Origin of the sequence: Streptomyces sp. WG5 (assembly GCF_049974565.1) — a bacterium.
GTDB lineage: Bacteria > Actinomycetota > Actinomycetes > Streptomycetales > Streptomycetaceae > Streptomyces.
The window spans coordinates 1-57,671 of record NZ_JBNGGC010000021.1 but is presented as its reverse complement, the minus strand read 5'-3'; the positions used below and the strand labels follow the sequence as shown (position 1 = coordinate 57,671).

Genomic DNA, 57,671 nt, shown 5'->3' with positions numbered 1-57,671 from the left:
TATGGACCTCATCGCCCGCTATTTCTTTCGGCAGTGAGCAGAGGTCGTTGTACCAGGCGGCGAATTCCTGGCTCAGCAACGCTGCCCGGCGATATGCCGGATGCTTCCGGACGGCGTCCGGGAATTCACAGCCCGCGCTCGGCTCCAGCAGGTCGGTCCAGATCCAGTGGGCGAACGTGAGCCGGCGCAGTGCGAGGTACTCCTCGACGCCGGGCACGATCCCGCGGGTGCGGTTGTGGAATTCACGGTCGTACGCCTCGATCACCGCGTGGAAGTGCCGGGCGAAGCGGGCGTTCCACGTCGCCGGAGGCGGCAGGAAGGCGTACAGCCGGCGCACACTGTCCGCGAACCCCGCGACCAGCGTGTCCTCGTGGTGCAGGTGGTCCTCCGGTGAGTCGAGTGCCGTGTGCAGCTGGTCCCGCAGCCGCCGCCAGGCGGCCGGCCGGCCGTGGACGATGTCCCGGTCGTGCCGGTCGTCCCAGACGAAGAACCAGGCGCTGTAGTCCGCTATCGCCTGCATGACCTCGTCGGGGGCGCCCAGGTAGTACCCCGCCATGAGGTCCGTGTAGCACAGGCCATCGGCATATTCCTCGACCTTGTCCGCCGGCATGAGCCGTTTTTCCAGCAGCCAGGTGCGGGTGTTCTCCTGGAGCTTCGGCCAATACGGATGCAGTTGCCGGGGAAAAGCCGCCTCGATCACCGGAAGGCGCAGCGATGGCGGTACTGCGATCGCGGTCGGTGTCGCTGTGGTGCCGTGTGAGAAAGCATGCACGAACAAACCCCTCTCAGCCGCCGGTGGCGCACCCCTCTCGCCGAGCGGGACGTGCGCCGTTGCGTATCCCCGCACTTCCTATTCAGCACCACAACTGACCGCCGTGGGAACGGATTTGCTTCATTCGCCACCCCCGGTGCCGGAATTCTCCTGGTGTGTGGCAGGTTCCGGCATACGAACGGCGCCCGCTCGGGTGAGACCCGAACGGGCGCCGTGCGCACGGTGGATGTGTGACCGGTGGTGCGGTGTCAGTCGTTCGCGACCACGGGGTACCGTGGCTCGTTCTCGGCCATCTGCCGCAGCGCGTCCTTGCGTTCCCGCTTGGAGAGCCGGTCGATGTAGAGGTACCCGTACAGGTGGTCCGTCTCGTGCTGCAAACACCGTGCGAAGTAGCCGGTGCCGCGCACCCTGACCGGGTTCCCCTTCTCGTCCTGCCCGGTGACCTCGGCGTAGTCGGGGCGGGCGAGCGGCGCGTAGGCGGTCGGCACGGACAGGCAGCCCTCGTTGCTGTCGTCCAGCCTGCGCCGGTCGGCGGGCAGTTCGACGAGGACGGGGTTGCAGACCACGCCGACGTGGCGGACGCCCTCGTCGTCGGGGCAGTCGTAGACGAAGACCTTCTTGCCGACGCCGATCTGGTTGGCGGCCAGGCCCACGCCCTCGGCGGTGCGCTGGCTGGCGAACATGTCCGCGACCAGCTGCTGGAACTCCTCGCCGAAGTCGGTGACGTCCTCGCACTCCTTGTGCAGCACCGGGTTGCCGACCACCGTGATCGGACGCGAGGTGCCGCGTTCGCGCCAGGCCGCCTCGCGCTCCTCGCAGTCCTCGGTGTCGACGACGAACCCCTCGTCGTCCACGGGGAGCACGCCCGCGTGCTGCTGATCGGTGTCCTGCTGGGCCATGACCGACGTATGCCTTCCTCGAACAACTAAGGGTGATGCTGATGGCGACTGCTGCTGCAGAGCCCCCGGTAAAGACTACGGGGCCGCTCAGCAGACCTCTTCCAGATCCCGCCAGTCCCGTGAGTCCGGGCTGTCCGCGACCCATCCGTCCAGCAACCCCTTCACCAGCGCGGCCGGCGCGGCCACCCCGCACTCCCGCTCCGGCACCCACAGCTGCCCGTCGGTGCGGTGGCCGAGGGGCCCGGGGTGTCCGGGTTCGCTGTGGTCGTGCGGGTCGAGGTGCTCGCCCTCGCCCTCGTCGGACGGCATCCGTGACTCCGAGCACATCCGGCACAGCAGCCGGACCGACGACGACCAGTCCTCGGCGGCGAACCCGGCGTCGGCGGCGAGCTGCTCCAGGGCGTCCCGGTCGGACTCGGTGGCGGCCTCGAGGAGGACCACCCAGGTGGGGACGGGCGAGGGTGCCCACAGCTCGATCTCGTCGAAGACGGGGTAGGCGTGTCCGGCGGTGGTGGTCCGTTCGCCGTGCGGCACCCCGTCGTGCAGGACGACCTCGCCCCAGCGCCGGCCGGAGGACGGCAGCGGAATGGACAGCACCTCGATGCGGGCGGGGTCCAGCCGCCGCCCCCACACGACTTCGGCCTCCCCCTCCGGGGACAGCCGCACCGCCGCGCTGCCGAGGTCCATGCCGAGCGGCTCCCCGGCGTCCGTCGCGTCCCCGGGGGTGCGCAGCCCGTAGGCCTGCCAGGCCCGGCGGGCCAGCGGCCAGTCCTGCAGGGCGGTCGCGGCGATGCCGACGTTCCACCAGTCGGGCGCGCCGGTGTCCCGGCCGAGCAGTGCCACCGCCCTGAGGCCGGCCGCTCTGGCCTGCTCCCAGTCGTGCCGGAACTTGTGCAGCAGGGCGAGGTTGAACCACGACTCCGACAGCCAGGGTTCCAGGTCGGCGGCCCGCGTCAGCAGCGCGCCCGCGTCCTCGTAGCGACCGTCGCCGATCAGCGTGAACGCGCGGTCCGTGGCCTGCCGCCAGGAGGCGGAGGGCCGGTGCCGTCCCTTGCCGAAGATCCTCACGATTCCCGCCTGCCAGTTCCGTTCAGTGGGCTGGCTGTGCCTTTCCGCGCCCCCGGACACCTTCTCCTTCGCATCCAACCACGTACGGCTGGAAGGGCGCTCATTACCCATGGGTTACCCAGCCGCGGGCGCGGTAAGACTGCCCGCCCGTCTCCCGTCCCGCCCTCAGCCGAGACGCTCACGCGCCGCCCCTCCCCGCCGGGAGAGCACCCGGGCCAGTGCCTCCACGACATCGGGAGCGTAGTCGCCCGCGGTGGCCAGGCGCAGCTCCTCCAGCGCCGTGAGGCCGCCGCCGGGCCCGGCGGCCCGTGTCTTCTCCTCGTAGGCGTTCACGGCTCGCACGATCCGCGCGGCGACCGGCTGCTCCCGGCAGGGGTCGGCCTGCCGCTCCACCACCACGGCGACGGCCGCGTCGACCCCGGTCTGGCGGACGACCGCCCCGCCGAGGAGCGCGATCCTCCGCTGTTCCGCGGCGGGCAGGCCGGCGGTGGCTCCGGCCGGGACCGGGTCGACCAGGCTCAGCTGGCCGATGTCGTGCATGAGGGCCGCGTACTCCAGCACGGTCAGCTCGGCCCCGGACAGCCCCAGGTCCCGGCCGACGGCGCAGCTCAGTTCGGCGACGCGGCGGGCGTGCCCGGCCGGGGTGTACCCGGCGATCTCGGTGGCCCGGGCCAGGGAGGCGATGGTCTGCCGGTAGGTGGCCCGGACGGCCGCGTACCGCCGGTAGGACAGCTGGGTGAGCAGGAGCGGGACGCAGAGGACGGGGAGCGCCCACAGTCCCGCGACGGCCACCGCGAGCGCCATCACCGCCCCGGTCGCGCACACCGCGGACGTCACGCCGGCCATGCCGCGCAGTTCCTCGCGCAGCAGCGGGCCGAAGGGCCACCCGGTGCGCGCGTGCGCGGGTGCCGCGGCGAGTACGGCGTCGCACAGCGTGGACAGGGCGAGCAGCACGATCAGCAGCAGCGCGTAGGCGGGGCCGCTCCAGTCGCGGAACGCGCCCCGGCCGGACAGCGGCTGGAAGCACAGGGCGGCGAAGGCGACGGTCAGCACCCGCCGCGCGAGGTGTTCCAGCACCGGCCCGCCGCCCCGCGCGATGCAGGGGACGCTGCCGAGCAGCGAGGCGGCGAGCACCACCGTGACCGTCTGGGCGACACCGTGGTGCGTGGGACGCCCGGCGATGTCCCCGAGCAGCGCGTACGCCAGCGCCCCCGCGGCCGCGAGCGGCGCGGCCTCCCGGCCCTCGGCCCCGGCCCTCCGGGTGAGTTCACCGAGGGCGACGAGGACGCCGAAAGCGAGCGCCACGGGCCGCTCGGCCAGTCCCGACCACAGCACGGAGGCGAGGCAGGCGAGCGCGAGGAGACCGGCGCAGGCGGGGACCAGGAGGAGGATCACCGGGGACCGGGGGCGGGGCCCGGCCCGCGGCAGCGACCGGCCCCGTACCGGGACGTCGTCGGTAGCCGGTGCCGGGGCGGTGTCACGGCGGGCCCCCGCCGGCATGGTCGCCCGGTTCGTCGGGGCCGGCTCCCGTCGGCCGGGGGAAGCCGGGGCGTCCCGTGCCCGCACGGCCGGCCCTCCCCGGCGGGGAGCCGGCCGGCGTCCGGCGGGCCACCGCCCGCGACCGGCGACCGCGTTTCGGGTACGACCACCGGCGCCGGTCCGCCACGGCCCTCGGCCCCGTCACGGCGCTCCCCTCCCGGCGCTGTCCCGCGCGTCCTCGCCCCGGGCGGCGAGCGCGCCGCCGGGGAAGGCGGGTGGTGCCGGTGTGCCGCCGGAGAGGGCCGGTGCCGGTGTGCCGTCCGCCGTCACCGCCGGGTGCCGGCCCTCGCGTCCCAGGGCGCGGACCAGTGCCCCGACCATCCGTGGGTCGAAGTGCGCTCCGGCGCACCGCTGGAGTTCCTCCACCGCCGCCGCGACGGGACGCGCCCGGCTGTAGGAACGCGTGGACGTCATGGCGTCGAAGGCGTCGGCGACGGCCACCACCCGGGCCGATTCCGGAATGCGGTCGCCGGCCAGACCGTAGGGGTAGCCGCTGCCGTCCAGCCGTTCGTGGTGATGCAGGACGGCGGCCCGGGCCTCGCCCAGGAAGCGGATGCCGCGCACCATCTCGTGCCCGTACTCGGGGTGCAGTTCGATCACCCGGCGCTCCTCGGGCGTCAGCGGCCCGTCCTTGCGCAGCAGCCGGGTGGGCACGCCGAGCTTGCCCACGTCGTGCAGGATGCCGGCGAAGCGGAGCGTCTCGACGCGCTCGTCGTCCATGCCCAGCTCGCGGGCGATCAGCATCGAGGCCTGGCCGACGCGCTCGCTGTGCCCGCGCGTGTAGCCGTCCTTGAGGTCGACGGCCTGCACCAGCGCGCGGACGGTCGCCCGGTGCGCGGCCCGCTCCCGGTGGTACTGGGCGAACGCCCACCACGCCACGCACATCGGCAGCAGCACGAGCAGCGCGGCGACGGGGCCGTACGGGCTGAGCCACAGGACGGCCATCATCAGTCCGGCGAGCCCGTGTACGGCGATCGGCGCGAGCGACCGGGAGAACCGGTCCCGCCACGCGCGGCCGGCCAGGACGCTCCCCCGCTGTCCCGGGGGCGCGGGCGGCACCCCCGTGGCGAGCGCCAGGACGCCGCCGTCCAGCAGGGTCAGTACCAGGCAGAACGCCAGTACCGCGGCCCCGGCCGGCACGAGCGCGTACGGCAGGTCGGGGGTGACGACCGCGTCCCGCCCGCCCAGCTCCCGGTGGACCCGGGACGCGGCCCACACGGCGAGCGTCAGCTGCCCGGCCCGCCACGCGCGCCGCAGGGTGAAGGGGCGTTGCGCCACCGGGGACAGCAGGGCCCCGGGCAGCACCACGAGTGCGGCGGCGGGCGGTGGCAGCAGGAAGGCCCCGGCGAGCAGCACGGAGTAGCAGGTCCCGACGGGACGGGACCGGGCGACCAGTTCCGAGCCCGCGTACAGCCCGGCGGACAGCAGCACCGCCCACCAGGGCGTGTGCGACCGGGGCAGCGGGCTCAGGCAGAGCAGGGCGGCGAGGACGACACCGGCGACGTAGACACGCGCCCGTGCCGGTACCGCGTCCATGAGCCCCTCCCCCGGCCATGCCTGTCAGGCTTCCGGAGCCTAGGACGGCGGCGGGGGAACGCGGGCAGACAACCCGTGGATTAGCACGTACGAGTGACGCGGCACGACGCGACACGAGTGACGCGACGCGAGCGACGCGCCATGCCCCGTGCGTGGACCGTCTCAGGACTCCTGAGGAGCCGGCGGCGCGGCCGTGACGTCGTGCTCGGGCACGGACTGCCCGGAGCGGATCAGGTCGATCCGGCCCATGACCTTGGAACGCAGGTCACCCGGCACGTCGTCCTGTCCGCAACACCGCTTGACCAGCTTCTTCACGGCCTGCTCCAGCCCGTACTTCTCCAGGCAGGGCGAGCACTCCTCGAAGTGGTGCTCGAACTTCACGCAGTCCGAGTCCGGCATCTCCTTGTCGAGGAACTCGTAGAGATGATCGAGGATCTCGCTGCAATCCGTCTCGTGCGGCTCTCCGCAGCTCATGACCCCGAGCCTTTCGCTTCGTTCGACTCTCCGGCGCCGGCCGGGACAAGGCCGCGGTCGCGGGCGTAGTCCTCCAGCATGCCGCGCAGCTGACGGCGCCCACGGTGCAGCCGGGACATCACCGTACCGATGGGTGTCCCCATGATGTCGGCGATCTCCTTGTAGGCAAAGCCCTCCACATCCGCCAGATACACGGCGATGCGGAACTCCTCGGGGATCGCCTGGAGCGCCTGCTTCACGTCCGAGTCGGGCAGGTGGTCGAGCGCCTGCGACTCCGCGGAGCGCAGACCCGTCGACATGTGCGACTCGGCGCGCGCGAGCTGCCAGTCCTCGATCTCCTCGGCCGCGCTGCGCTGGGGTTCGCGCTGCTTCTTGCGGTACGAGTTGATGAAGGTGTTGGTGAGGATCCGGTACAGCCACGCCTTGAGGTTGGTGCCCTCGCGGAACTGGTGGAAGGACGCGTACGCCTTGGCGTAGGTCTCCTGCACCAGGTCCTCGGCGTCGGCCGGATTACGCGTCATGCGCAGCGCGGCCGAGTACATCTGGTCGAGGAACTCGAGCGCGTCCCGCTCGAAGCGCGCGCTGCGCTCCGCGGTCGACTCCGCGCCCTTGCCCCGGCCCTCGGGCTGCTCCGCCTGGCCGTGTTCGGTCCCTGCGTCGGTCCCAGTGACCGGACCCACCTCCTCCAACGATGTCGCGAGACCGAGACCGGCCCCACTCGAATCGGAGGATAGACGACGATCCGGCCCGCCCGCCGCCCGAATAGAGGCGGTCTTCGCCGCGTGCAGCACCGTCCAGTCCAGGTCGGCGCGGCTGCTGCGACTTGGGCAGAAGGCTGAAGCCATGCGGCGGACTTCCTCTCGTACGGCGTCGGTGCTGATTCTCAGCAACGTATGTCCGCCACAACAGCGGGCGTCCGCCGGTCATTCCCAGGGCCGTCAGCCGAGTGAGCGGGTCCACTCCGCGACACCTTCGGTGATCAGCTCCAGTGCCCTCTCCTGGCTGATCTCCACCCGCTTGGGCACGGCGAAGCCGTGGTCGCCGTGCGGGATCTCGATCAGGTCGTACGTCTCCCCGGGGGTCACGGGGAACTCCTCGGGCCGGCCGAAGGGGTCGTTGCCGCCCTGGACGACGAGTGTGGGGACGCCGGCGCCGAGCAGCTCGCCGGCGCGGGACTTCTCGGGCTTGCCCGGTGGGTGCAGCGGGAAGCTCAGGGCGAGGACGGCGTGGGCGCCCAGTTCGGCGGCGGTGCGGCAGGCGACCCGGGCGCCGGCGCTCCGGCCGCCGGAGATCACCGGCAGCCCGGGGGCGGCCAGCGCGGGCCAGACGCCCCGCCAGCCGGTGTCCAGGGTCTTCGGCGCGGGCGCCAGCTTCTTGCCGGCCACCCGCCAGGGCTGTTCGACCAGGGCGACGCTGACGCCGTGCGCGGGCAGCACGGCCGCCAGCGCCCGCAGGTCGCGCGCCTCGATGCCGCCGCCCGCGCCGTGGCTCGCGGCCAGGACGAGGCGGGGCTCCGTCGCCGGGTGCCAGGTGATGCGGGCCGGGCCGGCGTCCGTCTCGACCGTCTCGGTCGGATCCGTTGTCGCATGCGTCACGTCAGAAGAGTGTGCCCTCTTCCGGCCCTTCCAGCTCCTTCAACAGCTCCGGCCCGTTGTTGCGGACGTTGCTGACGGAGGTGGAGACGGGGAACGCGCGCATCAGCCCGGTGGGCGGCGGTGCCAGCAGGGAGGTCAGCTCGTCGGGGTCGGTGCGCGCCGGGTCGAGCCAGTCGTCCCACCGGTCCGGCGTCAGCATCAGCGGCATCCGCGGGTGGATCTCGGCGAGCGCGTGCGGGCCGTCGGCCGGGGCGACCGCCAGCGGCGCGGCCTCCGCCTCGGTGGTGATCACCGAACACGTCACCCACCAGGCCTGCGGGTGGTCGTCCGGCAGTGTCCTGTCCCGCCAGAACTCGTACAGCCCCGCCATGGCGAACACGGAGCCGTCGGCCGGAGTCACGAAGTACGGCTGCTTGCGGGGCCGCTTCCTGCGCCCCTCGACCTCCAGGTCGCGCTCCTGTCTGCCGGTCACCCACTCGTAGTAGCCGTCGGCGGGCAGGATGCAGCGCCGGGTGGCGAAGGCGCGCCGGAAGGAAGGCTTCTCGTGGACGGTCTCCGCGCGCGCGTTGATCATCCGGGCGCCGCCCTCGGGCGTCTTGGACCAGGAGGGGACGAGGCCCCACTTGAGTGTGCGCAGCTGGCGAACCGGCCTCGGGTCCCCGGCGTCTTTCAGGGGGCGGTCCAGGACGGCGTGGACCTCCTTGGTGGGGGCCACGTTGTAGTCGGGCTCCAAGGTCTCCTCGGGCTCCCACTTCTCGATTTCAAAGATTCCCGCGAGATCCTCGGGTCGACGACTCGCCGCATACCGTCCGCACATACGTGCCACACTGCCAGGCCCGCCCGTCTCCCGGCCACCACCCCTCACCGAGGCGCTTCGCGCCGCACCCGCTGAACCGCGCACACGAGGAGCCCTCACCGCACATGGACCACCTCGCAACGGCCTCGCTCGCCTCCCTCTGGGACGAGGTCTCCGGCACCCAGCCCGATCCCGACCTGTGGGTGGTGATCGTCACCCTGGTCGCCGCGCTCGCCGTCGTCGTGCCGCAGGGGCTGTGGCGGATGGCGCGCAACGCCATCACCATCGCCCACGAGGGCGGCCACGGCCTCGTGGCCCTGCTCACCGGGCGCACACTGACCGGCATCACCCTGCACTCGGACACCAGCGGCCTGACCGTCAGCCGCGGCAAGCCGCACGGACTCGGCATGATCCTCACCGCGGTCTCCGGCTACACCGCACCCCCGCTGCTCGGCCTCGGCGGTGCCGCACTGCTGACCTCCGGACGCATCACCCTGCTGCTGTGGCTGGCGACGGCACTGCTCGTGGCCCTGCTGGTGATGGTCCGCAACGCCTACGGGGTGCTCACGGTGGTGCTCACCGGCACCACGTTCGTCCTGGTGTCCTGGCTGGCCGGGCCCCAGGTGCAGGCGGCCTTCGCCTACGCGGTGGTGTGGTTCCTGCTGCTGGGCGGGGTGCGCCCGGCGTTCGAGCTGCAGGCCAAGCGGGCGCGGGGCGGCGCCGGCGACTCGGACGCGGACCAGCTGGCCCGGCTGACCCACGCACCGGCGGGGGTGTGGTTCTTCCTGTTCCACGCGGTGTCGCTGTGCTCGCTGATCGGCGGGGGACGCTGGCTGCTGGAGCTGTGAACGGGACGCTCCCCTTCAGCTTTCCGTCCCCGCGCTCCGCATATATGCACGGCAATTGCACGATCGTATTGCACTGTCGCGTTTTCGGTCAGGTTTCTCCGCTTTTGATCAAGATCTCCGGTCGTTCCCTGCCATTAAAGTGGGGCCCATGACCGTGAACCCCGCGCACACCGCCCTCTGGCCCGCCCCGCACGCGAGCGGAGCCGTCGACGCGACCGTCCACGTGCCCGGGTCCAAATCGGTCACCAACCGCGCCCTGGTGCTGGCCGCCCTCGCCTCCGAGCCCGGCTGGCTGCGCCGCCCGCTGCGCTCCCGCGACACCCTGCTGATGGCCGGCGCCCTGCGCGCGATGGGCGTCGAGATCGAGGAGGGCGTCGGTCCCGAGGGCACCGGCGAGTTCTGGCGGGTCATCCCGGCGGGCCTGCGCGGCCCGGCCACCGTCGACGTGGGCAACGCCGGCACGGTCATGCGCTTCCTGCCGCCGGTCGCCACGCTCGCCGACGGCGCCATCCGGTTCGACGGCGACCCGCGCTCGTACGAGCGCCCCCTGCACGGCGTGATCGACGCGCTGCGCGCCCTCGGAGCCCGCGTCGACGACGACGGGCGCGGCGCGCTGCCGATGACCGTGCACGGCAGCGGCGCCCTGGAGGGCGGTCCGGTCGAGATCGACGCGTCGTCGTCCTCCCAGTTCGTCAGCGCGCTGCTGCTGTCCGGCCCGCGCTTCAACCAGGGCGTGGAGGTCCGCCACACCGGCTCCGCGCTGCCGTCCATGCCGCACATCCGGATGACCGTCGACATGCTGCGCTCGGTCGGCGCCCAGGTCGACACCCCGGAGTCCGGCGGCGAGCCGAACGTCTGGCGGGTCACGCCGGGCGCGCTCCTCGGCCGGGACCTGACGATCGAGCCGGACCTGTCCAACGCCCAGCCGTTCCTGGCGGCGGCGCTCGTGACCGGCGGCAGGGTCGTCATCCCCGACTGGCCGTCCCGCACCACCCAGCCCGGTGACCGGCTCCGCGAGATCTTCACCGAGATGGGCGGCTCCTGCGAACTGACGGACTACGGACTCGTCTTCACCGGATCGGGTGCGGTGCACGGCATCGACGTGGACCTCGGCGAGGTCGGCGAGCTGACCCCGGGCATCGCGGCCGTCGCCGCCCTCGCGGACTCCCCCTCCACCCTGCGCGGGGTCGCGCATCTGCGCCTGCACGAGACGGACCGGCTGGCCGCGCTCACCAAGGAGATCAACGAGCTCGGCGGCGACGTCACCGAGACCGCCGACGGCCTGCACATCCGCCCGCGCCGCCTGCACGGGGGCGTCTTCCACACCTACGAGGACCACCGCATGGCCACCGCCGGAGCGATCGTCGGCCTCGCGGTCGAGGGCGTGCAGATCGAGAACGTGGCGACGACCGCCAAGACCCTCCCCGAATTCCCCGACCTGTGGACCGGGATGCTCGAGGCGTAGGACGGTTCGCCATGCGCCGCTACGGCAAGCACACCGACGAGGACGACATCCGCTCCCGCCCCAACCGCAAGGGCAACAGGCCGCGCACCCACATCCGGCCCAAGCACGAGGACGCCGCCGCCGGCCTGGTCCTCACCGTGGACCGGGGCCGGCTGACCTGCCTGGTCGAGGACCGGATCGTCATGGCCATGAAGGCCCGCGAACTGGGCCGCAAGGCGGCGGTCGTCGGCGACCGGGTGGCACTGGTCGGCGACCTCACCGGCAGGAAGGACACCCTCGCGCGCATCGTCCGCATCGAGGAGCGCACCTCGCTGCTGCGCCGCACGGCGGACGACGACGACCCCTACGAGCGCGTGGTCGTCGCCAACGCCGACCAGCTCGCCATCGTCACCGCCCTCGCCGATCCCGAGCCGCGCCCCCGCCTGATCGACCGCTGCCTGGTCGCGGCGTTCGACGGCGGTCTCACCCCGCTGCTCGTCATGACCAAGTCGGACCTCGCGCCGCCCGACGAACTCCTGGAACTGTACGGCGCGTTGGACATCCCGTACGTCGTCACCAGCCGCGAGGAACTGGAGAACGGCGCCGCGGCCGACCTCGTCCGTGAGCACCTGGACGGGAAGATCACGGCCTTCGTCGGCCACTCCGGCGTCGGCAAGACGACCCTCGTCAACACCCTGGTGCCCGAGGACCGCCGCCGCGTGACGGGCCACGTCAACGCGGTGACGGGACGCGGCCGGCACACGACGACGTCGGCCCTCGCCCTGCCGCTGTCCTCCGAGGCGGGTGGCTGGGTCGTCGACACTCCGGGCGTACGGTCGTTCGGGCTGGCGCACATCGACCCGTCCCGGGTGATCAACGCCTTCCCGGACCTGGTGCCCGGCACGGAGGGCTGCCCGCGCGCGTGCGGCCACGACGAGCCCGACTGCGCGCTCGACGCCTGGGTCGCCGAGGGGCACGCCGACCCCGCGCGGCTGTACTCGCTGCGTCGGCTGCTGTCGACGCGGGAGCGGAAGGAAGGCGACTGACCTCCGCGTTGTTTGCCGTGCCGTGGTACCGGTAAGTGCATAATCGCACCACGTCGCATCCACGTCGTGTCCACGTCCGGGCAGGATCGGACGAGGCGACCGATCGGCGCAGCGGTCACGGTACGGGACTACGGGAGGACAACACATGGCGTGGCTGCTGGTCGTAGTGGCCGGGGTGCTCGAAACCGGCTTCGCCGTATGCCTGAAGCTGTCGCACGGTTTCACCCGGCTCTGGCCCACCATCGCCTTCTGCGTCTTCGCGCTGGGCAGTTTCGGCCTGCTGACCATGTCCTTGAAGAAACTCGACGTCGGCCCCGCGTACGCGGTGTGGACCGGCATCGGCGCGGCGGGCACCGCCATCTACGGCATGGTCTTCCTCGGGGACCTGGTCTCGACACTGAAGATCGTCTCGATCAGCCTGGTCATCATCGGCGTGATCGGGCTGCAGTTGTCGGGCTCGGCGCACTGAGGCGTTCACCGCCGCGGCGCCGGCCGGCGCGGCAGGGCGGCGCGCACGAGGTCCGCCACCCCGCCCTCGGCGGGCGGCGCCGCGACGCAGGACAGGGCGAGACGTACAGCCAGTTCGCAGGAGCGGGCCAACTCGGTGGCGTCCGGCCACGGAAACGTGCCGCCGCGCTTCAGGACGACGGCCACGGCACGGTCGCGCACGAGGGCGACGAAGTCGCCGGGCGAGGGCAGCGGACCGTCGGCCCGGCGCTGGGCCGGCACGGCCGAGGAGGACGGCACCGCGATCAGGGCCGGGGAGGGCAGCCGCTCGTTCCAGCAGCCGGTGAGCATGGCCCGCACCAGCGCGTTGTCCCTGGCGACGGACGTGGTCCACTCGGCGGTCGCGGTGAGCCGTTCGCACGAGTCGTCCTCGGGGCCGCCGGCAAGGGCCCGCTCCACGCCGGCCAGGTATCCGTCCGCCTCCCTGCGGACGAGCGCCCGGGCGAGGCCCTCCTTGCTCCCGAACTCGTTGTACAACGTCTGCCGGGACACTCCGGCCACCGCCGCGACGTCCACCATCCGCACAGCGGACCACGGCCGGCGCGCCAGCGCCGCGTAAGCGGCATCGAGCAGGGACTCCCGGGCTGCAGGCACCCTCGCCTCCCTCGGGCCGAGCGACTCCGTGCCCAGATTTGACGGGCACGGTGGCACTGTCAAGGGCCTTCGCGCATGCCGCCGCGGCCGCCGGCGGCCACACACCGACACGGACACCGGCAGTCGGACACCGTCCCGGCCACCGGCGGTCGCCCGCCGGCACGACCGCGGGCAGTCGCACGCCGCCACGCCGGACCGCGCACCCTCCTGCATCCGGCCCCGACGGGCCCGGGCCCCGCCGGACACCGGCCCAGGGGCCCACCGGCGCCGGCACCCGCCCTCCGCCCGCCGAACCCCTGGTAGCCGCGCCCCTCCCCCGGCAGATACCGTGACCGCATGGCCGACTACCTCGACGACCTCCGCCTCGCCCACGTTCTCGCGGACGCCGCCGACGCCGCGACGATGGAACGCTTCAAGGCCCTCGACCTGAAGGTCGAGACCAAGCCGGACATGACCCCGGTGAGCGAGGCGGACAAGGCCGCCGAGGAACTCATCCGCGGCCACCTCGCCCGCGCCCGCCCCCGCGACGCGGTCCTCGGCGAGGAGTACGGCGTCGAGGGCACCGGCCCCCGCCGCTGGATCATCGACCCGATCGACGGCACCAAGAACTACGTGCGCGGCGTCCCCGTCTGGGCCACCCTCATCGCCCTCATGGAGGCGGGCGAGGGCGGCTACCAGCCCGTCGTCGGCCTCGCCTCCGCCCCGGCGCTCGGCCGCCGCTGGTGGGCGGTGAAGGGCCACGGCGCCTTCACCGGCCGCAGCCTGACCTCGGCCTCCCGGCTGCGGGTCTCCCAGGTCTCCGCGCTCTCCGACGCCTCCTTCGCGTACTCGTCGCTCGGCGGCTGGGAGGAACAGGGCCGGCTCGACGGTTTCCTCGACCTGACCCGCGAGGTGTGGCGCACGCGCGCGTACGGTGACTTCTGGCCGTACATGATGGTCGCCGAGGGCTCGGTCGACATCTGCGCCGAACCCGAGCTCTCCCTCTGGGACATGGCCGCGAACTCGATCATCGTCACGGAGGCCGGCGGCACCTTCACCGGCCTCGACGGCCGCCCCGGTCCGAACAGCGGCAACGCGGCGGCGTCGAACGGCCGGCTGCACGACGAGCTTCTCGGGTACCTCAACCAGCGTTACTGAGCGCGTTCCTGACGCCCCCGCACCGCACCCCGTCCAGCCTCTTGTTGACCCGTGCGGTACCTGCCACTCTGGGAGTCCCCCACTTGTGAACTTGTGAATCCATGAACCGACTCATGGATCACCGGCAGGAGGTGGCTCCACCCATGCTCGTCCGCGAAGCCATGAGCACGGTCGTCCTCACCATCGGACCCACCCACACCCTCCGCCAGGCCGCCGCCCTGATGTCCGCACGCCGCGTCGGCGCGGCCGTGGTGCACGACCCCGACGCCGGCGGCATCGGCATCCTCACCGAACGCGACGTCCTCGTCTCGGTCGGCCTGGGCCAGGACCCGGACACCGAACGCGCCCACGCCCACACCACCACCGACGTCGTGTTCGCCGCACCGTCCTGGACCGTGGAGGAGGCGGCCCGGGCGATGGCGCACGGCGGTTTCCGCCACCTCATCGTCCTCGACCGCGGGGAGCCCGCCGGCATCGTCTCGGTACGCGACATCATCCGCTGCTGGGCACCGGCACGGTCGCGGCACGGGACACCGGCGGTGACCGCCTGACGACAGTCCGTCCGGCGGCATTGCCGGTGACGCCCACCGCGCCACCGCCGCCGACACGACGAACGGGCCGGACCCCCGTACCCGGGGATCCGGCCCGCCGCTACGACAAGCGGTCCAGTGCTGGACGTCAGCCGCGAAGGGCCTGGACCGCGGCCTCCAGCCGCTTGCCGAAGTCACCGTCGGCCTGGCGGAAGTTGTCGATCGCACGCTCGACGATGTCGTCGCGCGAGACGCCGGAGAGGGCGCCGGCCAGGTTGTTGATCAGCCGCTCCTTCTCCTCGTCCGTCATCAGCCGGTAGAGGTTGCCCGCCTGGACGAAGTCGTTGTCCTCGGCGTGCGACGGAGCCTCGTGGTCGCCGGTGACACCGGAGACCGCGACCGGCTGCCACAGGGCCCTGTCCGTCTGGAACGGGCCGCCGAAGCTGTTCGGCTCGTAGTTCTTCGCACCCTTGTGGCGGCCGTCGTACAGGTAGCCGTCACGGGAGTTGGTGCGCGCCTCGGTGGCGTGCGGACGGTTCACCGGCAGGTGGTCGGCGTTGATGCCGACGCGGTAGCGGTGGGCGTCGCCGTAGGCGAACAGGCGGCCCTGGAGCATCTTGTCCGGGGACGGACCGATGCCGGGCACGAAGTGCGCCGGGGAGAAGATCGACTGCTCGACCTCGGCGAAGATGTTCTCCGGGTTGCGGTTGAGCTCCAGCTTGCCGAACCAGACGATCGGGTAGTCCGCGTGCGGCCACACCTTGGTCAGGTCGAACGGGTTGAAGCGGTACGTCGCGGCCTCGGCGACGGGCATGATCTGCACGCCGACGGTCCAGGACGGGAAGTCACCGCGCTCGATGGCCTCGCGCAGGTCGCGCTGGTGGGAGTCGGGGTCCTCACCGGCGAGCTTGTCGGCCTCGGCCTGCGTGAGGCACTTGATGCCCTGGTCCGTCTTGAAGTGGTACTTGACCCAGAAGGCCTCGCCCGCCTCGTTGTTCCACTGGAAGGTGTGGGAGCCGAAGCCGTCCATGTGGCGGTAGGACGCCGGGATGCCGCGGTCACCGAACAGCCAGGTCACCTGGTGCGTGGACTCCGGCGACAGGCTCCAGAAGTCCCAGACGTTGTCCATCTCCGTCGAACCCGTGTAGGGGTCGCGCTTCTGGGTGTGGATGAAGTCGGGGAACTTGATGGCGTCCTTGATGAAGAACACCGGGGTGTTGTTGCCGACGAGGTCGTAGTTGCCCTCTTCGGTGTAGAACTTCAGCGAGAAGCCGCGCGGGTCGCGGACGGCGTCCGCCGCGCCCAGGTTGCCGGCCACGGTCGAGAAGCGGAGGAAGGTCTCCGTCTCCTTGCCGACCTCGGAGAGGAACTTCGCCCGGGTGTACTGGGTGACATCGGCGGTGACCGTGAAGGTGCCGTAGGCGCCGGCGCCGCGGGCGTGCACGACGCGCTCCGGGATGCGCTCACGGTTGAAGTGGGCCAGCTTCTCCAGAAGGAGCTGGTCCTGGACGAGCACGGGGCCGCCGATGCCCGCGGTCTCGCTGTTCTGGTTGTCGGCTACCGGTGCACCGGTCTCCGTGGTGAGCGGTCCCTGAGTCACGTACTGCCTCCTGCGCCAATCCTGCAAAACCTGTCCCTTGGCTAATGCCGCTACCGATCCTACAATGGACAATGTCTAAGTCAAGTAAGACTCCAAAGTCACACACGTTCGGGGCCTGGCCCCCCTTGCTGTTAGGCTGGTCTGTATGAGTGACCTACTGGAACGGCTGCGTGGACGCGGCTGGCGCATGACCGCGCAGCGGCGCGTCGTGGCCGAGGTCCTCGACGGCGAACACGTCCACCTGACGGCCGACGAGGTGCACGCCAGGGCCGTGGACAGGCTCCCCGAGATCTCCCGGGCGACCGTCTACAACACCCTCGGTGAGCTGGTCTCGCTCGGTGAGGTACTGGAAGTCGCGACGGACAAGCGTGCCAAGCGGTACGACCCGAACGCGCACCAGCCGCACCACCACCTGGTCTGCGCCCAGTGCGGCGCGATCCGCGACGTCCACCCGGTCGGCAACCCGCTGGCCGATCTTCCGGACTCGGAGCGCTTCGGCTTCACCGTCTCCGACGTCGAGGTGACGTACCGCGGCACCTGCCCGAACTGCGTTGCGGCGTAAGCCCTTCCGCCCGTCCTCGCACGACAGCCCCGGCACCGATGGTGCCGGGGCTTCGACGTGGGAGCGGACGGGGTGAACCGTGACCGGTAACCGGTACCGGTGAACGGTGAACGGTGAACGGTGAACGCACCGAGGGCCGGAACCCTTTCGGATTCCGGCCCTCGGCCTTCAGTAGCGGGGACAGGATTTGAACCTGCGACCTCTGGGTTATGAGCCCAGCGAGCTACCGAGCTGCTCCACCCCGCGTCGATGAATGGAACATTACGTCACCCCGACGACCAGAAGCAAATCGCTTCCGCGCCGCGGCCGGGGCGGCGCCTCCCCAGTGCCTGAACGGCCTGAGAGGGACCACGCCCCCCCCGCCCAGCGCCAACGCCGACCCCAGACCCCCTCAGGGAGCACCCGGCTCAGCCGGCGTCACGCATCACGCCGACAACTCCTGCCGCAACGCGTCTCGCAGCCGAGCCGCCCGCTCCCCCACTTCCCGCGGCCCCAGCGACACCGCCCGGTCGGCCCAGCGCTGCCCCTCGGCCAGCTCCCCCCGCCGCGCGCAGACCAGCGCCAGCCGCAGCGCGGCCCGCCCGTGTCCGGCGTCGGCCGCCCGGCGCCACCACACGACGGCCTCCGGCTCGCTGCCCTCGCGGGCCAGCAGCAGCCCCAGGTTGAACGCGCCGTTGCGGGATCCGGCCTCGGCCGCCTCCCGGTACCACCGTGCGGCCTCCACCACGTCGCCCCGCGCCGCGGCCAGCATGCCGACCCGCACCTGGGCCCGCCGGTGCCCCTGGGAAGCCGCCCGCTCGTACCACTCCTCGCACTCGGACTTCTCCTGCGCCGTCTCACCCAGCTCGTGCGCGGGCGCGGGCGGGCGGCGGGCGTCCAGCACCGTCGCCAGGCGGTAGGCGGCCTCCGCGCTGCCGCCCCCCGCCGCGCACCGCAGGAACCGCTCGGCCTCGCGCTCGTCCCCGTCCCGCAGGCGCGCCATGCCGACCTGCAGCGCCGCCTCGGTGTGCCCGGCGGCGGCCGCCCGCTCGTACCAGCGCAGCGCCGCCCGCTCCTCGCCCCGTCCCGCGTGCAGGATCCCGAGGTTGAACGCGGCGTCGACGCTGCCCGCCTCGGCGGCCTTGGAGAACCACGGCTCGGCACCGGTCTCGTCCCCGCCGCGCAGCAGCAGGATGGCCAGCGCGTTGGATGCCTCCCGGTGCCCGGCGTACGCGGCGCGCCGGTACCACTGCTCGGCCTGTGTGGTGCGCCCCTGCTCTGCGCAGAGCAGCCCGAGGTTGTACGCCCCGTTGTCGTCCCCGGCGTCCATCGCGGCCCGGTACCAGCGCTCGGCGGTCTGGGTCTCACCGCGTTCGGCGTGCAGCGCGCCCAGCGCGTTGGCGGCGTTGCCGTCGCCGTCCTGCGCGGCCCGCAGCCACCACACGGCGGCGCTCTCCGTGTCCCCGGCGTCCCGCAGCAGGAAGCCGAGCGCGCAGGCCGCGCGGGCCTCGCCGTCCTTGGCGGACGTCAGGTACCAGCGGCCGGCCTCCTTGAGCTCGCCCCGCTTCTCCAGGATCGTCCCGAGGTGCAGGGCGGCTCGCCGGTGGCCGCGTGCGGCGGCCTGCCGGTACCACTGCTCGGCCCCCTCGGCCGCGGAGGCCGCCACGCCGTCGCCGCCGCCACGGTCCCGCCCGGCACCGCGGTCCAGGGTCCGCGCCAGCCGGTACGCGGCCTCCCGGTGCCCGCGCTCGGCCGCGGCCCGCATCCACCGCTCGGCCCCGGTGTCGTCACCCCGGTGTTCCAGCAGGTCGGCGAGGGCGTAGGCGCCCAGCACATGGCCCTGCTCGGCGGACTGGCGCAGCCAGTACTCGGCGGCGGGTTCGTCCCCGCGCTCGCGGAAGTGCCGTCCCAGTGCGTGGGCGGCCGGGGCGGACCCGGCGACGGCGGCGATCCGCCACCATCCGGCCGCGTCGTCGGCGTACCCGCGCTGATGCAGCAGGACGCCCAGGTTGTTGGCGGCGGCCCGGTCGCCGGCCGCGGTGGCGGCACGCAGATGGGACTCGGCTCCGTCGAAGTCGCCGCGGCGCAGCAGCATGGCGCCGAGGACGCTCATCGCCTCGACGTCACCGGCCTCGGCGGCGATCCGCCGGCGCACTTCCTCGGCGGCCTCGTCGGCCGCTTCCTGGGCCTCGTCCGCGCTCTCCTCCTGACCGGACGGCTGGGCAAAACGCCCTGTCCCGAACAGATTTGCCATGTCCCCCATAACGTCCATCGTCGCACCACCTGCAACCTGGGTACATCCGGTATACCGCAGCCCGTGAGGTCACTTCAGCGTTTTGTCGACATGCCCACAGGGAGACAAGTCAAACACAGATACCCCCAACTCCCCCTGGCGGCGCGGCCGTAGACGTCACCGGCACATGCGTTCGCACATCACAAAGGCCCGGATCCCTTTCGGAATCCGGGCCTTTGTGGCCGTTCGCGTATAGCTCACGACTTCAGTAGCGGGGACAGGATTTGAACCTGCGACCTCTGGGTTATGAGCCCAGCGAGCTACCGAGCTGCTCCACCCCGCGCCGTTGTGTTCACAACCCTAGCACGGCGCGGGATGGGCTTTGACCAGGCCGAACGCCCGGCTCGGGCAGCGGGTCAGCCGCTGTCCGAGCCTCCGCCGGAATCTCCGGTCGGGGCGGAACTCGGACTGGCCTTGCCGTCCTCGGCCTTGTCTCCGGCCTTGTCGTCGCCGTTCTTGCCGCCGGCGCTCTCGTCGACCTTGGCCTGCGCATCCTCGGCGCGCTGCAGGGCCGCCTCCAGGTCCTTCTGGGCCTCCGCGTACGCGGCCAGGTCCTTCTGTTCCAGGGCCTTCTGGCCGGCGTCGAAGGCCTTCTGCGCGTCGTTCAGCGCTTCCCGGACCGTCGGGTTGGTGGACGTCGGCGGTGGCTCGGTCGTGCCCTCGCCCTCGTCCGGTGGCGGCTCCGTCGTGCCGGCCTCCGCGGCCCCGAAGACCTTGGCGAGGGCCTCGTCGAGCGTGTCCTCGAAGGCGGTGGCGCCCCCGTAGCTGACCAGCACCTTGCGCAGCAACGGGTACTTGAGGTCGCCGCCGCGTACGTAGACCGGCTCCACGTACAGCAGTCCGCCGTCGAGCGGCACCGTCAGCAGGTTGCCGTACTCGACCTCCGAGTCGCCGCCTCTGAGCAGCCTGATGGACTCGGCGATGTCCTGTTCGGAGTTGAACTGGCTCTGGACCTGTTTGGGTCCGTTGACGGTCGTGCTCGTCGGCAGCTTGAGGATTCTGATCTTGCCGTAGCCCTCGGTCCCCGCCTCGGCGTCGACCGCCATGAACGCGCTGAGGTTGTCACGGCCGTTGGGCGTCAGCGTCGTCGTGAGCGAGAACGCCTGCTTGTCCTGGTCGGGCATCTTCATGCTCAGGTAGTACGGCGGCACCGCGTCACCCGACTTGTTGGTCGGGTCGTCGGGCACCTGCCACACCTCGCTGCCGCTGAGGAACGTGTTGGCGTCCTTCACGTGGTAGCGCGTGAGCAGCTCGCGCTGGACCTTGAACAGGTCCTGCGGGTAGCGCAGATGCGCCATCAGCTCGTCGGAGATCTCACTCTTGTCCTGCACGGTGTTCGGGAACGCCTTCATCCAGGTCTTGAGGACCGGATCCTTGGTGTCCCACTGGTAGAGCTTGACGTCGCCGCTGTACGCGTCGACGGTCGCCTTCACCGAGTTGCGGATGTAGTTGACCTGGTTCTGCTGGGCCACCACCGCGCGCTGGTCGTTCGCCGCGGTCAGCGAGTCGGCGGTCGTGTCACCGAGCGTCGTACGCGAGGCGTACGGATAGCCGTTCGTCGTCGTGTACGCGTCGACGATCCACTGGATACGGCCGTCCACCACCGCGGGGTAGGCGTCGCCGTCGATGGTCAGCCACGGGGCGACCGCCTCGACGCGCTCCTTGGGCGTGCGGTTGTAGAGGATCTTCGAGCCCTCGCCGATCGCACCGGAGTAGAGGATCTGCGGCTCGCTGAACGCCGCCGCGTATGCCGCCCGGTTGATCGGGTTGGACAGGTCGACCCCGCCGTCGCCCTTGTAGCTGAAGGTCTTCTCGCCGCTGTCGTCGGAGTAGTCGATCTCCTTCTGGGGACCGCCGACGATCGAGTACGTGGTGGTCTTCTCGCCGTAGTAGATCCGCTGCTCGTACGTGCCGAGGTCGCCCTCGGACGGCAGGTTGGACTCGGTGAAGACCGGGCGGCCCTCGGCGTCGACCTCGGTGCCCTTGGCCGCGACGACGCCGTAGCCGTGGGTGTAGCGGAAGTGGTTGTTGATCCAGTTCTTCTTCGGGATGCCGGCCAGGTTCAGCTCGCGCAGACCGATGACCGTGTCCTGGTCCTTGCCGTCCTTGGAGTAGCGGTCGACGTCCAGGTTGGTCGGGAACGCGTAGTAGTTCCGCATCTGCTGGAGCTGCTGGAACGTCGGCGAGATGACGTTCGGGTCCATGATCCGGATGGACGCGGCGGCGTCCACGTCGTCACGGAGCTTGGTCTTGTCCTGGGTCTGGCTCACACCCGGGTACTCGGTGACCTGGGTGCCCGCGATGCCGTAGGCGTCGCGCGTCGCCTTGAGGTTCTTCTCGACGTACGGCGCTTCCTTGGCCTGCTCGTTCGGCTGGACCTGGAACTTCTGGACCAGCGCCGGGTACAGGCCGCCGATGAGGATCGCGGAGAGCACCATCAGGCCGAAGCCGATCACGGGCAGCTGCCAGGTGCGCCGCCAGAGGGTGGCGAAGAACAGCAGAGCGCAGATGACGGCGATGCAGAACAGGATCGTCTTGGCCGGCAGGTAGGCGTTGGCGTCGACGTACCGCAGACCCGTCCAGCTGTCGGTCGCCTTGAAGTCGCTGGACTTCACCGCCAGCCCGTACCGGTCCAGCCAGTAGGCGACCGCCTTGAGGGCGACGAAGACGCCGATGAGCACCGACAGGTGCCCGGTGGCCGCGGCCGTGGCGCGCGCGCCGGGGCTGGTGACGCGGAGCCCGCCGTACAGGTAGTGGGTGAGCGCGGCGGCGATCACGGAGATGATCACGGCGGCGAAGCCGAAGCCGAGCAGGAACCGGTACCAGGGGAGGTCGAAGGCGTAGAAGGAGACGTCCAGCTTGAACTGGGGGTCCTTCTGTCCGAAGGAGACGCCGTTGACCCACATGAGCCAGGTCCGCCACTGACCGGACGCGGAGGCGCCGGCGATGAGGCCGACCAGGGCTGTGATGCCGAGCAGCAGCCACTTCTTGTACGGGGCGATGCCCATCCGGTACCGGTCGAGGTTCTGCTGCTCCATCGACATGGCGCTCAGCGGCGGCCGCAGCCGGTGGGCCAGCCAGATGTTGAACCCGACGGCGAGCGCCATCAGCAGGCCGAAGACGAAGAAGAGTCCGATCTTGGTCCACAGGGTCGTCGTGAACACCGACGAGTAGTGGACCGACCGATACCAGAGCCAGTCCGTCCAGAACCCCGCGAACATGGTGAACGCCATGCCGAGCACGGCGAGGACACCAAGTGTCATCAGGAGGGTTCGGACACGCCGGGACGGGCGGCCCACTCTGATCCGCGGCCCCGACGGGGGGCCTCCGCCGCGGTCCGGCATCTGGAAAGCCAAGGTGCGCACCTCGAAGTTCGCTGTTGATCCGTCAGGCCCTCGGGTTCGTGGGCCCCCCGTGCGCCCCCGAGATCGTGGGCCCACACTTATGCAACTTACTCATCGTTTACTCGGTTCCCGATTCGGGCCAGTAACGAGGCAGGATTGTGACCATGTCCAACACCCCCATGGCAGCGAGCCCCCTCACCCGGGCCGTACTCGAGATCGACGAATACGTCTCGGGCCTCGGCTGGGACCAGCCCGCACGCCTCTTTGCACTTGTCGACACCGCACGGTTGAGGGCCGATCAGCCCTCGCTCGCGGACCGGCTCGGTCTCCAGGAAGAGCCGGAGAGCTCCGGCCTCACCCCGATCGAGCAGGACGAGATTCCAACGGACCAGCCGCTCGACGAGTTCCTGGGCACCATCGCCTGGCCCGACGCGGTGGTCGGCTGCGCCCTCGCCGTGGAGCGCCTGATGCTGCCGCCGTCCGCCGAGGCCCAGGTCCCCGAGGGCCTGAACGAGGCGAAACTGGCGCAGTGGGTGGCGGAGCACCCCGACCGCCAGGAGGTCCGCATGACGGTCGGGGTCCTGCGGGACGGCACCCGCGACTCCGCCCTGCGGTTGCGGGAGAAGGACGCCGCCACGGAGGTCCTCACGGGCTCCGACCTGGTGCCGGGGCTGGCCCAGGCGCTGACGGCGACCTTCGAGGAGTAACCCCGCGGAGCTCTACGCGGCCGTTCGGCCCGTCATCCGGTCGTGCACTCCGGCAGCTCCGAGGTCTTCCCCGAGCGGATGTCCTCCAGCGCGCCGAGGGCGTCGTCGATGGTGTCCACCTTCACGAGGGTGAGCCCGTCGGGGATGTCCTCGGCGGCGGCCGCGCAGTTGTCGGCGGGCGTCAGGAAGTACCGGGCGCCCTTGTCGCGTGCGCCGATCGTCTTCATCCCGATGCCGCCGATCGGGCCGACCTTGCCGTTGTCGTCGATCGTCCCGGTGCCGGCGACGAACGTGCCGCCGGTCAGGTCGCCCGGCGTGAGCTTGTCGTAGATGCCGAGGGCGAACATCAGGCCGGCACTGGGGCCGCCGACGTCGGCCAGCTTGATGTCGATGGAGAACGGGAACGTGTGGTCGGTCCCGGCGGAGATCCCCACGATGGCGCGCTTCGCGCCGGTGTCGTCCGAGGCCGCGGTGGTGATCGTGACCTCCTGCGTCTCGGTGGGCGTCCGGCCCTCCTTCTCCGCGGCGGCCTGCTCCTTGGCGGGCACGATCGTGAAGACGACGTCCTGTCCGGGCTTGTGCTCGGTCACCAGCTCGGCGACGTCGGCGGGCTTACCGACGGTCTTGCCGTCCACGGCCTTGATCACGTCGCCGGCGTGCAGCCTGCCCTGCGCCGGGGAGTCCTTGACGACCGTGGAGACGACCACCCAGGACTTCACCGGGATGTCGAGCGCCTTCAGGGCGGCGACCTTGGCGCTCTCCTGGGACTGGCTGAACTCCTCGGCGTTCTCCTGGGTGGCCTCTTCCTCGGTCTTGCCGTCCGGGTAGAGGGTCTCGTGCGGCACCACGCGGTTGTCGTGCGCCAGCCACCCGTAGACCGCCTCCACGAGGTTCATCCTGTACTCGGCGCTGGTGACCCGGACGGTGGTCATGTTCAGATGCCCGCTCGCCTCGTAGGTCTCGTGACCGGAGATCTGCAGCACCGGCTCGCCGTCGTGGTCCCCCAACGTGTTCACCGTCGGCCCCGGGGACATCTCCGAGTACGGCACGGGGATGAACACACCCGCGCACAGGAGCGCGATCAGCATCAGGGTGGAAGCGAGCATCGTCGCGGTGCGGCGTGGCATGGAACGACAGTACGGGACTGGACTGTCAGAACACCGTCAGGGATGTGTCGTACGGTCAGCGCCGGGTAGGGGGCCTCTCCATGGCCTCGCGGAAGCGGGCGTACCCGTCCAGCTCGGGCCCGTCGCTCCGTGCCTTGCGGGTCCGGTTGGCCCAACTGCCCCACAGACCCGCGCCGACAGCCGCCACAAGCGGAATCAGCAACCAGGCAAGCGCTGCCATGCCGACCTCCCAAGCCCATGAGCGTCCGCGACTGACCGATCAGCAGATTAACCATCCGCAGTGACAACGCTCACGCCGGGGGGGCCGTTACGCAACCGGAGTTACGGGAGCGGCGTCGCTCTCAGCAGGCGCCGACCCATTCCTCGGTACCGTCCGAGAAGGACTGGTGCTTCCAGATGGGCACCTCGTGCTTCAGGTCGTCGATCAGCTTCCGGCAGGCGTCGAAGGCCTCGCCCCGGTGCGGGCAGGACACGGCGACGACCACGGCGAGGTCCCCGACCTCCAGCTCCCCCACCCGGTGCACCGCCGCGAGCGCCCGTACGGGGTACTCCGCGACGACCTTCTCGGCGATCCGCCGCATCTCGGCCTCGGCGCTGGGGTGGCACGAGTACCCGAGCCGGTCGACGTCGGACCCGCCGTCGTGGTTGCGGACCGTCCCGACGAACAGCGCGGTCCCGCCGGCCGCGTCGTCTCCGACGGCCCGGAAGACCTCGTCCACGGAGAGGGGTGTGTCCCGGATTCCGATCAGCTTGACGGGATCCGGCGCGGCCAGTTCGCCGGGGTGGTCGTTCGTGGTTGCCATGCGCCCATCGTGCCCCACCGCGCGGACCGCGCGGAATAGCGCTATCACCCGGCATGCGCGCGTACCGCTTTGGAGCCTCCTACAGGCCCGCGGCCGGTGTGCGGCAGGCGGCACGGCCGGGCGGGGCGGGACGGAGCGGGTCGGGGCGGGCGGGAGAAGCCGGGGGGGGCGGACAGGCCCGGGGTGCGGACGCGGGAAAACCGGGCGCCGGCGGACAAGCCCGGGGTGCGGACGCCAGAAACCGGGCGCCGGCGGACAAGCCCGGGGTGCGGACGCCAGAAACCGGGCGCGGCACCGCGTCCGTCTCAGATCCGCCGCCGGACCTTCCGCGCCCGTCGTACCACCGCTGCCGCGCCCAGCAGGGCCACCGTCGCTCCGGCGGCTCCCGCCGCGGTGGCGTCCTTGCGCCCGAGACGCCGCCCGGCGACCGTGTGCCGCCCGGAGACCTCCTCCAGCAGCTCCGCGAGCACCTCCTCGTTGGTGTACTTCGGCCGCCATCCGGCGTCGTGCAGCCGGCTGCCGCTCACCACCCAGGGGTACATCGTGTACGCCAGGTCCCCGGCCGGGGAGGGCGTCAGCCCGATGCGGTGCAGCCGGGCCGCCGCGCCGAGCGCGACCGCCGACGGCAGCTCCATCCGCCGGATGCCGCTGAGCTCCTCGACCTCCTCCTGCTCCAGCCAGCCGTCGCAGCCGACGGCCAGTTCCCCGTCGGCCTTCTCGAGCACCGCGTACTCCAGGGCACTGCACAGGTCGTCGACGTGGCAGAACTGCCAGGCCGGCCGCGACCCGGCCACGACGAGCAGCCGGGGCGACTCGAAGTACCTGGTCAGCGCGGTGTCCATGCCTCCGACCAGTACCGCCGGCCGGACGACGGTGACGTTGAGGCCGGGATGCGCCCGTGGTGCGCGACGCGCGAGCCGCTCGATCTCCAGCAGGTCCCCGACCCCGGTGGCCTCGGCCGTGGCGCGCAGTTCGGCGTCCTCGGACAGCGGCAGCTCGTTGTCGGGGAGGGCGCCGTAGACCATCGCGGAGGTGCACAGCACGACACGGTGCACGCCGGCCGCCGCCGCGGCGGTCAGGACGGTCTGCGTCCCCCGGACGTTGTAAGCCGTCCGGGCGGCCGCGTCGGTCTCCAGATCGAGGTCCAGTGCCAGGTGCACGACCACGTCGGCGCCGCGCAGCTTCTCGGCGATGGCCGGATCCCGTACGTCCAGGATCTGCCACCGTGCCGCCGCGCAGTCACCGCGCCGTTCGTCGATGGCCACGACCTGTCTGACCTCGTCGGACGCGGCGAGCCGCTCGGTGAGCAGCGCCCCGACCCCGGACGCGGCACCGGTGACCGCGACGACGGGTCCGCGCGCGCCGGAGCGGGAGGAACTGGTTGACTGGTTTCGCGCTGCGCGAACCTGCGGATCTGGGGAACTCACCGGGCGTCTCCAGCGGTTGTCTTCAGTACGGGCGCGAGTGACGCGTACGTACCAGGTGGCATCCATCCTGCCGCAGGCCGTCAGTCGGCGAAGCACCGAGGCCCGAACCGCCCCGGGTGTCTACGCTGGGTGGTGAAGTCGGGCAGCCGTGCCGCCGGAAAGAACCGGCGGCCCTACCAGCCGAGGAACCCCGTGAGTGACACCCCATTCGGATTCGGCCTTCCGCCGGAGGAGCCGGACGACGGCGACGAGGGCAAGAAGAAGGACCAGCAGAGCGGTGGTGGTCAGGGACCGGCCAACCCGTTCGGTTTCGGGCCGTCCGGAGCCGGTGGCCTTGGTGGCCCCGGTGCGGACAACCCGTTCGCTGCCATGTTCGGTTCCATGAACCCCAACGACCTGGGCGCCGCGTTCCAGCAGCTGGGCCAGATGCTCTCCTACGAGGGCGGCCCGGTGAACTGGGACATGGCCAAGCAGATCGCCCGCCAGACGGTCTCCCAGGGCACACCGGACGGCACGAAGGACGCCAGCGTCGGTCCCACCGACCGCAACGCCGTCCAGGAGGCCGTCCGCCTGGCCGACCTGTGGCTGGACGACGCGACCGCCCTGCCCTCCGGCGCGGGCACCGCGGTGGCCTGGAGCCGCGCGGAGTGGGTCGAGGCGACCCTGCCCGCCTGGCGGGAGCTCGTCGACCCGGTCGCCGAGCGCGTCGGCACCGCCATGGGGGACGTGCTGCCCGAGGAGATGCAGGCCATGGCCGGCCCGCTGATCGGCATGATGCGCTCCATGGGCGGCGCCATGTTCGGCACGCAGATCGGGCAGGCCGTCGGCGTGCTCGCCGGCGAGGTCGTCGGCTCGACCGACGTGGGCCTGCCGCTCGGCCCGGTCGGCAAGGCCGCGCTGCTGCCGGCGAACATCGAGGCGTTCGGGAAGGACCTCGGCGTACCGCAGGAGGAGGTGCGGCTGTATCTCGCCCTGCGTGAAGCCGCCCACCAGCGCCTCTTCGCACACGTGCCGTGGCTGCGCTCGCACCTGTTCGGCGCGGTCGACGGATACGCCCGCGGGATCAAGGTCGACACGGCCAAGCTGGAGGACGTGGTCGGCCAGTTCGACCCGCAGAACCCGGAGCAGCTGCAGGAGGCTCTCCAGCAGGGCATGTTCCAGCCGGAGGACACCCCCGAGCAGAAGTCCGCCCTGGCCCGTCTGGAGACGGCCCTGGCGCTCGTCGAGGGCTGGGTGGACGCGGTGGTGCATGCTGCGGCCAAGCCGCGCCTGTCCTCCGCGGACGCGCTGCGCGAGACGCTGCGCCGCCGTCGTGCCTCGGGCGGCCCCGCCGAGCAGACCTTCGCCACGCTGATCGGCCTGGAGCTGCGCCCGCGCCGCCTGCGCGACGCCTCCCGTCTGTGGGCGTCCCTGACGGACGCGCGCGGTGTCGACGGCCGGGACGGCCTGTGGGCCCACCCGGACATGCTGCCGACCGCGACCGACCTGGACGACCCGGACGGCTTCGTGCACCGTGAGCAGCTCGACTTCTCCGAGCTGGACAAGATGCTCGGCGAGGCGGCCGGCAAGCCCGACCTGAAGAAGAAGGACGAGAAGGACGAGAAGGGCCAGGCCGAGGCCGACGGCAAGGGCGACGACGCCGAGTGAGTCTCCACGACGACGCGGTCCTGGTCCTGAAGGGCCATGAGGGCCAGGACGAGCTGCGCCAGGCCTACCTGGACCACCTCGCGACGCACCCGGACGGCATGTGGAAGGCCTGCCGGGACGGGCACGTCACGGCGAGCGCCCTGGTCGTCGACCCGTCGCGCGAGCGGGTCCTGCTGACCCTCCACAGGAAGATGCGCATGTGGCTCCAGATGGGCGGCCACTGCGAGCCGGTGGACGCGACGCTGGCGAAGGCGGCTCTGCGCGAGGCGACCGAGGAGTCGGGCATCGCGGGTCTCGCCCTGGCACCGGGCGGCCCGGTGCGGCTGGACCGCCACCACACGCCCTGCGCCTGGCACCTGGACGTCCAGTACGCCGCGGTGGCTCCCGAGGGGGCCGTGGAGGCCATCAGCGACGAGTCCCTCGACCTGCGCTGGTTCCCGTACGCAGAGGTCACGGACGTGGCCGACGAGTCGGTCGTACGCCTGCTCGAGGCAACCCGTGCCCGGCTCCGAACCCGGACGGGGTGACCGCTCTCCACACCGGTCAACCCGGACGGGGTGACCGCTTCATACCGGTAAGGGGTGACCGCTGTGCGATCACCCCTTACGGGACCGTGCCTCGGGCTCAGCTCCAGACGTTCCCCTGGTTCTGACCACGGGTGCCCTGCTGACCCATGCCGTACTGCGCGGCTACGCCCCGCCCGATCTGGGCGTTCTGCGGCGGCAGCAGTTCGCTGGGCTGGACGAGCGCGAAGCCGCTGCCCATGAAGTTGAGCTCCCAGCCCTCGCCGGTGCTGCCGCGGCGCCGCCACACCCCGGAGGAGTGCGTCTGGGCCTGCATCTGCACGCGCAGACCGGTGGACCAGGCGACGATCGCGTCGGCGTCGCAGTTGACGTACTTGTCGGGAGTCACCTGCATCAGCAGCGGGGCGCCCGAGGTCATCACGGCGACCTTGCCGCGGCCGGTGATGTTGAGCTGGTACTTCCCCGACCCGGAGATGCCGTACAGGCTGTCGACCGCGATGACCTCGTGATGCAGGGACGAGTCCATCGCCAGCACGTAGCTGCTGTCGACGGTGATCCCCTCCTGGTCGACCTCCATCACATGGATGTACTGGGCGAGGTTGGCCAAGAAGACCGTGCCCTGCCCGTGGCAGCGCATCAGGTCCAGGCCCTCACCGGTGTGCGCACGCGCGTGCGACTGGTTGGTGCTCTGGTACTCGGCGTCGAACTCGACGAGCCCCTGGTAGGCGACCATCGTGCCCTTGCGGGCGAGCACGTCGTCGTGACCCTCCAGGGCGACCCGGAGCATGTGCTTGTTCTGCAGGCTCCAGGCTTCCTGGGTCTGCTGGTCGTTGTAGGCGAAAAGCGGGCTCTGCATGATGTTGTGGCTCCCCCTCAGCCCCGGACCCGGAGGCGGTCGGTGCTGTCCTCGCTGGGCTGGACGACGACGATGCCCTGACCGGAGAAGGCCATCTGGTAGGCCTCGCCGCTGCCGCGGCCGATCAGCGACTGCGCCTTGAAGCTGCGCTTGCCCTTCACCTTCAGGTTCGGGGACCAGGCGACGAGCGCGTCCGGGTCGACGTACGTCTCGTCCTCGCCACCGCCGCAGTCGACCACGATCGGCTTGCCCCGGGAGGTGAGCGCGACCCAGCCCTGCCCGGAGATCTTGGTGTTCCACAGGCCCTGGCCGGCGAACTTCGCCAGGCCCTTGACCCGCTCCACACCCCAGGTGAGGTGAGCGTCGAAGGCGAGCAGGTTGGTGGCGTTGACGGAGATCCCGTCGCCGTTGAGGTTGATGACGACGACGTTCGCGCCGTAGTCGGCGAGGTAGAGCAGGCCGTCGCCGGAGCACTTCATCAGGGGCGCGCCCTCGCCGGTGGCCCAGTCGCGGGCGATCTGGCGGACGGCCGGCGGGTTGGGCTCGTACTGGACGAAGCCCTCGTAGGCGGTCATCGAGCCCACGCGCGCGAGGAGGTCGTTCCCGGTCTGCATGGCGACCTTCAGCATGTGGTTGCCGTGGTTCTCCATGCGGGTGGCGACCGGGGGTGCGGGAGCGTAACCCGCGAGCGGCTGGTTCATGTCGGGCTCTCCCTCAGATCTCGTACGGCTGGACGATGACGAAGTTGCCGGGCGCGGCCCGGAACTGCAGGTTGACGCTCTCGCCCGTGTCACCCGCGTAGGAGTTGCGGCGCATCCGCACCTGGCTGGAGACAACCACCTGGGCGGCGGCCGACCAGGCGACGACCGCGTTGCAGTCGGCGAAGGTGGTGGGCGTGACCGGCAGCACCACGGGCACGCCGTGCGTCTTGACGACGATCGTGCCGGTGCCCTGGAACTGCATCGTGAACAGCGCGCCGCCGGGGATGCCGTGCCCCTCGATGCGGCGGACCTCGTACTGGAGGCTCTCGTCGAAGGCGAGGACGTTCTCCGCGGAGACGCACACGGCGTCGCCCTGGAGCTCGATGGGGTGCAGCATCGCGCTGTTGTCGGCGAGGAACACCTGCCCCTTGCCGGTGCAGCGCATCAGCTGCATCTCCTGGCCGGTGGCGTTGCCCACGACCCGGCCGGCGAATCCGGCGCCCTTGTAGCTGAAGTCGACCTTGCCCTGGTAGAGCACCATGCTGCCCTGCCGGGCGAGTACGGGCTGGCCTTCCGCGCCGAGGTCGACGCGGATCAGCTTCTTGTTCTGCTGGGTCCAGCGCTGTCCGGTCGCCGTCTCCTTGAACTGCTGGAGCGCGGCCATCACCCCGGCACCCTGCGGCGCTCCCTGGGGCATGCCCTGCGGGGCGCCGTGAGGAGCCTGGGGCTGACCGTAACCGGGAGGCGGAACCGGAGCCTGAGGGACCTGGGGCTGACCATAACCGGGAGGCGGAACCGGAGCCTGAGGGACCTGGGGCTGACCATAACCAGGCGGCGGAACCGGAGCCTGAGGAGCCTGGGGCTGACCATAACCAGGCGGCGGAACCGGAGCCTGAGGAGCCTGGGGCTGACCATAACCAGGCGGCGGGGCCGGGGGCGGCACCGGGGATCCGCCGGGCGGCGTGTTCATGGGCGCGACGATGGTCTGCGCGGCGTGCACGTCGGGCCCGGGCGTCGGGGCGGGGACCGCCGGCGTGGCGCCGAGGGGTGGGGCGAAGCCCTGGGGGGCGGGCTGCGGCGCGGGCGCCGGGGCCGGGGTGGGAGGCGCGCCGAACGCCGGGGGCGCAGAGGCCTGGGCCGGCGGGGCGAAACCCGGGGCGGCACCGGCTTGCGGCTGCTGCTCCTGCTGCGGCGCGGGCGCCTCCTCCTCGGCCACCTCGCCGCCGAAGTTCCTCAGCAGCGCGTCCAGCCCGCCGTCGAAGCCCTGTCCGACGGCGGCGAACCGCCACACGTCCTTCAGATAGAAGTCGCCCAGCATCACCGCGCGCTCGGTGGAGAACTCCGAGCCGTTGAACGGGTACCGGGCCACCTCCTCGCCGCCGGCGACGATCCGGATGTAGCCGGGGCCGGCCTGCGACATCTGTCCGGCGCCGTCGATCGTGGCCGTGAAGGAGAGCTTCTGGACCTGCGGCGGGATCCTGTCGAGGGTGACCCGGAAGGACTCCGTGTCACCCGCCTGCGCACCCAGGAGCTGGATGGACTCCTCGGGGGTCTTCGGTTGGTTGAAGAACACGAAGTAGCGGTCGTCCGACAACCGCTCGTCGGCGTCGAGACCGAAGCAGCTGATGTCGAAGCTCAGTCCGGGGCCGGAGATCTGCACGCCTACGTACAGATCCGTGCCCGCGGTGAGGTCACTGATCCTGGCCTTGTGGCCGCGTTGGAATTCCCTGGCCATGCGTTACGACCGTCCCCCATCCGAATGTGAGTGCGTCGCGCCAGGCTAACGGCAAACCCGGACACCGGCGGGAGTCGGTACAGACCCGGTACAGAACCCGTGCGCGGCCGTGTCGGACACCCCTGACACGCTCGTTCGGAGGTGCACGTCACTCGCCGCGGGCCTCGGGCACGTGCGGCAGCCGGTCGGCGGCGACCACGCCCTCGAGGTAGCCCCGGGCCCGCTCGGTCCTCGGATACGCCTCCAGCAGCCGCCAGAACCGGGGCCCGTGCCCGGGGACGAGCAGATGCGCCAGTTCGTGCAGAAGGACGTAGTCGACGACGTACTCGGGCATGCCCTGGAGGCGGTGCGACAGCCGGATGCTTCCCTCGGAGGGGGTACACGAGCCCCAGCGCGTGTTCTGGTTGGTGACCCAGCGGACCGAGGTGGGCCGTGCCCGCCCGTCGAAGTACTGGCCCGACAGGCGCTCCGCGCGCTCGGCCAGCTCGGCGTCACCGAGGACCCGCTTGCTCTCCTGGGCGGCCAGCTTGTCCAGCATGACGCTCACCCAGCGTTGTTCCTCGGCCTCGGACATCCGGGCGGGGATCAGCACGATGGTGCGATCACCCTCGCGGTACGCGGAGACCGTCCGGCGTCGCCGGGTACTCCTGCGGACCTCGATCGCGCTCGTCCCCGAGCCGTTCGGCGGCGAATTCGTCGGTGCGCGCTGGGGCGCCCCGGCGCGGTGCAGTGGGTCGGCGGACACGCCACGACGTTACCCGCTGCACACGGGGAAGTCCCGGCTCCGGATGGGTTCGGCGCCGATCCGCCACCCCTCCTACGGGTGTGCGACAGACTTGTACGACTGATTCGCACTACTGATCGACAGTGACTGATCGGTACCTGCTGATCGGTACCTGCTGATTGGTACGACGAATACCCACGGCCTGTGGACAACTCACGACGCCCGGCCACGTATCAGGGCATGCTGGCACTCGCCGGCGGATTCGCGACCGACCGCACGGACCGGTGCGCGACCGGTCACTGCCGGACATACGGGACGTTCGAAGACTCTCGGAGACCTACGGGGGACCTGGCATGCATCCGATGGTGAAGCCTGCGCTCAGGCGTGGCTGGCGCGATCTGAACACCGTGCAGTTCGGGATGACACCGGCGCACGCACTGACGCTCGGCCCGGTGGACACGGCTACGGGCAGTTTCCTCGAACTGCTCAACGGCACCCGTGGACCGGCCCTCCTGCGCGAGGAGGGGCACCGCCTGGACCTGCCGGAAGGGCATGTCGACCGAGTGGTGGAGGGACTGGCGCGGGCCGGCCTCCTCGACGACTCCCGGGGCGGCGGGCCGGACGCCGACGCCCTGCGCGAGAAGAAGGAGGTGCTCGACCGGCTCCGCCCCGACCTGGCCTCCCTGTCCCTCACCACCTCCGAACCGGGAGACGCGATGAGACACCTGGCCGCCCGGCGCGCCCTGCGGGTGCGGGTGAGGGGGGCGGGGCGGGTGGGCGCGGTGCTGTCCGGCCTGCTGTCGGGTGCGGGCGTCGGCGAGATCGACGTGCTCGACGGCGGCCGCGTCGAGCCGTGGGACGTCGCCCCGGGCGGGCTTCCCGCCGAGTCCGTCGGCGACCGCCGGGACGAGACGGCCCGCCGTGTCGTCCGCCGGGCCGCCCCCGGCCGCCCGGCGCGCCGCAGTCCCACGACGCCGCCCGAGGAGGGCGTCCCGGGTTTCTCACTGGTGGTCGTCGCCCCGCGCGACGACGTCGCGGTCCACACACCCGACCCCGCCTCCGCGGAATCCCTCATGGCCTCCGGTACGCCCCACCTGTACGCCGGTGTCGTGGAGGGGACCGGTGTCGTCGGCCCCCTCGTCCTGCCCGGCGAGACGGGGTGCGCGGGCTGTCTGTACGCGGAGCGCACCGACCGGGACCCGGCCTGGCCCCGTCTGGTGGCACAGTGGCGGACCGGCAAGCAGCGCCAGGTGCGGCCCTGCGACCTCACTCTGGCCGCGGCGGTCGCCGGGCTGGCGGCGGCCCACGCGCTCGCCTTCCTGGACGGCCGGACACCTTCGAGCGTCGGCGCACGCTGGGAGGTCTCGCTGCCCGGTCTGCGGTGGCACACGCGGCCGGTGCGGGCGCACTCCGCGTGCCCGTGCGGAGCCGCCGGAAAAGGTAAGCAGGAACACACCCCCGAGGACGGGGACCGGCGCGCGACAATGGCGGGGCAAGGGCCGTCGGCGGACGTACGCCGCGAGGCAGAACCGGGGCGGCCGGCTGGGACTTGGAGGGCGCATGTCTGATCTTCCGCGCAAGGCGGTCACCCGGACCGCCAAGCTCGCCGCGCTCCCGCTCGGCTTCGCCGGGCGGGCGACCTGGGGGCTCGGCAAGCGCATCGTGGGCGAGTCCGCGGAGATCGTCGGCCAGCAGCTGCAGCAGCGCACCGCGGAGCAGCTGTTCAAGGTGCTGGGCGAGCTCAAGGGCGGGGCGATGAAGTTCGGACAGGCCCTGTCCGTCTTCGAGTCTGCGCTGCCCGAGGAGGTCGCGGGCCCCTATCGGGCAGCGCTGACCAAGCTGCAGGAGGCGGCACCGCCGATGCCGACGCGCACGGTGCACTCGGTGCTCGCGGAGCGGCTCGGCGAGGACTGGCACGAGCTGTTCCTGGAGTTCGAGGACAAGCCCGCCGCGGCCGCCTCGATCGGTCAGGTGCACCGGGCGGTGTGGCACGACGGCCGCGAGGTTGCGGTCAAGGTGCAGTACCCGGGCGCCGGTGAGGCCCTGTTGTCCGACCTGAACCAGCTCAGCCGTTTCGCCCGCCTGCTCGGCCCGCTGGTACCGGGCATGGACATCAAGCCGCTGATCAAGGAGCTGAAGGACCGGGTCACGGAGGAGCTGGACTACGCCCTGGAGGCGCAGGCCCAGCGAGCCCACGCAGAGGAGTTCGCGGACGACCCGGACATCGTGGTGCCGGACGTCGTCCACCAGTGCGAGCAGGTGCTGGTCACCGAGTGGATCGACGGCGTCCCGATGTCGGAGATCATCGCGGACGGCACACCGGAGCAGCGGGACCGGGCGGGCCAGCTCCTGGCCCACTTCCTCTTCTCCGGCCCGGCGCGCACGGGCCTGCTGCACGCCGACCCGCACCCGGGCAACTTCCGGCTGCTGCCGTGCGGGCCGGACGGCGAGGACGACTGGCGCCTGGGTGTCCTGGACTTCGGCACGGTCGACCGCCTCCCGGGAGGCCTGCCCGAGCCCATCGGGACGGCCCTGCGTATGGCGCTGGACGGCGAGGCGGACGCCGTCTACGACATGCTCTGCGCGGAGGGCTTCGTCAAGGAGTCGATAGAGCTGGACCCCGACGCCATCCTCGACTACCTGCTGCCAATCATCGAGCCTGCCCGGGTCGACGAGTTCACCTTCACCCGCGGCTGGATGCGGAGCCAGGCGGCCCGGATCGGCGACCCCCGCTCCCCCGCCTACCAGCTGGCCAAGCAGCTCAACCTGCCGCCGGCCTACCTGCTGATTCACCGGGTGACCCTGAGCACCATCGGTGTGCTGTGCCAGCTGGGAGCGACGGTGCGACTGCGTGACGAGCTGGAGGAGTGGCTGGTCGGGTTCCTGGCCGAGGAGGAGCACGCGGCGCAGGACGCGTACGAGATGGGGGAAACGGCGGCGGAGGCATGAGCCGCCGGGGCTGAACGCGCCGTGGGGGCCGGCCCGTTCGGACGGACCGGCCCCCACGGGGAGCTTCGCCTCCCTTGTCGGCGAGGCCGTGCTTCGGCTGCGGCTGGGTTACTGCATGACCGCCATGGCGAGCGCGCGCCGGGCACGCATCGAGGCGCGCTCGGCCCGGCGCTGCATCCGGCGAGCGGTCGCCAGGCGCAGGGCCCGGCGTTCCCGCTCGGCCTGCTGCAGGCGGTCGTGCATATGCGCACGAGCCAGGGCTTCTGGGATGAGTTGCATCTCGCGGGTCCTGTTCTGACGCGAGTCCTTCGCGTCGCTGGGGGTGAAGTCCTCAGGCGTGGAGCCTGTGATGTCGTGGGTGGACGGCTTCATCGGGGCCTGCTTCTTCGGGTCGTACGTGAGGGGACGGTCGATCGTTCCTGCGGTGTTCATGCCGAGACCGGGTTCTTGCGCGGGCGGCCACGGGGCCGCTTCCGGGCGACGACGACACCCTGCACGAACAGCTCGCCACCCCAGACGCCCCAGGGCTCACGCCGTTCCTTGGCGCCGGCGAGGCAGGCCTCGACCAGCGGGCAGGTACGGCACAGGGACTTGGCGTACTCCACGTCCGCCGGCGACTCGGCGAAGAAGACCTCCGGGTCGTAGGAGCGGCAGGGAACGGGCACGCCGAGGTTCTCGATGGCGTCGTCGAGCGCGGTGAGCGCGGTGAGCGGGGTCAAGGTGGAGTCCTCCGTGGGGACGGGCTTGGGGATCGTGTCGGAAGGCGGTACGGACGGGGCGTGCGCTTCGAGTTGCACGGGGTTTCTTCCTCGTCTGGTCGTTCCGGCCGGTCGGCCGGGTGGCGGCTTGGTACCGGGTTCTTTTCTTGTCCCGAGGCTCCTTCGTGCTGTCGTCCCCGTTCGGGGACAAACAGAAGGGCCGCGGATCCCGGATGGGGTTCCGCGGCCCTGAAGGCGCCGGCCTGATCGTCGATCAGGCTGGATCACTCCAGGGTTCTGGCCCACGGAAGGCCCACATCAGGTGGTGCTGCGTCGTCTGCGTCCGGGAACCGGCACCGGTCGCGGTAAAGGCATAGGCCTGTGCCTGCGCCTCTACTGCTGCTTCCAGTGCCTCGGTCGGTCGCTCATCGCGCTCACGGACGGGAAGGCCCGCGGAGGCAACGGAGACGGCAGCCGGAAGGACGGCACGAATGCCGGACAGACCGGTGCCCGGGTTGGAAGCGCCGAGCATGCACAGGGAGACGGCCGAGCGATCGGTCAGTTTGGCGGTGGAGCTGACGGTGGTGTTGAAGTTGATGCTGATCACTGGGCTCGCCTCCTCTCGGCGTCTCGGGGGACTGGGACCAACCAGTCCGCGGATATGCAAGTACAACACGGATTCAGGGCCTTCGGGAAGGCCGCTGCTCCCGTGACCAAGAACCTATGGGGATTCCCGGGGCATGCGCAAACTATTTTTTCGACGAGTTCGTATCAGTCGCCTTCGTCAAGCCCCACTCCGCTCTGGCCTGCGCAGATGGCCAGTACATCCGCTCCGTACCGGTTGAGCTTCCGCGCGCCGACCCCCGGGATCCGTACCAGCTCGCGCTCGTCCTCCGGGACGGACTCGGCGATCGCCATCAGCGTCTTGTCGGTGAAGACGCAGAACGCGGGCTGACCGCTGCGCCCCGCCTGGATCGCACGCCACTCGCGCAGCCGCTCGTAGACCCCCTCGTCCATGTCGGACGGGCAGTCCTCGCAGCGCATCAGCTTCATCTCACCCGCGTCGGTGAGCGTGCGCCCGCAGACCCGGCAGCGGGCCGGGATCCGCTGCACCCGTCTGGGGACCGCCGCCGCGACACCGCCTCCCCCGAAGCCGCGCTCCACGCCTCCCGAGCCGCCTGCGGCCGTACGTCCGCCGGCCGTCCCCGAACCGGGCCGCAGCCCCTGCAGGAAGCGGCTGGGACGGCGGCTCGGCCGACCGCCGGGTGAGCGGGCGAGCGCCCAGGAAAGATGCAGGCGTTCGCGCGCCCGGGTGACGCCGACGTAGAGGAGGCGCCGCTCCTCCTCGACCTGCTCGTCGGTCTTTGCGTAGGCGATCGGCATCATGCCCTCGGTGACGCCCACCAGGAAGACGACGTCCCACTCCAGCCCCTTGGCCGAGTGCAGGGAGGCGAGGGTGACGCCCTGCACCGTCGGGGCGTGCTGGGCCCCCGCCCGCTCGTCGAGTTCCGTGACGAGGTCGCTCAGGGTGGCGCCCGCTCTGGCGGCGGCGAAGTCCTGGGCGAGGTTGACCAGGGCGGCCAGCGACTCCCAGCGCTCGCGGACGGCACCCGACCCGGCCGGGGGCTGCGGGGACCACCCCTCCCCGGACAGCACCGCGCGCACTTGGGAGGGCAGGTCGACGGCGTCGTCGAGGAGGGAGTCGTTGCCGCCGAAGCGCGCCGCGGCCCGCAGGGAACTGCCGGCTTTGCGTACTTCAGGGCGGTCGAAGAAGCGCTCCGCACCGCGCAGCTGGTAGGGGACCGCGGCGTCGGCGAGGGCCTGTTCGTAGGTCTCCGACTGGGAATTCGTGCGGAACAGGACCGCGATCTCGGCGGGCGGGACACCCGAGTCGATGAGTTCGCGGATACGGCGGGCGGCGCCCTCTGCCTCGGCCGGTTCGTCGGTGTACTCGGCGTAGACGGGCTCAGGGCCCGCCGGACGCTGGGAGACCAGCTCCAGACGGTGGTCCGCGGCCCGGCCCCGGGCCTGGGCGAGCAGACCGTTGGCCAGGTGGACCACCTGCGGGGTGGAGCGGTAGTCGCGGACCAGCTTGACGACGGTGGCGCCGGGGTGACGGCTGCGGAAGTCGAGCAGGTGGTCGGGGGTTGCTCCCGTGAACGAATAGATCGTCTGGCTGGCGTCGCCGACCACACACAGGTCGTCGCGGTCGCCGAGCCACAGTTCCAGCAGGCGCTGCTGCAAGGGGCTGACGTCCTGGTACTCGTCGACCACGAAGTGCTGGTACTGCGCGCGGACCTGTTCGGCGACATCGTGGCGGTCCTGCAGGACGGCCACCGTCAGCAGCAGCACGTCCTCGAAGTCGATGACGCCGCGTCCGCGCTTCAGGTCCTCGTAGGCGGAGTAGAGCTGGGCGATCTCGGCCGGGTCGCGGGGCACCTCACGGCCGGCCTTGGCCGCCGCGAGGGCGTAGTCGGCGGGCACGGTCTGGGTCACCTTGGACCACTCGATCTCGGCGGTGGCGTCGCGCAGCTCGCCCCGGTCGAGGCGGATGCCGCAGGCGGCGGCCGCGTCGGCGACGAGTGGGATCTTGCGGTCCACGAGCCTGGGCAGGGAGCCACCGATCGCTTTCGGCCAGAAGTACTGGAGCTGGCGCAGCGCCGCCGAGTGGAACGTACGGGCCTGGACGCCTGCGGCACCGAGCTGGCGCAGGCGGCCTCTCATCTCTCCGGCGGCACGGTTGGTGAAGGTGACGGCGAGCACGCTGGAGGGCTGGAGGATCCCCGCGCGTACCCCGTAGGCGATGCGGTGGGTGATCGCCCGGGTCTTGCCGGTACCGGCGCCCGCCAGCACGCACACCGGGCCGCGCAGGGCGGTCGCCACCTCGCGCTGCTCGGGGTCGAGCCCTTCGAGCACCGCGTCGGCCGAGTCCGGTACCTGCGGGAAGAGGGTGGAGTGCGTTGCTGCTGTCACACCGCCATGCTGCCAGGTCGCGGGAGACGGGTGAGTCGGTTGTCCACAGGCACCCACTGATAGTCGTATCAATGCGACGGGCGTCACGTGCCTTGGTCACGCCGGGAATGGTGGCGCCGCCGAGGACGTTCCCTCCGTGCGACCTCATTCCCGAGCCGCCGAAGGAGCGCGATAGACATGCCGGGCACTGTGACGATGTACAGCACCACGTGGTGCGGCTACTGCCGTCGGCTGAAGAGCCAGATGGACCGCGAGGGCATCGCCTACACCGAGATCAACATCGAGCAGGACCCGGAGTCCGCCGCGTACGTGGAGAAGGCGAACGGCGGAAACCAGACGGTACCCACTGTCCGGGTGGTTCCGTCCACGGGTGGCGACGAGGTCGTGATGACCAACCCGAGCCTTGCCCAGGTGAAGCAGGCTCTCGCGGTCTGACGCCGGCGCACACGAAACCCCCGACCGATCCCAAGAGGGGTCGGTCGGGGGTTTCGTGTGCGCGCCTGCCGCGCCGTGGGCCCGGACACGGCGGTGGTGACGAAGCGAGCCATCGCCTCCGGCCGGCAGGACGACCTGCGCACAGTCGGCGGCATCACGGCGGGACCGCTCCGGGGCGTACTCACCGTGGTCGGCCCGGCCGCCGTTCTGGCGGCGTCCGCCACGGCCCACACGGGTCAGCAACGGCCGCCACGTCCCGGCCCTGGACACGCCTGCGCGGTGGCACGGCAGACGTTCGAGACGCGTAAGGGGGTGGCCTCCTCACCGGGGAGGCCACCCCTTACGCGTCGGCCTGTCTCAGAAGGAGCCGCGCGTCGGCAGTGGCTTGCCGTACCAGAGCTCGATGAGGCGCGCCGCGATGGAGATGCCGTAGGGCGGCAGCACCTCGCCGGAGTCGAAGGCGGCGCCCAGCTCGTCGCGGGAGAACCAGCGGGCCTCGTGGATCTCGTCGCCGTCGACGTTGATGTCGGTCGAGGTGGCGTGGGCCATGAAGCCCAGCATCAGGCTGGACGGGAACGGCCAGGGCTGGCTGGCGACGTACTCGACGGGGCCGACGGTGATGCCGGCCTCCTCGTAGACCTCGCGGCGGACCGACTGCTCGATGGACTCACCGGGCTCCACGAAGCCGGCGAGCGTCGAGAAGCGGCCCTCGGGCCAGTGGACCTGGCGGCCGAGCAGGATACGGTCCTCCCCGTCCGTCACCGCCATGATCACCGCGGGGTCGGTGCGCGGATAGTGCTCGGCGCCGCAGGCGGGGCAGCGCCGGATATGACCGGCCGCGGCGATGACGGTGCGCTCGCCGCAGCGGGAGCAGAACCGGTGCAGGCGCTGCCAGTTCTCCAGGGCGACCGCGTGGGCCATCAGACCCGCATCGCGGGGTGACAGGAGCAGGCCCGCCTCGCGCAGGCCCGCGGGGCGGGCGGACTGGTCCATGCGCCCGGGCAGGGTGTCCTTCTGGAGGGCGAAGTAGCTGACGCCGTCCTCGTCCGTGCCCAGGAAGTAGCGGTGCGCCTCGGTGAGCGGGGCCTCGAAGGACGGGGTCATGACGAGTTCGGTGCGCCCGTCGGGCGTCTCGTCGATGAGGGCCTGGCCGCCGGAGACCACGAAGCAGCGCGTCGAGGGATGGCTCCACGCCGCGGCGAGCCATGCCTCGTCGAGGCGGTGGTGGGCGGCGCGGTCGATTCCGCTCGGGGCGGTGAGCGAGATGGGACGGTCGGCGGTGTGGTCGGTCCAGGTGGTCACGGGTGCTTCCAACTCCCCCGGTGAGCGGTTCGGTGCGGCAGGCGGTTCAGCGGGTCGTACGACGGGTGGCGACCGGGTCCGGAGAGCTCGGCGGCGCGGGGCGGCCCCTCCAGTGTGCCGCGCCCGCGATGCCGGTCCTGACCACGGCCGTGCGGAGCGTTCAGGGCGCGTGGCGCCAGTGTTCCGCCAGGTCACCCCACAGGTGGGCGGAGGCCTCGACGCCCTTGAGGAGCAGGTCCAGCTCCACCTTCTCGTCGGGGGCGTGCCAGCCGTCGGACGGGACGGAGATGCCGAGGAAGAGCACCGGTGTGCCGAGGACCTCCTGGAGGTCGGCGGCCGGGCCCGAGCCGCCCTCACGGGTGAAGCGGACCGGTGTGCCGAAGGCCCGGCCCATGGCGCGGACCACCGACTGCAGGGCCGGGTGGTCCAGCGGCGTCAGGCACGGTCGCGTGGCCGAGCCGAAGGTGATCTCGCAGCGGATTCCGGGGGGCACCTGCTCGGCGGCCCAGGCGCGGACGGCCTTCTCGACGTGGTCGGGGTCCTGGCCCGCGACCAGCCGGAAGGAGAGCTTCACCATGGCGGACGACGGGATGATCGTCTTGCTGCCCGGGCCCTGGTAGCCGCCGCCGATGCCGTTGACCTCGGCGGTGGGGCGGGCCCAGACGCGTTCCAGGGTGGTGTGCCCGGCCTCGCCGTGGGCGGCGTACGACTTGGCCGTGCGCAGCCACTGCGGCTCGTCGAAGGGCAGCTCGGCGAAGAGGTCGCGTTCGTGGTCGGTGAGTTCGATCACGCCGTCGTAGAAGCCGGGGACCGCCACGCGCGCGTGCTCGTCGTGCAGGGCGGCGACGAGGCGGGCGACGGCGGTGGCCGGGTTGGGGACCGCACCGCCGAAGGAGCCCGAGTGGATGTCCTGGTCGGGGCCGTGCAGCCGGATCTCGCACTCGGCGAGGCCGCGCATGCCCGTGCACACCGTAGGGGTGTCCTCGGACCACATGCCGGTGTCGGAGACGATCACCGCGTCGGCGCCGAGCCGTGCGGCGCGCTCCTCGACCAGGGCGTGGAAGTGCGGGGAGCCGGACTCCTCCTCGCCCTCGATCAGCAGTTTGAGGTTCACCGCGGGGGCGGTGCGGCCGGTGGCGGCGAGGTGGGCACGGACGCCGAGTGTGTGGAAGAACACCTGCCCCTTGTCGTCGGCCGCCCCGCGCGCGTAGAGGCGGTTCTCACGGACCACGGGCTCGAAGGGGTCGCTGTCCCAGCCGTCCTCGCGTGCGGCGGGCTGCACGTCGTGATGGCCGTAGACGAGGATCGTCGGTGCCTGCGGGTCACCGGAGGGCCACTCGGCGAAGACGGCCGGGGCGCCCTCGGTCGGCCAGACCTCGGCGGTCGGGAAGCCGGTCTCCTTCAGTTTGGCGGCGAGCCAGTCGGCGCTGCGGCGCACATCGGTCGCATGGTCGGGCTGGGCCGACACGGACGGTATGCGCAGCCAGTCGACGAGGTCGTCGAGGAAGGCGGCGCGGTGCTGCTCGATGTACGCACGGACAGCGCTGACAGCATTGTCAACGGGGTGGCTCATGCTCACGAGCCTATCGGCCCGCAGGGACACCCCGATCGTGCGGTTCGTCACCGACCGGCTCGGCCAGCAGCAGATTCTCCAGCGCGGCGCGGTCCGGCAGCCCCTCGGGGCGTACGACCTCGCCGGTGCGTACGTACAGGAAGGCGGCCGTCACGGACTCCAGCGGTACGTTCATCTGCTCGGCCCAGGCAAGGCGGTAGAGCGCGAGCTGGAGCGGGTCCCCGCCGGCGGCGCGGCTCGTCTTCCAGTCGACGATCTCGTACGTCGCGGTCTCCCCGTCGCCCTCCTTGTAGACGGCGTCGATGCGGCCGCGTACGACACGGCCGGCGAGCGAGAGCTGGAAGGGGGCTTCGACGCGGTACGGGGTGCGCCGGGCGTACTCGGTGCGCTCGAACGCGTCCTTGAGGAACTCCAGGTCGCGTTCGTCGGCGACCTCTGCCTCGCTGCCGGGGAGCTCCTCCGGTTCGAGCAGGGGCAGCATCAGTGGTTCGAAGCGGGCCTCGACCCAGGCGTGGAAACGGGTGCCGCGGCGGGCGGCGGGCTGGGGCGGGCGGGGCATGGGCCGGGCCAGCTCCTGCGCGAAGCCGTCCGGGTCGGCGGCCAGGCTCAGCAGCTGGGTGGCAGTCAGCGACGCCGGGAGGTGCACCTCGGTGACGCTCTCACGGGCCCGTAGGAGCTCGCCGGTGAGGGCGTCGAGGTCGCGGTCCCAGGAGGCGACGGTGCGGGCCTCCTCCGGGGTGAGGCGGGCGGGGGCGGCCGGGTCCCGGGGGGCGGGGTGAGCCGGTGGCTGCTCCTCGGGGTGGGGGCGGGGCAGGTCGGTGCCGGGCTGTCCGGGGGGCGTCGCCTGGTGGGGGACGGTGGGGCGGCGGTCCGGCGGTCGCGTGGTCGGCCGGTCCGGCGGGGGGACGGCCCGCCGGACCGGCGGCGGCGTGGCGGATCCGTCCGGCGGCGGTGTGACGGGGAGGTCCGTCGGCGGTGCGGACCGGAGGTCCGCGTGCGGCGTGGAAGGGAGGTCCGCCTGTGAGGCGACGGGGCGGTCCGTGGTCCAGGACTCCCAGTCGCCGGGGTCTTCGGTCCAGCCGGGGCCCTCTTCGTCCTGGGGTGCCTCGTCGTCCTCGGGGGGCGGCGGCCAGTCCGGGTCGCCGTAGGTGTTCACGTCGTGCGTGGCGGCTGGGCGGCCGCCCCCGTCCTCGTGGGAGGCGAGGCTGTCCAGGTGGGCGAGGACCGTCTCGGCGGCGGCCCTGCGTCGGGCGAGTGCCTCGTCGTCCAGGGGCAGAGGCCAGGCCTGATCGGCGGTCGCCCGGTGCAGGGCCGGGTTCACCTCGTCCTCGGCGGGTTCGTCCGCCCAGGCCTCGATCTCGCCGTACCCGGCGGCGCAGTGCTCGTACAGGGCGGTGAGGAAGTCGGACGGTCCGCGGGGTTTCTTCTGGCTGGGGCCCCACCAGTGGCCGGAGCCCAGCAGCAGGGACCGGGGGCGGGTGAAGGTGACATAGCCGAGGCGGAGTTCCTCGGTGTGCTGGTGGCCCTTCATGGATTCGTGGAAGGCCTTCAGTCCCCGGGAGTCCCAGGACTCGACGTCGGGCAGGGTGTCGGCGTCACCACGCAGGCCGTGCGGCAGCACCTTGCCCTGGGCGGTCCACTTCTCGCGGCCCTGGCCGCTGGGGAAGGTGCCGGTGACCAGGCCGGGTACGGCGACGACGTCCCACTCCAGGCCCTTGGACTTGTGCGCGGTGAGCACCTTGACGGTGTTCTCACCGCCGGGCAGGGCGTTGTCCAGGCCCTTCTCGTACTGGGCGGCGGTGCGCAGGAAGCCGAGGAAGGCGAGCAGGGTGGCCTCGCCGTCGCTCGCGGCGAAGGACGCGGCGACGTCGAGGAAGTTCGACAGCGTCTCGCGGCGGCGGGCGGCCAGGGCGTGCGGGGACGCCGACAGCTCGACCTCCAGGCCGGTGACCGCGAGGATGCGGTGCAGGACGTCCATGAGCGGGTCGGACAGGGCACGGCGGAGGTCGCGCAGTTCGGCGGCCAGCCGTGCGAAACGCACCCGGGCGTCCGCCGAGAAGGGCAGCCCGTCGTCGTCGCCGGTGCCGTCCCACGGCGTCTCCAGGAAGGTGTCGAGCGCGTCCGCGAGCGATATCACCTCGGACGGGTCGACCCCCTCGACGGCCTCGGCGAGCCGCCGGTCGGGGTCGTCGTCGCCGTCCACGCGCGCGTGGCTTACCAGGAGCCGGGCGCGACGGCCCAGAAGGGCGAGGTCGCGCGGGCCGATGCGCCAGCGCGGGCCGGTGAGCAGGCGTACCAGGGAGGCGTTCGCACCGGGGTCCTGGAGTACTTCGCAGACGGCGACCAGGTCGGCCACCTCGGGCAGGTGCAGCAGACCGGAGAGGCCCACGACCTCGACGGGAACGTCGCGGGCCACCAGTGCGCCCTGGATCTCGGCGAAGTCGGTCGCCGTGCGGCACAGGACGGCGATCTCGCCGGGCGTCCTGCCGGTGCGCACGAGGTGCGCGACGGAGTCGGCGATCCAGTCGATCTCCTCGGCGTGGGTGCGCAGCAGGGCGCAGCGGACCGTGCCGTCGCGTTCCGCGCCCGGGGCGGGACGCAGGGCTTCCACGCCCGCGTGCATGGCGCGCAGGGGCTCGGCGAGACCGTTGGCGAGGTCGAGGAGGCGGCCGCCGCTGCGGCGGTTCTCGCTGAGCGCCTGACGGGTGGCGGGGCGGCCGTCCCCATGTGCGAAGTGCTCAGGGAAGTCGTCGAGGTTGGCGACGGAGGCGCCGCGCCAGCCGTAGATGGCCTGGCACGGGTCGCCCACGGCGGTCACGGGGTGGCCGGTGCCGCCGCCGAAGAGGCCCGCCAGGAGGATGCGCTGGGCCACCGAGGTGTCCTGGTACTCGTCGAGCAGCACGACCCGGAACTCGTCGCGCAGGACGCGGCCCACCTCGGGGAGCCCGGCGAGCTGCGCGGACAGGGCGATCTGGTCGCCGAAGTCGAGCAGATCCCGCTCGCGCTTGGCGGCCCGGTAGCGGATCACCAGGTCGGCGAGTTCGCGGCGCGCGGCGGCGGCCTCGGGAACCTTGCGCAGATCGGCGTTGCTGAGCTTGACGTCCCGCAGGGTGTCCAGGAGGCCGGCTTCCCAGGTGCGCAGTTCCTCCGGGCGTACGAGGTGCTCCGCGAGTTCGGCGTCCAGGGCGAGGAGGTCGCTGACCAGGTCGGCGAAGGAGCGGGTGAGCGCGGGGTAGGGCCCGGGGGCCTCGCGCAGGACACGCGCGGCGAGCTGGTAGCGGGTGGCGTCGGCGAGCAGACGGGAGGTCGGCTCCAGGCCGAGGCGCAGGCCGTGGTCGGTCAGGAGGCGGCCCGCGAAGGCGTGGTACGTCGAGATCACCGGTTCGCCCGGCGGGTTGTCCGGGTCGATCACATCGGGGTCGGTGACGCCGGCCCTGATCAGCGCCTTGCGGACCCGCTCCGCGAGTTCACCGGCCGCCTTGTTGGTGAAGGTGAGACCGAGGACCTGTTCCGGGGCGACCTGGCCGGTGCCGACCAGCCACACCACACGTGCGGCCATCACCGTCGTCTTGCCCGACCCGGCCCCGGCCACGATCACCTGCGGGGCGGGCGGCGCGATGATGCAGGCCGTCTGCTCCGGGGTGAAGGGGATACCGAGGAGCTCCTTGAGCTGTTCGGGATCAGTGAGATGGGCTGGCACGTCAGAGAGGCTAGCGGCGGGCACTGACAGGCGGGCGCGGGATCGCCTCCGGAGCGGGAAACGCGCAGGTCAGCACGTGTGGTGCCGCTCATCACACCGGACTGCCCGCTCGCTCCGGGCGCTTCGGTCACTCCGGGTGCTCCAGGTCTCCGGGGCTCCAGGTCTCCGGGGCTCCAGGTCTCCGGGACTCAGGGGCTCAGGGGCTCCGGGACTCAGGGGCTCCGGGGCTCCGGGACTCCGGGGCTCAGGGACTCAGGGGCTCAGGGCGCTCACTCCACGACGTGCCGCCCCTCGGGCCGTGCACTGCACGACGCGCGGAAGGCGCAGTGGGTGCAGTGCTGGCCCGCGGTCGGCGTGAACCGTTCGTCGAGGACCTTGCCGGCGGCCGTGGCCAGCAGGTCCCCGACCCACTCGCCCCCCGGCCCTTCCAGGGGGTCCTGCGCCTGCACCTTGGGGAAGGTCTCGCCGCCGTCCCGCTTGGGCGCGCCCTGGCGCAGCTGGACGAGCTCGGCGCCGCCCGGCCCGGGGCGGGTGCCGTCGAAGACGTCGTCGACAGCGCCTTCGCGGACGGCGAGCTGGTAGACGGCGAGCTGCGGGTGGTGGGCCACCTCGGCGGAGGTGGGCGCCTGTTTGCCGGTCTTGAAGTCGACAACGTAGGCGCGGCCGTCGCCGTCGGTCTCGACACGGTCCATCTGGCCGCGGATGCGCACCTCGTACTCGCCCGCCTCCAGGGTCACGTCGAAGTCGTGCTCGCTCGCCACCGGCGTGCGTCCGGCGCGGTCCATGACATGCCACTTCAGGAAGCGTTCGAGCGCCACGCGCGCGTTGGCCTTCTCCTGCGCCGACTTCCACGGGGCGTCGAAGGCGAGCGCGTTCCACACCGAGTCCAGGCGCTCCATGAGGACGGCGAGGTCGGCCGGGGTGCGTCCGGAGGCCACCTCGTCGGCGAGGACGTGCACCACGTTGCCGAAGCCCTGGGCGGCGGTCGCGGGCGCGTCGGCCTTCACCTCCCGGCCGAGGAACCACTGGAGGGCGCAGGTGTTGGCCAGCTGGTCCAGGGCGCTCCCGGAGAGGGTGACGGGCTGGTCGCGGTCGCGCAGGGGCGCCTTGCTCTCGGTCGAGTCCCACATGCCCCACCAGCGATACGGGTGGGCGGACGGCACCAAGGGGCGGCCGTCCTCGTCGGCGAGGGCGGCGAGGCGCGCCAGCCGGCGGGCGGCGGCCTCCCTCAAGGGTTCGGAGACGCGAGGGTCGACCGTGGTGGCGCGCAGCTCGGCGACGAGCGCCGGGACGGCGAGAGGGCGACGCGGGCGGCCCGTGACGTCGGCGGGTTCGACTCCGAGTTCGGTCGTGAACCGGGAGGGCTGGTCACCGTCGTCGGCCGGTGCCTTCACGGCGGTCACGACGAGCCGCTCACGCGCGCGCGTGGCGGCCACGTAGAACAGGCGGCGCTCCTCGGCGAGCAGCGCGCCGGGGGTGAGCGGTTCGGCGAGTCCGTCGCGGCCGATCCGGTCGGCCTCCAGAAGGGAGCCGCGGCGGCGCAGATCCGGCCACAGTCCCTCCTGGACGCCCGCGACGACGACCAGGCGCCACTCCAGCCCCTTCGAGCGGTGCGCGGTCATCAGGCGGACGGCGTCGGGCCGTACGGCACGCCGCGTGATGGTGTCGGCCGCGATGTCCTCGGCGTCGATCTCCTCCAGGAAGTTCAGGGCGCCCCGGCCGCCGGTGCGCTCCTCCGCGCGGGCGGCCGTCGCGAAGAGCGCGCACACGGCGTCGAGGTCGCGGTCGGCGTTGCGTCCGGCCGCGCCGCCACGCCGAGCGGAGCGCTCCAGGCGGGCGGGCCACGGCGTGCCCTCCCACAGGTCCCACAGCGCCTCCTCGGCGCTGCCGCCTTCCGCCAGACGCTCGCGGGCCTTGCGCAGCAGAGCGCCGAGACGCTGGGCGCCGCGCGCGTACGCGGGGTCGTGCACCGCCAGCCGCTCCGGCTCGGCCAGCGCGCGCGCGAGCAGTACGTCCGAGGGCGGTGGCAACGGGTCGCCCGCGGCACGCTCCTCCTCCCGCAGAGCGCGGCCGAGGCGGCGCAGATCGGCGGCGTCCATGCCGGCGAGCGGGGAGGTGAGCAAGGTGAGGGCGGTCTCGGTGGGGAGCCAGCACGGGTCCTTCGCGCGGTCGGCGCGTTCTGCGGGCGCGGTCTTCGCCGCCGCCGTATCGGCGTCGGCCCCGGGTCCGGCCTGCACCGCCGCCTCCGCGTCGGCCCCGGACCCGGCCTGCACCGCCGCCTCCGCGTCGGCCCCGGACCCGGCCTGCACCGCCGCCTCCGCGTCGGCCCCGGAGCCGGCCTGCAGGGCCGCCCCAGGTGCGGCCTGCATCACCTCGCCGGCGTCGTCCCGACCCGGGCCGTCCTCGGCCTCGGCCCCGTCCGTGACGCCGCCGTCCGCCCGGCGTATCGCCTCCCCCGGCACAGCACCGTCCGCCCGGCGTACGGCGAGGCCGGCCCCGGGCCGTTCGCCCGCCTCCGCCTCCGCCACCGCCCGCAGCGCCGTCAGCAGGGGCGCCACCGCCGGCTCGTGTCGCAGGGGAAGGTCGTCGCCGTCGATGTCCAGGGGGACGCCGGCCGCGGTGAGGGCGCGGCGGACCATGGGGATGGTGCGTGACCCGGCGCGTACCAGGACGGCCATGTCGCCCCAGGGGACGCCGTCCTCCAGGTGGGCGCGGCGCAGGATGTCGGCGATGTTGTCGAGCTCGGTACCGGATGTCGGGTACGTGAACACCTCGACGCGCCCTCCGTCCCGCACCGGGGCCGGCTCGCGGTGGGCGCGCGCCTTGTCGGCGGGGAGCCGGGTCAACGGCATGCGCTGGGTCAGCAGCCGGGTCGCGGCCAGGAGGGCGCTCCGGGACCTGCGCGAGGTCCGCAGCACCTCGACCGGCGCCGGGCGGCCGTCCGCGCGCGGGAAGGCGGTCGGGAAGTCGAGGATGCCGTTCACGTCCGCGCCCCGGAAGGCGTAGATCGACTGGTCGGGGTCGCCGAAGGCGACAAGGGTGCGCCCGTCCCCGGCCAGGGCGTGCAGCAGCCGGACCTGGGCCGGGTCGGTGTCCTGGTACTCGTCGACGTAGACCGCGTCGTACTGCGCGGCCAGGTGCGCGGCGACCTCGGGACGGCGGGCGAGGAGCACCGCGCGGTGGACGAGTTCCGCGTAGTCGAGCACGCCCTGCAGGTCGAGCACGTCGAGGTACTCGGCGAGGAAGACGGCGGCGGCCCGCCAGTCGGGGCGGCCGATGCGTCGGGCGAAGGCCCCCAGCGCGTCCGGCCCGAGGCCCAGCTCGCGGCTGCGGGCGAGGACCGCGCGGACCTCGTCGGCGAAGCCGCGGGTGGTCAGGCAGGCCCGCAGCTCGTCGGGCCAGCGCACATGGGCCAGGCCGAGCCGCTCCAGGTCGACCTGCCCGGCGAGCAGCTCGCGTACCGTCACGTCCTGCTCCGGACCGGACAGCAGCCGCAGGGGCTCCACGAAGAGGTCGCCGGACTGGTGAGCGCGGACCAGGGCATAACCGAAGGAGTGGAAGGTGGTCGCCCGGGGGGCACGCGTGGCCCCCATGCGCAGCGCCATCCGGTCGCGCAGTTCGAGGGCCGCCTTGCGGCTGAAGGTCAGCACCAGGATCCGCTCGGGGTCGCCGCCCCGGGCGACACGGTCCGCCACGGACTCGACGAGCGTCGTGGTCTTGCCGGTGCCCGGGCCCGCGAGGACGAGCAGCGGTCCGGTCCGGTGGTCAACCACGGCGCGCTGTGCGGCGTCCAGACGAGGGGGATCCATTCGCTCCGGCGGGGTACGCACCAGCCGGTAAGCGCCACGGCTCCCCCGTCGCACCGGGGGGTGCGACGGGTGCCGGGCAGAGGAGAAGGAGCTCACGTGGTTCGCCGGTCCTGGTGGGTGTGCTGGTGGGCCGTCCGCGCTGCGGGCACGACGGGGGCCGCGGGATGAGAGGGACTGGTGCAGCCGACGCTACGCCGACGGATGAGGCGGAAGCAGAGCTTCCCCTTCTTCCCTCGGGCCACGCAGGCCGCCTGTGTCCCCCGCCCCACGAACGTACGTCATGCCACGGACGTACCCGAAGTGTCCCTTTTCCCTCATACGGATCACAGGTCACACGTCGGTCGTCCCGATGGCGGAAGCTGTCAGATGTGACCCTGTGCGCGTCCGCCGCCGTCCCACCGCGCCCGTTTCAGATCGAGGCGCGGCAGATGCCCCTCCGCGGCTCTGCTCGCCTCCTTCAGGGGCGTACCCTCCTCCCGGTAGCGGTCGAGCGCCTCCAGCTCCTGCCCCGCGAGCAGGACCCCGTCCGCGCGGACGACGCGCCACCACGGAACGCCTCCCCCGTAGAGGGACATCACCCGTCCGACCTGGCGGGGTCCTCCCTCCTCCAGGTACTCGGCGATGTCCCCGTACGTCATGACCCGGCCCGGCGGAATCAGCTCGGTCACCTCGAGAACCCGCTCGGCGTACTCGGGCAGCGCGTCCGCGTACTCCGCGCGGGCATCGTCGGGAAGGTTCTGCTCGCTCATCCGACCCATCCTGCCCCACTCCGCCGACAGCGCGACGCGCTCGTGACGGTGCGCGTCCCTCGCCCGGAAGCGGCGCTTCGGGCAGACTGTGCGGCCCGCACGGGCACCCTGATGCCTGTCGAGGCGGACGCGGCATGCCACCATCGTGCGGGCGGTGACCAGTGATACGAGAGCAAGAAGAGGCGATGAAACAGCAGGGTGTGCACCCCGAGGACCCCGAGGACACCTCTGGCTCTTCGTCGCGCCCGGACACCGCGGACGGCGACGGCGAGAAGGCCGGCCGGCGGACGGCCGCAGGCAGGACGGCGACCGCCGCCGACCCCGACGACGTCGCGCACATCGACGAGGTGGAGGGCGACGAACCGCTGCTCCCCGCGCGCGTGCACCGCCCGTCCGACCTGATGCGGCTCCTGGTGGGTGTACTCGCCATCGCCGTACTGCTCGCCGTCGCCGCCTTCGCCCACGGCACGACCTCGGGCCTCGAGCAGGACATCAACAAGGGCACCGGGCAGGCACCCGATCTGCTGATCAAGATCGCGGGACTGGCCTCCAGCATCGCGATCCTCCTGGTGCCCGTCGCGTTCGCGATCGAGCGGCTGATCAAACGGGACGGGCTGCGGATCGCCGACGGGGTGCTGGCGGCGGTCCTCGCACACGGCGTGACCCTCGCCACCGACCTGTGGGTCGCCAAGGCGGCCCCCGGCTCCATCCAGGAGGCACTCACCCAGCCCTCGCCCGGCGACGTCCACGCTCTCACCGACCCCGTGCACGGCTACCTGGCGCCGGTCATCGCCTACATGACGGCCGTCGGCATGTCCCGCAGACCCCGCTGGCGCGCGGTGCTGTGGATCGTGCTGCTCCTCGACGCCTTCTCGATGCTCGTCACCGGCTACACGACGCCGTTCTCGATCATCCTGACAGTGCTCATCGGCTGGTCCGTGGCCTACGGAACGCTGTACGCGGTGGGCTCCCCCAACGTCCGCCCCACCGGGCGGACGCTGATGGCGGGCCTGCGGCACGTCGGCTTCCGCCCGGTGACCGCCGCCCGCGAGGAGGCGCCGTCGGACACCGCGGAGACCGGCGACCGCGGCCGCCGCTACTTCGTCACGCTGGAGGACGGCCGACCGCTGGACGTGACGGTGGTGGACCGGGAGCAGCAGGCACAGGGCTTCTTCTACCGCGCGTGGCGCAACCTGACGCTGCGCGGCTTCGCCACCCGCAGCAGTCTGCCCTCCCTGCGGCAGGCCCTGGAGCAGGAGGCACTGCTCGCCTACGCGGCGATCGCGGCCGGCGCCAACGCCCCCAAACTGATCGCGACGTCCGAACTGGGTCCCGACGCCGTGATGCTCGTCTACGAGCACACCGGCGGGCGCACCCTCGACTCGCTGTCGGACGAGGAGATCACCGACGACCTGCTGCGCGGCACCTGGGAGCAGGTGCGGGCCCTGCAGTCCCGGCGCATCGCGCACCGCAGGCTGGTGGGCGACGCGATCCTGGTGGATCACTCCGGCACGGTGATCCTCACCGACCTGCGCATCGGCGAGATCGCCGCCGGGGACCTGCTGCTGCGCATGGACATCTCCCAGCTCCTGGTGACGCTCGGCCTGCGGGTGGGTGCCGAACGCGCGGTCGCCTCGGCGGTGGACGTGCTCGGCCCCGACACCGTGGCGGACTGCCTGCCGATGCTCCAGCCCATCGCGCTCAGCCGCTCCACGCGCGCGACCCTGCGCAAGCTGGCCCGGGAGCGGGCCGAGCGCGAGCGGGAGGCGGTCCTGGAGTCGTCCCGGCAGGCGAAGCTCGCCCGCGCGGAGGCGGCCGCCGACCACACGGGCCCCGTACCCGGGGCCTCCGACAGGACCAGCAGACCGGAAAAGGCCGACAAGGCCGAGAAGAAGGCCGTACGCGCCGAGCAGCGGGCGGAGAAGCGGGCCGTCGACGAGGCGCTGGAGGGGGCCCGCGAGGAGGACCTGCTCACGCTGATCCGGCACGCGGTGCTGCGGATCAGGCCGCAGGCCCCCGTCGAACCGGCCCGCCTGGAACGAGTGCGGCCACGGACGCTGATCAGCTTCATCGCCGGGGCGATCGGCGCATACTTCCTGCTGACGCAGCTCACCCACATCGAGTTCGGGCCCCTGATCTCGAACGCCCAGTGGGGGTGGGTCGCCGCGGCCGTGCTGTTCTCCGCGGCGAGCTACGTCGCCGCGGCGATGGCCCTGCTGGGGTTCGTGCCCGAGCGGGTGCCGTTCCTGCGGACCGTGGCCGCGCAGGTCGCCGGGTCGTTCGTGAAGATCGTCGCCCCCGCGGCGGTCGGCGGGGTCGCCCTGAACACCCGCTTCCTCCAGCGCGCGGGGGTGCGCCCCGGTCTCGCGGTCGCGAGCGTCGGCGCGTCGCAGCTGTTCGGGCTCGGCTGCCACATCCTGATGCTGCTGTCCTTCGGCTATCTGACCGGCACCGAGAAGACACCGTCGCTGTCCCCGTCCCGGACGGTCATCGCGGGTCTGCTGACGGTGGCTGTGCTCGTGCTCGTGGTGACCTCGGTGCCGTTCCTGCGGAAATTCGTCGTCACGCGCGTGCGGTCGCTTTTCGCCGGAGTCGTACCGCGCATGCTCGATGTGCTGCAACGGCCGCAGAAGCTGGTCACCGGCATCGGCGGCATGCTGCTGCTCACCGCCTGCTTCGTGATGTGCCTGGACGCCTCGATCCGGGCCTTCGGCGACGAGTCGACGTCGATCAGCCTGGCGAGCGTCGCGGTCGTCTTCCTCGCGGGCAACGCACTGGGGTCCGCGGCGCCGACGCCGGGTGGTGTGGGCGCGGTGGAGGCGACGCTGACCGTCGGCCTGATCGCCGTCGGCCTCCCCAAGGAGGTCGCCGCCCCCGCGGTCCTGCTGTACCGGCTGCTCACGCTCTGGCTGCCCGTACTGCCGGGCTGGCTGGTCTTCAACCACCTGACGCGGAAAGAGGCGTTGTAGCCGTCTCCGGGCCGGACCCGCACACCTCGGCCCCTGAACCCGTACGACTCAGGACCGGACCGCACACCTCGGCCCTCGACCACGCACGCCTCAGGACCGGACCGCACACCTCGGCCCTCGACCACGCACGCCTCGGCCCTTGTCCCGTACAGCTCGGGCCGGACCCGTGCCCCCAGTGAGCGAGACTCCCGTGCCTCGGGGTCTCGACACCGTGCTCACCGGGCCGCATCCAAACACCCCAAGGGCCCGCCCCGTACCTCGTACGGCTCCGGCCCCGAGCGCATGACACCGCGCAACCGCACGATGGACGCATGCCGACTTCCTCCCGGCTGCGAGCCGCCCCCCTCACCACCCTCACCACCGCCACCGCCCTGACCCTGTCCGTCCTGATGGCGGGCTGCGGCGACGGAAGCCGGGAGGACGGGGACCTGACGAGCCAGAAGCTCGACTGGAAGGACTGTCCGGCTCCGTCCGGAGCCGAGGGCGGCGGCACCGCCCCGTCCCCGCTGCCGGACGGCGACGCCTGGCAGTGCGCCACCATGAAGGCTCCGCGCGACTGGGCCGACCCCAAGGACGACACGATCGACCTCGCGCTGATCCGTGCCGAGGCCAGTGGTGAGGCAGACCGGCGGATCGGTTCACTCGTCTTCAACTTCGGCGGTCCGGGCGGATCGGGCGTCACCACGCTGCCCGCCTTCGGCCAGGACTACGCGAAACTGCGCACCCGCTACGACCTGGTCAGCTTCGACCCACGCGGTGTCGGCCGCAGCGCCCCCGTGAAGTGTCTGGACGACAAGCAGCTCGACACCTACTTCCAGCAGGACGCCACCCCCGACGACGCGGCCGAACGCACCGAACTGGTGGACAGCACGGAGGAGTTCAACGCGGCCTGCGAGAAGCACTCGAAGCAGATCCTGCCTCACGTGCGCACCACCGACGCGGCCCGCGACATGGACCTGATGCGCCAGGTCCTGGGCGACGACAAACTGCACTACTTCGGCATCTCCTACGGCACCGAACTCGGCGGCGTCTACGCCCACCTGTTCCCCAAGAAGGTGGGCCGCGCCGTCTTCGACGCGGTCGTCGACCCGACGCGGACGCCGGAGCAAAGCTCGCTCGCGCAGGCGAAGGGCTTCCAGCTCGCGCTCGACAACTTCGCCGAGGACTGCGTGTCGAAGGCCGAGGACTGCCCGGTCGGGAACAGCGCCCAGGACGTCAAGGACCGCATGGCGCGGCTCCTGAAGGACCTCGACCGCGAACCCGTCCCCGGCGTCTTCCCCCGCGAACTCACCCAGACCGCCGCGACCGGCGGCATCGCACAGGCTCTGTACTCGAAGGACTTCTGGGAGTACCTCACCGACGGTCTGGAGCAGGCGTACAACGGTGACGGCAGGGTCCTCATGATGCTGTCGGACGCGTTGAACGGGCGCAACGAGAACGGCGAGTACAGCAACATCACCGCGGCCAACGTCGCCATCAGCTGCGCCGACGAGAAGCCGCGGTACGACCCCGCCTACGTGGAACGCAAGCTGCCCGAGTTCCGGAAGGCCTCCGCGTTGTTCGGTGACTACCTCGCCTGGTCCATGCTCGGCTGCACCGGCTGGCCGGTCGCCGGTGCCGCCGAGCATCCCGACGTCAGCGCGCCCGGTGCGCCGCCGATCCTGGTGATCGGCAACACCGGCGACCCGGCGACGCCCTTCGAGGGCGCGGGAAGGATGGCGGAGGCGCTGGGGGAGCGTGTCGGCGTGCAGCTGACCTACCAGGGCCAGGGGCACGGGGCCTACGACAGCAAGAACAAGTGCGTGCAGGACGCGGTGCACGGCTACCTGCTGGACGGCAAGGCACCGGCGGCCGGAACCGTCTGTTCCTGACCTCCACAGCACCACGACACGAGAAAAACCGCAGCTCAGAAAGTTGTCCACAGGGCGCGGCAGGTGCTGCGCGATCCACCTACCATGGCATGACCGCCATCCACTGCACGGCGTGGACGGCTTGCGAGGGGGGAGAGCACATGGCGCGTCTCGTACGGTGGACGGCTCTGACGGCCGCCGCCGCACTGCTGGCAACGGCGGGCTGCAGCAGCGGCTCGTCCGGTGACCGGGAGGACGACGGCGGGACAGGCGGGGCGAACAGCGCACGGCCGTCGGTGGCCGCGCCGTCCGGGGTGCCCGAGTCGCTGGCCTCCCAGACGCTCGACTGGAGCCGCTGCAAGGGCACCGCCGACTCCCCCGCGCCGGACGGCGACTGGCGGTGCGCCACGCTCGAGGCGCCGCTGAACTGGGCCGAGCCGGACGGCGAGACGATCGACCTCGCGCTGATCCGTGCCGAGGCGACCGGCGACGAGCGCATCGGCTCGCTGCTGTTCAACTTCGGCGGCCCCGGCGGTTCGGGCGTCTCCATGATGCCGTCCTACGCCGACACCGTCTCCTCCCTGCACGAGCGGTACGACCTGGTGAGCTGGGACCCGCGGGGGGTGGCCGCCAGCGAGGGGATCCGCTGCCGCGACGACGAGGCGATCGAGGACGCCGAGTCCGTGGACTCCACTCCGGACACCACGGCCGAGGAGCAGGCCTACCTGAAGGATGCCGCCGACTTCGGCAAGGGCTGCGAGAAGGCCGCCGGCAAGCTGATGGGGCACGTCTCGACCACGGACACGGCCCGCGACATGGACCTGATGCGGCATGTGCTGGGTGACGAGAAGATGCACTACTTCGGCATCTCCTACGGCACCGAACTCGGCGGTGTCTACGCCCACCTGTTCCCGAAGCGTGTGGGGCGCGTGGTCCTCGACGCGGTCGTGGACCCGAGCGCCGACACGATGGGCCACGCCGAGAACCAGGCCAGGGGCTTCCAGCGCGCTCTGGACGACTACCTGAAATCCACCGGGGAGGACCCGGAACAGGGATCGCGGGAGATCGCCGACCTGCTGGAGCGGCTCGACGCGGAGCCGCTGCCGACGTCGTCGCCCGGGCGGAAGCTGACCCAGACGCTGGCACTCACCGGCATCGTGCTGCCGCTCTACAGCAAGGACGGGTGGCCGGCCCTGACCAGCGCGCTGGCCGCGGCCGAGGAGGGTGACGGCTCCGAGCTGCTGGCGCTCGCCGACGGCTACAACGAGCGTGACCCCTCGGGGCGCTACGGCACGACGACCCACTCCCAACGGGTCATATCGTGCCTGGACGACAAGCAGCGGCCGACCCTGGAGGAGACGAAGAGGCTGCTGCCGAGGTTCGAGAAGGTCTCGCCCGTGTTCGGGGCCTTCCTCGGCTGGGACACGGCCGGGTGGTGCCACGAGTGGCCGGTGGCCGGTCAGCACGAGACCCCCGAGGTGAGCGCCTCCGGCGCGGCCCCGATCCTGGTGGTCGGCAACACCGGCGATCCGGCCACGCCCTACGAGGGTGCCCGCAGGATGGCGGACGAACTGGGCAAGGACGTGGGTGTGGTGCTCACCTGGAAGGGCGAGGGACACGGGGCGTACGGGAGCGGAAGCGACTGTGTCGACGCCACGGTGGACGCCTACCTGGTGAAGGGGACGGTGCCGGAGGACGGCAAGGTCTGCTCATGACGGCGGCGGGGGGGGGGGGGGGGGGGGGGGGGGGGGGGGGAGGCCCCGCCCGGCCCCGCCCCCCGGGACGGGAAGGGAGGAGAGAGAGGAAAGAGCAGAAAAAGGGGGGGAAAAAAAAAAAAAAAAAAACACACC

The 57,671-nt window shown here is 71.9% G+C and carries 46 protein-coding genes and 2 tRNA genes (1 of these 48 running past the window's edge); 16 read left to right on the top strand and 32 right to left on the bottom strand.

Annotation, left to right across the window (positions count from 1 at the left end):
- The 9 genes from cyc1 to ACP4IX_RS22500 all read right to left on the bottom strand — a co-directional run.
- Nucleotides 1-772 carry the 5' portion of an epi-isozizaene synthase gene (gene cyc1 / locus ACP4IX_RS22540; protein ID WP_426556476.1) on the bottom strand. Its footprint begins 320 nt before the window's first position, so the window shows 772 of its 1,092 coding nt (coding positions 1-772); its start codon is at nt 770-772; its stop codon lies off the left edge, out of view.
- 248 nt (nt 773-1,020) lie between these two features.
- Nucleotides 1,021-1,671 (bottom strand): peptide deformylase, encoded by a 651-nt coding sequence (def, locus tag ACP4IX_RS22535; protein ID WP_426522394.1) that lies wholly within the window; start codon nt 1,669-1,671, stop codon nt 1,021-1,023.
- 87 nt (nt 1,672-1,758) lie between these two features.
- On the bottom strand, nt 1,759-2,739 hold the full coding sequence (locus tag ACP4IX_RS22530; RefSeq protein ID WP_426522393.1) for a tetratricopeptide repeat protein: 981 nt from the start codon (nt 2,737-2,739) through the stop codon (nt 1,759-1,761).
- Between the two features lie 165 nt (nt 2,740-2,904).
- The gene (locus ACP4IX_RS22525; RefSeq protein WP_426556475.1) at nt 2,905-4,239 is read right to left on the bottom strand and encodes an HD-GYP domain-containing protein; all 1,335 of its coding nucleotides are present in this window, start codon (nt 4,237-4,239) and stop codon (nt 2,905-2,907) included.
- Between the two features lie 180 nt (nt 4,240-4,419).
- Nucleotides 4,420-5,814, bottom strand: coding sequence for an HD-GYP domain-containing protein (locus ACP4IX_RS22520; RefSeq protein ID WP_426522391.1), 1,395 nt, complete (start codon nt 5,812-5,814; stop codon nt 4,420-4,422).
- Nucleotides 5,815-5,976: 162 nt separating this feature from the next.
- Nucleotides 5,977-6,288, bottom strand: coding sequence for a mycothiol system anti-sigma-R factor (rsrA, locus tag ACP4IX_RS22515; protein ID WP_053136860.1), 312 nt, complete (start codon nt 6,286-6,288; stop codon nt 5,977-5,979).
- A complete protein-coding gene (gene sigR / locus ACP4IX_RS22510) occupies nt 6,285-6,968 on the bottom strand; it encodes an RNA polymerase sigma factor SigR (RefSeq protein ID WP_426522390.1) in 684 nt (227 codons plus the stop codon). Before sigR ends, rsrA begins: the two co-directional genes overlap by 4 nt.
- A gap of 258 nt (nt 6,969-7,226) precedes the next feature.
- Nucleotides 7,227-7,883 carry an alpha/beta family hydrolase gene (locus ACP4IX_RS22505; protein WP_426556474.1) on the bottom strand — a complete coding sequence of 219 codons (657 nt, stop codon included), beginning with the start codon at nt 7,881-7,883 and terminating at the stop codon, nt 7,227-7,229.
- A gap of 1 nt (nt 7,884) precedes the next feature.
- A complete protein-coding gene (locus ACP4IX_RS22500; protein ID WP_426522388.1) occupies nt 7,885-8,700 on the bottom strand; it encodes an SOS response-associated peptidase in 816 nt (271 codons plus the stop codon).
- Nucleotides 8,701-8,804: 104 nt separating this feature from the next.
- Here ACP4IX_RS22500 and ACP4IX_RS22495 point away from each other — a divergent pair, with 104 nt between their 5' ends.
- From ACP4IX_RS22495 to ACP4IX_RS22480, 4 genes are all read left to right on the top strand, one after another.
- Nucleotides 8,805-9,527 carry a M50 family metallopeptidase gene (locus tag ACP4IX_RS22495; RefSeq protein WP_426522387.1) on the top strand — a complete coding sequence of 241 codons (723 nt, stop codon included), beginning with the start codon at nt 8,805-8,807 and terminating at the stop codon, nt 9,525-9,527.
- A 148-nt stretch (nt 9,528-9,675) separates the two neighbouring features.
- Entirely contained in the window at nt 9,676-10,992 is a 1,317-nt protein-coding gene (aroA, locus tag ACP4IX_RS22490) for a 3-phosphoshikimate 1-carboxyvinyltransferase (protein WP_426522386.1), read from the top strand.
- An 11-nt stretch (nt 10,993-11,003) separates the two neighbouring features.
- Nucleotides 11,004-12,017, top strand: a complete 1,014-nt coding sequence (gene rsgA / locus ACP4IX_RS22485) for a ribosome small subunit-dependent GTPase A (protein ID WP_426556473.1) — start codon at nt 11,004-11,006, stop codon at nt 12,015-12,017.
- Nucleotides 12,018-12,162: 145 nt separating this feature from the next.
- A complete protein-coding gene (locus tag ACP4IX_RS22480) occupies nt 12,163-12,486 on the top strand; it encodes a DMT family transporter (RefSeq protein ID WP_426522384.1) in 324 nt (107 codons plus the stop codon).
- Nucleotides 12,487-12,491: 5 nt separating this feature from the next.
- On the opposite strand, the gene ACP4IX_RS22475 is transcribed toward ACP4IX_RS22480, so the two are convergent.
- On the bottom strand, nt 12,492-13,118 hold the full coding sequence (locus tag ACP4IX_RS22475; protein ID WP_426522383.1) for a TetR/AcrR family transcriptional regulator: 627 nt from the start codon (nt 13,116-13,118) through the stop codon (nt 12,492-12,494).
- Nucleotides 13,119-13,454: 336 nt separating this feature from the next.
- Between ACP4IX_RS22475 and hisN the strand changes: the two genes are divergently transcribed.
- Both hisN and ACP4IX_RS22465 read left to right on the top strand, forming a co-directional pair.
- Nucleotides 13,455-14,255, top strand: a complete 801-nt coding sequence (gene hisN, locus ACP4IX_RS22470) for a histidinol-phosphatase (protein ID WP_426556472.1) — start codon at nt 13,455-13,457, stop codon at nt 14,253-14,255.
- A gap of 143 nt (nt 14,256-14,398) precedes the next feature.
- Nucleotides 14,399-14,806, top strand: coding sequence for a CBS domain-containing protein (locus ACP4IX_RS22465; protein WP_426522381.1), 408 nt, complete (start codon nt 14,399-14,401; stop codon nt 14,804-14,806).
- A 127-nt stretch (nt 14,807-14,933) separates the two neighbouring features.
- Here the strand turns inward: ACP4IX_RS22465 and ACP4IX_RS22460 are convergent, their stop codons facing one another.
- Nucleotides 14,934-16,385 (bottom strand): catalase, encoded by a 1,452-nt coding sequence (locus tag ACP4IX_RS22460; RefSeq protein WP_426522380.1) that lies wholly within the window; start codon nt 16,383-16,385, stop codon nt 14,934-14,936.
- A 145-nt stretch (nt 16,386-16,530) separates the two neighbouring features.
- Here ACP4IX_RS22460 and ACP4IX_RS22455 point away from each other — a divergent pair, with 145 nt between their 5' ends.
- Nucleotides 16,531-16,947 carry a Fur family transcriptional regulator gene (locus ACP4IX_RS22455; protein ID WP_426522379.1) on the top strand — a complete coding sequence of 139 codons (417 nt, stop codon included), beginning with the start codon at nt 16,531-16,533 and terminating at the stop codon, nt 16,945-16,947.
- A gap of 172 nt (nt 16,948-17,119) precedes the next feature.
- On the opposite strand, the gene ACP4IX_RS22450 is transcribed toward ACP4IX_RS22455, so the two are convergent.
- The 4 genes from ACP4IX_RS22450 to ACP4IX_RS22435 form a co-directional block, all read right to left on the bottom strand.
- Nucleotides 17,120-17,193: transfer RNA gene (locus ACP4IX_RS22450), tRNA-Met, on the bottom strand.
- Between the two features lie 178 nt (nt 17,194-17,371).
- Nucleotides 17,372-19,189 (bottom strand): tetratricopeptide repeat protein, encoded by a 1,818-nt coding sequence (locus tag ACP4IX_RS22445; protein WP_426522378.1) that lies wholly within the window; start codon nt 19,187-19,189, stop codon nt 17,372-17,374.
- Between the two features lie 239 nt (nt 19,190-19,428).
- Nucleotides 19,429-19,502, bottom strand: a tRNA-Met gene (locus ACP4IX_RS22440).
- A 73-nt stretch (nt 19,503-19,575) separates the two neighbouring features.
- Nucleotides 19,576-22,563, bottom strand: a complete 2,988-nt coding sequence (locus tag ACP4IX_RS22435; RefSeq protein WP_426556496.1) for a UPF0182 family protein — start codon at nt 22,561-22,563, stop codon at nt 19,576-19,578.
- A gap of 164 nt (nt 22,564-22,727) precedes the next feature.
- Here ACP4IX_RS22435 and ACP4IX_RS22430 point away from each other — a divergent pair, with 164 nt between their 5' ends.
- A complete protein-coding gene (locus ACP4IX_RS22430) occupies nt 22,728-23,270 on the top strand; it encodes a PPA1309 family protein (RefSeq protein ID WP_426522377.1) in 543 nt (180 codons plus the stop codon).
- A gap of 32 nt (nt 23,271-23,302) precedes the next feature.
- Here ACP4IX_RS22430 and ACP4IX_RS22425 read toward each other — a convergent pair whose 3' ends face one another.
- From ACP4IX_RS22425 to ACP4IX_RS22410, 4 genes are all read right to left on the bottom strand, one after another.
- Nucleotides 23,303-24,397: a YlbL family protein gene (locus ACP4IX_RS22425; RefSeq protein WP_426556471.1), complete on the bottom strand. Its 1,095-nt coding sequence runs from the start codon at nt 24,395-24,397 to the stop codon at nt 23,303-23,305.
- Between the two features lie 55 nt (nt 24,398-24,452).
- Nucleotides 24,453-24,617 carry a hypothetical protein gene (locus ACP4IX_RS22420; RefSeq protein WP_426522375.1) on the bottom strand — a complete coding sequence of 55 codons (165 nt, stop codon included), beginning with the start codon at nt 24,615-24,617 and terminating at the stop codon, nt 24,453-24,455.
- 121 nt (nt 24,618-24,738) lie between these two features.
- A complete protein-coding gene (locus tag ACP4IX_RS22415) occupies nt 24,739-25,200 on the bottom strand; it encodes a molybdenum cofactor biosynthesis protein MoaE (RefSeq protein ID WP_426522374.1) in 462 nt (153 codons plus the stop codon).
- Between the two features lie 305 nt (nt 25,201-25,505).
- Nucleotides 25,506-26,627 (bottom strand): SDR family oxidoreductase, encoded by a 1,122-nt coding sequence (locus ACP4IX_RS22410; RefSeq protein WP_426522373.1) that lies wholly within the window; start codon nt 26,625-26,627, stop codon nt 25,506-25,508.
- A 192-nt stretch (nt 26,628-26,819) separates the two neighbouring features.
- On the opposite strand from ACP4IX_RS22410, the gene ACP4IX_RS22405 reads away from it, so the two are divergent.
- Nucleotides 26,820-28,274 (top strand): zinc-dependent metalloprotease, encoded by a 1,455-nt coding sequence (locus tag ACP4IX_RS22405; RefSeq protein WP_426522372.1) that lies wholly within the window; start codon nt 26,820-26,822, stop codon nt 28,272-28,274.
- Nucleotides 28,271-28,801, top strand: a complete 531-nt coding sequence (locus ACP4IX_RS22400) for an NUDIX hydrolase (protein ID WP_426522371.1) — start codon at nt 28,271-28,273, stop codon at nt 28,799-28,801. The genes ACP4IX_RS22405 and ACP4IX_RS22400 overlap by 4 nt, the downstream gene beginning before the upstream one ends.
- A 97-nt stretch (nt 28,802-28,898) precedes the next feature.
- Here ACP4IX_RS22400 and ACP4IX_RS22395 read toward each other — a convergent pair whose 3' ends face one another.
- The 4 genes from ACP4IX_RS22395 to ACP4IX_RS22380 all read right to left on the bottom strand — a co-directional run bounded on the left by ACP4IX_RS22395 (nt 28,899) and on the right by ACP4IX_RS22380 (nt 32,835).
- Entirely contained in the window at nt 28,899-29,654 is a 756-nt protein-coding gene (locus ACP4IX_RS22395) for an AIM24 family protein (RefSeq protein ID WP_426522370.1), read from the bottom strand.
- 17 nt (nt 29,655-29,671) lie between these two features.
- The gene (locus ACP4IX_RS22390; protein WP_426522369.1) at nt 29,672-30,355 is read right to left on the bottom strand and encodes an AIM24 family protein; all 684 of its coding nucleotides are present in this window, start codon (nt 30,353-30,355) and stop codon (nt 29,672-29,674) included.
- A gap of 13 nt (nt 30,356-30,368) precedes the next feature.
- Complete coding sequence (locus ACP4IX_RS22385) at nt 30,369-32,090, bottom strand: TerD family protein (RefSeq protein ID WP_426556470.1); 1,722 nt, start codon at nt 32,088-32,090, stop codon at nt 30,369-30,371.
- A 148-nt stretch (nt 32,091-32,238) separates the two neighbouring features.
- Entirely contained in the window at nt 32,239-32,835 is a 597-nt protein-coding gene (locus ACP4IX_RS22380; protein WP_426522367.1) for a M48 family metallopeptidase, read from the bottom strand.
- A 332-nt stretch (nt 32,836-33,167) separates the two neighbouring features.
- Here ACP4IX_RS22380 and ACP4IX_RS22375 point away from each other — a divergent pair, with 332 nt between their 5' ends.
- Together ACP4IX_RS22375 and ACP4IX_RS22370 are read left to right on the top strand one after the other, a co-directional pair.
- Nucleotides 33,168-34,382, top strand: a complete 1,215-nt coding sequence (locus ACP4IX_RS22375; RefSeq protein WP_426556469.1) for a TOMM precursor leader peptide-binding protein — start codon at nt 33,168-33,170, stop codon at nt 34,380-34,382.
- On the top strand, nt 34,375-35,763 hold the full coding sequence (locus tag ACP4IX_RS22370; protein WP_426556468.1) for an ABC1 kinase family protein: 1,389 nt from the start codon (nt 34,375-34,377) through the stop codon (nt 35,761-35,763). Before ACP4IX_RS22375 ends, ACP4IX_RS22370 begins: the two co-directional genes overlap by 8 nt.
- A 108-nt stretch (nt 35,764-35,871) precedes the next feature.
- Here the strand turns inward: ACP4IX_RS22370 and ACP4IX_RS22365 are convergent, their stop codons facing one another.
- From ACP4IX_RS22365 to ACP4IX_RS22350, 4 genes are all read right to left on the bottom strand, one after another.
- A complete protein-coding gene (locus tag ACP4IX_RS22365) occupies nt 35,872-36,195 on the bottom strand; it encodes a hypothetical protein (RefSeq protein WP_426522364.1) in 324 nt (107 codons plus the stop codon).
- Entirely contained in the window at nt 36,192-36,560 is a 369-nt protein-coding gene (locus ACP4IX_RS22360; protein ID WP_351390591.1) for a WhiB family transcriptional regulator, read from the bottom strand. Before ACP4IX_RS22360 ends, ACP4IX_RS22365 begins: the two co-directional genes overlap by 4 nt.
- Nucleotides 36,561-36,735: 175 nt before the next feature.
- Entirely contained in the window at nt 36,736-37,068 is a 333-nt protein-coding gene (locus ACP4IX_RS22355; protein WP_426522363.1) for a hypothetical protein, read from the bottom strand.
- Nucleotides 37,069-37,232: 164 nt separating this feature from the next.
- The gene (locus ACP4IX_RS22350) at nt 37,233-39,434 is read right to left on the bottom strand and encodes an ATP-dependent DNA helicase UvrD2 (RefSeq protein WP_426522362.1); all 2,202 of its coding nucleotides are present in this window, start codon (nt 39,432-39,434) and stop codon (nt 37,233-37,235) included.
- A gap of 177 nt (nt 39,435-39,611) precedes the next feature.
- On the opposite strand from ACP4IX_RS22350, the gene ACP4IX_RS22345 reads away from it, so the two are divergent.
- A complete protein-coding gene (locus tag ACP4IX_RS22345; RefSeq protein WP_426522361.1) occupies nt 39,612-39,869 on the top strand; it encodes a mycoredoxin in 258 nt (85 codons plus the stop codon).
- Between the two features lie 357 nt (nt 39,870-40,226).
- Here the strand turns inward: ACP4IX_RS22345 and nudC are convergent, their stop codons facing one another.
- From nudC to ACP4IX_RS22320, 5 genes are all read right to left on the bottom strand, one after another.
- The gene (gene nudC / locus ACP4IX_RS22340) at nt 40,227-41,171 is read right to left on the bottom strand and encodes an NAD(+) diphosphatase (RefSeq protein WP_426522360.1); all 945 of its coding nucleotides are present in this window, start codon (nt 41,169-41,171) and stop codon (nt 40,227-40,229) included.
- Between the two features lie 160 nt (nt 41,172-41,331).
- Nucleotides 41,332-42,744 (bottom strand): dipeptidase, encoded by a 1,413-nt coding sequence (locus ACP4IX_RS22335; protein ID WP_426522359.1) that lies wholly within the window; start codon nt 42,742-42,744, stop codon nt 41,332-41,334.
- A gap of 10 nt (nt 42,745-42,754) precedes the next feature.
- Nucleotides 42,755-46,444: a UvrD-helicase domain-containing protein gene (locus ACP4IX_RS22330; protein WP_426522358.1), complete on the bottom strand. Its 3,690-nt coding sequence runs from the start codon at nt 46,442-46,444 to the stop codon at nt 42,755-42,757.
- 269 nt (nt 46,445-46,713) lie between these two features.
- Nucleotides 46,714-50,253 carry an ATP-dependent helicase gene (locus ACP4IX_RS22325; protein WP_426556467.1) on the bottom strand — a complete coding sequence of 1,180 codons (3,540 nt, stop codon included), beginning with the start codon at nt 50,251-50,253 and terminating at the stop codon, nt 46,714-46,716.
- A 362-nt stretch (nt 50,254-50,615) separates the two neighbouring features.
- Nucleotides 50,616-51,002, bottom strand: coding sequence for an MGMT family protein (locus ACP4IX_RS22320; protein WP_426522356.1), 387 nt, complete (start codon nt 51,000-51,002; stop codon nt 50,616-50,618).
- 185 nt (nt 51,003-51,187) lie between these two features.
- On the opposite strand from ACP4IX_RS22320, the gene ACP4IX_RS22315 reads away from it, so the two are divergent.
- The 3 genes from ACP4IX_RS22315 (at nt 51,188) to ACP4IX_RS22305 (ending at nt 57,536) form a co-directional block, all read left to right on the top strand.
- Nucleotides 51,188-53,971: a lysylphosphatidylglycerol synthase transmembrane domain-containing protein gene (locus tag ACP4IX_RS22315; RefSeq protein ID WP_426556466.1), complete on the top strand. Its 2,784-nt coding sequence runs from the start codon at nt 51,188-51,190 to the stop codon at nt 53,969-53,971.
- A 311-nt stretch (nt 53,972-54,282) separates the two neighbouring features.
- Complete coding sequence (locus tag ACP4IX_RS22310; protein ID WP_426556465.1) at nt 54,283-55,842, top strand: alpha/beta hydrolase; 1,560 nt, start codon at nt 54,283-54,285, stop codon at nt 55,840-55,842.
- A 140-nt stretch (nt 55,843-55,982) separates the two neighbouring features.
- Complete coding sequence (locus ACP4IX_RS22305) at nt 55,983-57,536, top strand: alpha/beta hydrolase (protein ID WP_426522353.1); 1,554 nt, start codon at nt 55,983-55,985, stop codon at nt 57,534-57,536.
- The last annotated feature ends 135 nt before the right edge of the window (nt 57,537-57,671 follow it).

Bases quoted from the DNA above. Each gene is read 5' to 3' on its own strand.
- def (WP_426522394.1), bottom strand. From the start codon at position 1,671: ATGGCCCAGCAGGACACCGATCAGCAGCACGCGGGCGTGCTCCCCGTG.
- ACP4IX_RS22525 (WP_426556475.1), bottom strand. From the start codon at position 4,239: ATGCCGGCGGGGGCCCGCCGTGACACCGCCCCGGCACCGGCTACCGAC.
- ACP4IX_RS22520 (WP_426522391.1), bottom strand. From the start codon at position 5,814: ATGGACGCGGTACCGGCACGGGCGCGTGTCTACGTCGCCGGTGTCGTC.
- rsrA (WP_053136860.1), bottom strand. From the start codon at position 6,288: ATGAGCTGCGGAGAGCCGCACGAGACGGATTGCAGCGAGATCCTCGAT.
- ACP4IX_RS22500 (WP_426522388.1), bottom strand. From the start codon at position 8,700: ATGTGCGGACGGTATGCGGCGAGTCGTCGACCCGAGGATCTCGCGGGA.
- ACP4IX_RS22495 (WP_426522387.1), top strand. From the start codon at position 8,805: ATGGACCACCTCGCAACGGCCTCGCTCGCCTCCCTCTGGGACGAGGTC.
- aroA (WP_426522386.1), top strand. From the start codon at position 9,676: ATGACCGTGAACCCCGCGCACACCGCCCTCTGGCCCGCCCCGCACGCG.
- rsgA (WP_426556473.1), top strand. From the start codon at position 11,004: ATGCGCCGCTACGGCAAGCACACCGACGAGGACGACATCCGCTCCCGC.
- ACP4IX_RS22480 (WP_426522384.1), top strand. From the start codon at position 12,163: ATGGCGTGGCTGCTGGTCGTAGTGGCCGGGGTGCTCGAAACCGGCTTC.
- hisN (WP_426556472.1), top strand. From the start codon at position 13,455: ATGGCCGACTACCTCGACGACCTCCGCCTCGCCCACGTTCTCGCGGAC.
- ACP4IX_RS22465 (WP_426522381.1), top strand. From the start codon at position 14,399: ATGCTCGTCCGCGAAGCCATGAGCACGGTCGTCCTCACCATCGGACCC.
- ACP4IX_RS22455 (WP_426522379.1), top strand. From the start codon at position 16,531: ATGAGTGACCTACTGGAACGGCTGCGTGGACGCGGCTGGCGCATGACC.
- ACP4IX_RS22445 (WP_426522378.1), bottom strand. From the start codon at position 19,189: ATGGGGGACATGGCAAATCTGTTCGGGACAGGGCGTTTTGCCCAGCCG.
- ACP4IX_RS22435 (WP_426556496.1), bottom strand. From the start codon at position 22,563: ATGCCGGACCGCGGCGGAGGCCCCCCGTCGGGGCCGCGGATCAGAGTG.
- ACP4IX_RS22430 (WP_426522377.1), top strand. From the start codon at position 22,728: ATGTCCAACACCCCCATGGCAGCGAGCCCCCTCACCCGGGCCGTACTC.
- ACP4IX_RS22425 (WP_426556471.1), bottom strand. From the start codon at position 24,397: ATGCCACGCCGCACCGCGACGATGCTCGCTTCCACCCTGATGCTGATC.
- ACP4IX_RS22420 (WP_426522375.1), bottom strand. From the start codon at position 24,617: ATGGCAGCGCTTGCCTGGTTGCTGATTCCGCTTGTGGCGGCTGTCGGC.
- ACP4IX_RS22415 (WP_426522374.1), bottom strand. From the start codon at position 25,200: ATGGCAACCACGAACGACCACCCCGGCGAACTGGCCGCGCCGGATCCC.
- ACP4IX_RS22395 (WP_426522370.1), bottom strand. From the start codon at position 29,654: ATGCAGAGCCCGCTTTTCGCCTACAACGACCAGCAGACCCAGGAAGCC.
- ACP4IX_RS22390 (WP_426522369.1), bottom strand. From the start codon at position 30,355: ATGAACCAGCCGCTCGCGGGTTACGCTCCCGCACCCCCGGTCGCCACC.
- ACP4IX_RS22385 (WP_426556470.1), bottom strand. From the start codon at position 32,090: ATGGCCAGGGAATTCCAACGCGGCCACAAGGCCAGGATCAGTGACCTC.
- ACP4IX_RS22375 (WP_426556469.1), top strand. From the start codon at position 33,168: ATGCATCCGATGGTGAAGCCTGCGCTCAGGCGTGGCTGGCGCGATCTG.
- ACP4IX_RS22370 (WP_426556468.1), top strand. From the start codon at position 34,375: ATGTCTGATCTTCCGCGCAAGGCGGTCACCCGGACCGCCAAGCTCGCC.
- ACP4IX_RS22365 (WP_426522364.1), bottom strand. From the start codon at position 36,195: ATGAACACCGCAGGAACGATCGACCGTCCCCTCACGTACGACCCGAAG.
- ACP4IX_RS22345 (WP_426522361.1), top strand. From the start codon at position 39,612: ATGCCGGGCACTGTGACGATGTACAGCACCACGTGGTGCGGCTACTGC.
- ACP4IX_RS22335 (WP_426522359.1), bottom strand. From the start codon at position 42,744: ATGAGCCACCCCGTTGACAATGCTGTCAGCGCTGTCCGTGCGTACATC.
- ACP4IX_RS22325 (WP_426556467.1), bottom strand. From the start codon at position 50,253: ATGGATCCCCCTCGTCTGGACGCCGCACAGCGCGCCGTGGTTGACCAC.
- ACP4IX_RS22320 (WP_426522356.1), bottom strand. From the start codon at position 51,002: ATGAGCGAGCAGAACCTTCCCGACGATGCCCGCGCGGAGTACGCGGAC.
- ACP4IX_RS22315 (WP_426556466.1), top strand. From the start codon at position 51,188: ATGAAACAGCAGGGTGTGCACCCCGAGGACCCCGAGGACACCTCTGGC.
- ACP4IX_RS22310 (WP_426556465.1), top strand. From the start codon at position 54,283: ATGCCGACTTCCTCCCGGCTGCGAGCCGCCCCCCTCACCACCCTCACC.
- ACP4IX_RS22305 (WP_426522353.1), top strand. From the start codon at position 55,983: ATGGCGCGTCTCGTACGGTGGACGGCTCTGACGGCCGCCGCCGCACTG.